We start from the raw sequence: 57,671 nt of genomic DNA, 5'->3' as shown, positions 1-57,671 counted from the left end.
GCCTTGAAGATCGCCGCTGATGCACTCTGGGGCCTGATGGCCATGGTGATCATTCTCGGCGGCATCTTGTCGGGCATCTTCACCGCCACCGAGTCGGCGGCCATCGCGGTGCTGTGGGCGTTTTTCGTGACCATGTTCATCTACCGCGACTACAAATGGCGCGAGCTGCCCAAGCTGATGCATCGCACGGTACGCACCATTTCCATCGTGATGATCCTCATCGCCTTCGCCGCCAGCTTCGGCTACATCATGACCCTGATGCAGATCCCGGCGAAGATCACTACGCTGTTCCTGACCCTGTCGGACAACCGCTACGTGATCCTGATGTGCATCAACGTCATGCTGCTGTTGCTCGGCACGGTGATGGACATGGCACCGCTGATCCTGATCCTTACGCCGATCCTGTTGCCGGTGATCCTTGGTATCGGCGTCGACCCGGTGCACTTTGGCATGATCATGCTGGTCAACCTCGGCATCGGCTTGATCACGCCTCCGGTGGGCGCGGTGTTGTTCGTCGGCGCGGCGGTGGGCAAGGTAAGCATCGAGAAAACCGTGAAGGCGCTGCTGCCGTTTTATGCGGTGCTGTTTCTGGTGCTGATGGCCGTGACCTACATTCCGGCACTGTCGTTGTGGTTGCCGAGCGTGGTGCTGTAAACCCAATCGTCAGAATACAGGTGAGCAAATGTGAGAGGGGGGTTGCTCAACTGACGGCCTCACAATCGACAGGCGCCTACGTGACACACCTTGGTCAAATGTGGGAGGGGGCTTGCTCCCGATGGCGGCCTCCGGGCCGACCAGGGTGGTGGGTCAGACCGAGTACATATCCGGTGTTTGGGTAACGGCCGCTATTGGTTCCGCTTTTACAGCGGGTCACTTTTGGAAAAGAGCCCCAAAAGTAACCAAAAGGGCTCTTGCCCCACCACTCGGCACCTCGCCTAGGCTCGGTGTGCCCGTAATCCGCCAGGGATTTGGGGGGTCGCCGCCACGCGCCATCCATGGCGCGGGGCGGCTAAACCGGCATCCCTGCCGGTTTACCCCCCAAATCCCTGTCGAATTCCGGCCAGCGTGGTTTAACGGGGCGCCTGAGATCAAAAGCAGATCAAGATCAAGATCAAGAGCGGCTCGCTGCGCATCGTGGTTACTGTTGGCGAATGCAAAGTTGTGTAGATACCTGTGCTAATCGGGAGCAAGCCCCCTCCCACATTTTGCTCTGCACTGTGTCAGGGTCAGGGTGGGCTGTTTTTCAGGCGCCCTGCCGTATCGATACTCACCACCACCGACAACCCAGGTCGCAACCGCTCGCTCTCGGCCTGGTCCGGGTCCACGGTAATCCTCACTGGCACGCGCTGGGCGATCTTGACGAAGTTGCCGGTGGCGTTATCCGCCTGCAACAGGCTGAACTCCGAGCCGGTTGCCGGCGAGATATGCTGCACCGTGCCATGGAATTTGCGATGGTTCAGCGCGTCAACGGTGAAGGTTACCGGCTGGCCGACCTGCACATTGTCCATCTGGGTTTCCTTCATGTTGGCGATCACCCACAGCTGCTTGGGCACCAGGGCCATCAATTGCGCGCCGGAGTTAACGTAGGCACCCAGGCGCACGCCGATCTGCCCCAACTGACCATCGCGTGGCGCGGTGATGCGGGTGTTGGACAAATCGATCCGCGCCAGCTCCACCGCCGCCTCGGCACTGGCGACTGCCGCTTCCAGGGAGCCGCGATTGACGATCACTGTTTGCAGGTCTTGCCGGGCAATTTCCAGGCTGGCCTGGGCCTGGGCTACGGCGGCAATGGTCTGGGCATTGGCGGCGCGGGTCACGTCCAGCTCGCGCTTGGACACCGAGCCATCGCTGATCAATTCTTCGTTGCGACGCAAGTCAGCGGTACTCTTGCGCGCCTGGGCCTGGCTGTCGACCAGCGCGGCCTGACGCAGCTTGATGGTCGCTTCGGCGCTGTTGCGTTGCTGCACCACATTGGCCAGCGACGCTTTCTGCACGGCCAGCTGCGCCAGGGCCTGGTCCAGGCGCTGTTTGTAGATGCGGTCATCCAGGCGTACCAGCAGGTCCCCCGCTTTTACATACTGGAAATCCTGCACCGGTACTTCGAACACATAGCCGCCAAGTTGCGGGCCGATAATCGTCACCTGCCCGCGCACCAGAGCGTTTTCGGTGGTTTCCACCGCACTGCTGAACGGCGGCAACTGCCAGGCGTACAGCACGATCAGCACACCGATGATGGCGATGGCGGCAAAACCCAGGGACGAGATGATGCGCACGCGCAAAGGCCGCAATTGGGTGGGCACGGCGCCCGGTGGCGTGCTGCCTTCCGGTGTGGCAGCGATGGCGGTTGTGGTGGTGGTTGAAGGTTCGGTCATGAAGTCGCGCCGCTGGGTTGAACAGGAGGGATTGCCTTGGTGGTGCTCATCAACCATAGGCTGCGGGTGAAGATCCACAGCATGGTCAGGATCGCAATAATCGCGATCAGCATGAACACATCGTTGTAAGCCATTACATTCGCTTCACGGGTGGCCGCCGTGGCCAGGCTGCGGATGCCCATCAGGTTGCGCAGTTCCGGGTCGGCGACGATGCCACCGTAGGCCGACCCGCCGCTCTGCACTCGCGCCGCCACACGGGGGTCGATCAAGGTCAGGTGCTCGACGATCATGCTTGAGTGATACTTCTCGCGCACGGTCTGGAAGGTGCCCAGCAACGCCGCGCCGATCAGGCCGCCGAGGTTCTGGCAAATCCCGAACATCACCGAGAAGCTCACCAGGTTGCGCGGGTTGGTCAGCACGTTTTTCGTGCCCAGCACCATGGTCGGCCCGAGGAAGAACGTGCCGCCAAAGCCTAGCAGGAACTGGCTGATGTAGAGGTTTTGCGGGCGCGTCAGGTTGCTGGAAAAACTGTCCATCACCGAACCTGTCGCCATCAGTGCCAGGGAAATCACCAATGGCATCAACAGGTGCGCCGGGTTGATCGTCAACGCGCTGACCACCAGCCCGGCAATCGCCCCGGCCAGCATCACCACATATAAGGTATGCATTTGCTGGTAGCTCATGTTCAGCATTTGCATGAACCCCACCGCACCGGTGGATTGCTCGGACAGCACCATGCGAATCAGCACTACCGCCAAGGCCAGGCGAATCATCACGCCGCTGCCCAGCCAGCGCGTCATCAGCATCGGGTTGCTGCGGTTATGCTCGATGGCCAGCCCCGCCATGATCAGTACCAGCGAGCAGGCCGAGGCCACACCGATCCACGGCGCTTCCAGCCACCAGTCGATACGCCCCAGGGACAGCACCGCACACAGTAAAGCAACGCCAGTGGCAAGGATGGCGAAGGTGAGGAAGTCGAGTTTTTCAAAGGTCTTGAAGCGGTCACCGGGCGGCAGCTTGAGCAGGAACACGCAACCCAGGCAGATCAGCGCCAGGCCCAGTTCAAACAGGTACAACCCGCGCCATTCGGCGATCTGCAGCAAGTCTTCGGAAAACAGCCGCGCCAGGGGCAGCGCCAATTGCGCGGTGCCCAGCCCCAGCACCAGAGCTTTCAAGCGCCACTTGGCCGGGAACGCCTGGATCATGTAGTACAAACCCAACGAACTCAGCGCCGCGCCGACCATGCCGTGAGCCGCCCTCACCGCAATGGCCGAGTTGAGGTCGTTGACAAACAAGTGGCCGAAAGTCACCAGCGCATACAACACCAGGAACACTTCGGTAAACGCACGCAGGCCGAACTGCTGACGAAACTTCACCAGCAGCAGGTTCATGCACACGTTGGTCATGACATACGCGGCGGGCAGCCAGGCCATTTCCGCGGTGGTCGCGCCCAGTGCGCCTTGCAGGTATTGCAGGTTGGCGATAACCAGGGCATTGCCCAGGCCACCGGTGATTGCTACCAGCACGCCCACCAGCGCAAACAGCCAGCGCCTGTGGGTGGGGTGCAGCGGCGTCGACGGCGAGCCGGGCAGGCTCGGCCGCTCGTGGGGCTGCCAGGTGTGGGGAGTGTATTTATCCATTCGGTGACCTTGGTGAGCCGACGTGCAAGGTCGGTGAAGCGCTTACTCAGGTAGTAGTAAACCTGAGCAGCGCGCATCTTTCCATGGCGAACGCACAATTGATCTTCAAACGGCCTAAAGGCGGCATCGGCTGGCCCACTGCCTGCGCCGAGCGGCTCACCTCAACGATCGGGGTCCGGCTTGATCGCTATCTCAGGCACAGGGTTATAGAACGGCCCATAGTCGAGCAGCAATTCATCACCTTTCTTGATGTCTTTGAGCGCCACATAGAACGTCAGGTTTTTCCCGACCGCCACGGAAACGACATTGTTCGACTTCCACGCTGGCCCATTGCGCAGTTGCGAGGTATTGATCAGGCTCAGAGTGTTACCCGTGTGCAGCCCACTCACCGTACGCACACCCGAACGTGTACCGAACAGGTAAGTCAGTACAGCCCGGGAGCCTTGCTTACGTTGCTCCTTGAACAACGACGCCTCGTCTGCATGGTACTTGCCGGCATACGGGCCAAGCACTTCAAATTGGGGGATATCGCGCCGCGCCCACACCGATGCGCCGCGCGCCGGCCCACCATCATCCAGCGGCGTGACCACTTCCAGGACTTCATCAAACCGGGACTGGTGCTGGCATTCGGTCCGCAGCCAGTCTTTGATCGACGCCTTGATCCGGGCTGATACGCGTGCCTTGGTTGCGCTATCCAGACCGTCAAGCACACCATTCCAGTGGGCGATACGGATGTCCTCGATAGGGCCTTCAAGTGATTGGGTCAAGCTGAGCCTGGGGTTCGTCGGGTCCTGCAGAATCGGCAGAGTATTGTCGATCTGATGACGAGGTAGTACAGGGGAAACGTCGGGTTCAACCTTGATAACGACGATGTCCGAAGACGAACCTGGGATCTGTTCGCTGTATGGCGTGTCGGTGGAAGTGTTCAGATCCGAAGATTTCGACGGCGGCGGATCCAGAGGCTCTTGCGCAGGCCGTTTTCGTGTTGCACTCGCAGCCGGTTGCTCGGGCACGGGGAGCTGCGGGATATCTTGCTCTGCCCGATTGAGGCGTTGCACGGTCGCCGCTTTTAAAGAGCCATCGGCGTTAACGTACTGATGCCAAGTGTTTGGGTTGAGCCCATGTTGGCTCAAAAACTGCGACTGCGTGACTGACCTGTTCGATTGAGCGAAGAGCGCCCGCCACTGGCGTAGATGGTCATCAGTAAGCGCGGTATAGGTGAGACCGGCCGCCCTGTTCAACAACGCTTCACCGGCCGGCCCAAGGCCACCATCTTGCCGCACACCATTTTTGAACGTACTCGGATTAAGGTGATGATGGCCGGCAAATCCGTTCATGGTCATTGCGTCACGCGCCTGCTGCGTCTTGCTTTGCCAATCACGTATATGCGTTTCGGTCAGTGTATTGAAGGGTGTATTGGCCGCGCGGTCGCGCACAATCTTGCCGGTATCACTCAACTGGCCGTCAGGCTGCACATAGTAGGCAAAGGTTTTCGGCGAGAGGTTCCTCTGTTGGGCAAAGTCTTCACGGGTAATGCTTCGCGGTTGCGCGGACGACAACGCCTCCCACTCCTGTAGATGTTCACCCGTAATGATCTGTTTGCGTGCCGAAGTCTGGAAGGTGGGGGCGAGCGCGGTGTTTTGCTCGGCCTGATTGAGACGTCGCACGGCCGCCTCTTTCAAGGAACCATCCTTTTTAACGAAGCGACTCCAACTGCCTGGGCTGAGCCTGTGTTGGCTCATGAACTGCGCTGACGTCACTACGTTGTTCGGTTGTGCCAAGAGCGTGCGCCACTGGTGTAGATGCTCATCGGTAATTACCTCATAGGCAGTACCGGCAGCCCTGCCCAATAGCTCTTCACCCTCTGGCCCCAGGCTGCCATCGACCCGCACATAATTTTTGAGCGTATGCGAATTCAGGTGATGATGAACGGCAAACCCGTCTAAGGTCATGGCGCCACGCTCATGCCGAGTCAAGCTTCGCCAACTCTGGATATGCGCTTCGGTCACCTTGTTGAACGGCGTGTTGGCGGGGCGGTTGCGCACGATCAAGCCAGTCTCGCTCAGTCGACCGTCAGCTTTCACACAGTACTCAAACGTTTTCCAGGGCAGTTGGTGCTGGCGGGCAAAACCCTTGGGGGTAAGCCTTATTTGCTCCTGGCGCGGCAATGCTTCCCACGCCTGCAAATGTTCAGCGGTGATTTGCTTTGCACCACCGGTTGCCCCCAGGCGGTGCCATTGGTCACCCTGTATATGCTGGACCAACAACTCGGTCTGCCGGTTGTTGTGATAAACCCGGGCCTGCACAACGCCGTCCTCCGTGCGCGACACCTGGCGGACTTCGTACACCGCCGCCTTACCGTGGCTGTCGATATGACGTATATGAGACAGGTGCCCATCGGCGGCCACATACACGCCCTGGCCATTACGTGAAAGGCCAGCAATACGCGACTCAGGCACGTTGAACTGACCAAACCATTCATGGCTCAGTTCGCTCACTTCTTCGAGGTGCGGAGCGCCCACCTTACCGGCGACAGCCTGGGTTGCGACCACGAACTCTTCGAGCGGGCTGCCATAGGGTCGCATCGCGTCGGCATCAAAAGCATACCAATGGCCGTTCTTGAGCACGGCGGCTCCCTCCACCGTCTGTTCGGCCACCTTCACCACGCCTGTCGCCGCTGCGTCATACTGCTTGCTGATCGCCTTCAATACGTCGTAACTGCCGGTGGCACCTCTGAGTTTATTGACGGTTTTGGACAGTACATACAAGCCGCCGCTGCCCACTAGCCTTGCCAAATCCCCCAAACCACCCACCGGATTGAGCAAGTCAATCGTGGCGACGCCAATGACTTTGGCAGCCTTTAGCACCTTTGCACCGCTGGAGAGAACAGCGCTGCCGATCTTGAGCAGTTTTCCAGCCGTGGCGGCCCCCGCAGTAACAAAGCCGAAGATGTCCAGCATGAGATCAAATGCTGCCTCACCATATTTACCATTCTGAATATTGACGATGGCCGATCTGAAGGGGATCAGGTTCAACAAAAAATCGTTCAACGGCTTGGGGCTGTAATACTCGTCGAGGGGTGTCTGCCCGCGCGCCTGTTCTTTTATAGCGGGATCATCGAGATCAAGGTGTTGGACAAAGGCGTCGGCAATCGAACGGGATCGAGCGCTGGTGAAACTATTCACAAGTGCGTCACTCAACGGGCGTTCACGACCCAGCTCATCTGCGTTATGACGGGGCGTGAACGCTTTGGTCGTAGAAACATTTTTGCCTGCCCTGGACTCCTGAACCTGCGCTGCGTACACGCTCGCCCTTTCAATCGAGCCTTTACTGAAGTCGATGACGTAGGCTTTTGTTGTGCCATGCCATTCAGTTTTGACCAACAGTCCAGGTTTATTTTGAGCCTGCGTATTATTGAAATGACCATCCATGACGTATGAGCCTTCTTGGAAAAAGCTGATTTTTCCAAACTCCAAGTTCCTCCTATCCGCAGATGGTAGCTGCGAGATCAGGTGCCTGACGGTTGTATTGATCGCAGCCTTTTTTGCTTGGATGGCGCTGGTGAACTGCTGTTCGAAAGCCTCCCGAACGCCGAACGTAGGATTATTGTTCAGCGCCTCTACGGGGATGCGGGAGTCGCTCGACTTCAGCGGCCTCGGATTCGGCAAGTCCATCTTGGCGTAGTCCAAGAGTGAGTGAGTGCCGCTTATCCCGTTTTGCCCGTGCTCCACGCGAGACGCATCTGTGCTGAGTGCTTTGACTTCAAACAGCGCGCCCAAGTCTCCAAACCGCTCCTGCAACTTGATCTGTGCGATTTCTGTTCGCGTCGGTATTGCCTTGTCCAGTATTTTTGAAGCAGACATCCGCTCATCAAGCTGTTGGTTGAACTCGGTTCTGACGGTTTCAAGTTGTGCAGCGGTGTAGGTGTCAGCGTTTCTTTTGGGGATGATTTCATTCGCAACGCCCCAATCGAGTAACGCGGCAGCCTGAGCATGCTGAGTGGCCACAGGGTCAACCCGTCGGGCGTTTTCAGCCTCGCTCATGACCTGCGCAAACGTCATGCCGGGAACTTTGCCCGGTGCCTGCGCTTCGCTCGTCATGGCGGCAATCGTCAGGTTGGCCCAGGCCTGGCTGCCGACTTTCACCGCCGGGGGAATGTCTTTGATCAGAAACTGCGGAGCCGACTTGGCCAGCAACAGGTACGCACCGACTTTTGCCAGCGCAACGCTGGTTTTGCCGGTGCGACTTAAGTGTTCGGCCAAGCCTTCCACGACTGCCGATGGGGGGTGGCCCCAATAATGGTCACTGGCGAGGTCGAACCCAGCTATTTTGTTGCGCGCCGGGGCGCTGATCGACTCATGATCCATCTGCAACGCGATGCCTGCCAGCAGGTAATCCGTCACGCTGCTCGCGCTGTCAATGCCCTGCATTCTTTGTTGCAGCGCTTTGCCCATCCGTTGTCCCTGGGGGGAACGGATCAGTGCTTCGAGCATCTTGGCAGGGTCGTCCTGCACAGACGCCGGGAGAGGCTGGCGATACCGCAAGAACTCCAGCACGCCGCCTTTGGTTTGCATCACCAGCGGCTGATCGCCCAGATGGTGTGCGTGATTCATCGTGATAAGACGCAAGCGTCGTTGTTCGTCTGCGCTCAAGGGAACCGGCCAGGACAATGCCCCGCCCAGATGCCCCAGCGAGGGGGCGGGGTTGCCGGGCAACGGCACATCCTGGTTGGGAGGCTGGGGAGTCAACGAGGTGTCGGTCACGGGCGCCGACTGATTTTCAGCAGCAGGCGGTGAAAGCGAAAAATGCGTGTGTGCCGCGCTAATGCTTGTCATAAAAAACGACCTGTCCATTGTCGAGGAAGCGTCCTGACGAAAGCGCCAGCAGGCGCTTTCGCTCATTCATGGGGTGCTAGGGGGCGGAGGCTGACGCGCCGAGCACTGAACTCAGCGATCAGGATCCGGTTTGATCGCAATATCAGGTACCGGTTTATAGAACGGTCCATAGTCCAGCAATAACTCTTCCCCTTTCTTGATGTCCTTCAGCGCCACGTAGAACGTCAGGTTTTTCCCGACCGAGATGGACACGACATTGTTGGACCTCCACGCTGGCCCATCGCCCAGTTGCGAGGTGTTGATCAGGCTCAGGGTGTTGCCCGTGTGCAGCCCACTCACCGTCCGCGTACCCGAACGGGTACCAAACAGGTAGGTCATTACAGCCCGCGAGCCTTGCTTGCGTTGCTCCTCGAACAACGACGCCTCGTCTGGGTGATATTTGCCTGCATACGGACCAAGCACTTCATATTGAGGAATATCGCGCCGCGCCCACACCGAAGCTCCGCGAGCCGGCCCACCATCGTCCAGCGGCGTGACCACTTCCATAGCCTCCTCAAACCGAGACTGGTGTTGACCTTCGGTTCGCAGCCAGTCTTTGATCGATTCCTTGATTTGGGCTGAAACGCGCGCCTTTGTTGCGCTATCCAGCCCGTCAAGCACACCATTCCAGTAGGCGATACGGATGTCATCGATAGGACCTTCAAGTGCTTGAGTCAAGCTGAGCCTGGGGTTCGCCGGGTCCTGCAGGATCGGCAGTGTGTTGTCGATCTGATGGCGGGGCAGTGTCTGGAAATCACTGGGCTCAACCTTGATAACGACAGGCGGGACTGCCAACGTTGGCCCCGGGGCCTCTACGCCCTGAGGCGTATCGGCGTGCAAGGTCAGATCCGCAACCTTCGCTTGCGGCGGGTCCAGAGGGTCTGATGCCGGTCGTTTTCGTGCAGTATCCACAGCAGGTTGCTGGGGCGTGAGACGCGGTCCAGTGTTTTGCTGTAACCGTTCGAGACGTTGGACAGCAATCGCTGTAAAGGAGCCGTCACTTTTAACGTACTTCGTCCAGACGCTTGGATTAAGCCTGTGCTGGTGCAAGAACTGCGCTTGCGTCATTGAGTTGTCCGCATTGGTGGCACGCACTTGCCACTGGCGTAAAAGGTCACTGGTGATCCGCCTATAGGTGCCATCGGTTGCGCTGCTCACCAGTGCTTCGCCGGTGGCCGACAGGCTACCGTCTGCCCGTACATGTGATCTGAATGAGTGTGCACTGAGGTTATGGTGACCGGCAAAACCTTCCCTGGTCATGGCGTCCCGCGCCTGCTGTGTCATGTTTTGCCACGCCTGGATGTGCGTTTCGGTCACCTTGTCAACCGGTGTGTTGGCCGCGCGGTCGCGCACAAGCTCGCCGGCAGGGCTCAGTTTGCCGTCAGGCTGCACGTAGTGATCAAAGGTTCTATGGGAGATGTGTCTATGTCGGACAAAGTTCTTACGGGCAGAGCCTTGCTGTTGCGCAAGCGGCAGCGCCTCCCAGTCGCGCAGATGCTCGGCGGTGATCAATAGCATCGGCGCCCTCGGAGCATGGGCCGCGGGCCCCAGTGCAGCGCGCTCAAGACGTTCCCTGGCGGTGTTTTTCAAGGAGCCGTCAGGGTTGACCCAGTCCCTCCACGTAGCAGGATGGAGCCCGTTCTCGCGGGTGAACTGCGCTTGCGTGACCGCGTTATCCGGGCTCTCGAAGTGCGCTTTCCATTGGCGAAGATGGTCATCGGTAATTCTGTTAGGGACGACCCCGGCTACCCTGTCCATCAACTCCCTGCCGACTGGCCCCAAGGTCCCATCTCGCCGCACATGCGTTTTGAACGAGCCCGGATTGACGTGATAAAGCTCGGCAAACCCTTCGAGGGTCATTACGTCACGCTGCGCCTGTGTCATGTCTTGCCAGTCACGGATATGGGTTTCAGTCACCGTATAGAAGGGCGTGCCGGGCAGGCGGTCGCGCACTGCCACACCGGTAGCGGTCAGTTGACCATTGGGTTGCACGTAGCGCTCAAAAACTCTCGGGTGGAGGTGTTTTTGCCGGGCGAACCCCTCACGGGTAAGGCTTTGTTGTTGCTCCAAAGACAGCGCCTGCCAAGCGCGCAAATGATCAGCCATGGAGGGCGGGGCCTGGCCTGCGGACGCCAGTGCGGCATTTTGCCGTGCCTGTTCCAGGCGCTGCGCGCCCATTTCCTTTAAAGAACCATCCGCCTTGACGTACATCTCCCAGCTACGTTGGCTGAGCCCGTGTTGGCTAACAAACTGCGCAGACGTCAATGTGTTGTCCGGGCTCCTGAAAAGCTCATCCCACTGGCGTAAATGATCATCGGTAATTTGGTTGCTTCTGGGGGCGACGGACGACTTGAGCAGCGCTTCGCCCCTGATCATGGGGGTGCCATCCCGGCGCACATAACTTTTGAATGTTCCCGGTCGAAGGTTATGAAGGCCGATAAACCCGTCCAAGGTCATTTCGTCACGCGCCGCTTGTGTCATGTTTTGCCAATCACGCACATGCGTTTCGGTCACCTTATCGGTGAATGCGTTGGCGGGGCGGTCACGCACGATCACACCGGTATCGCTCAACTGGCCGTCAGGTTTCACGTAGTACTCAAAGGTTTTCTGGGGGAGGTGATTCTTTTTGGCAAAGCCCTTTCGGGTAAGACTGGCCTGTTCATCCGGCGACAACGCCTCCCAGGCCCGCAAATGTTCAGCGGTGATCTGCCCGCCACCAGGCGCCCCCAGGCGCTGCCATTCGTCACCTTGTACATGCTGGACCAGCAACTCGGTTTGCCGGTTGTTGTGATAAACCCGCGCCTGCACAACACCGTCGTCCGTGCGCGAAACCTGGCGCACCTCATATACCGCTGTATCACCGTTGCTGTCGGTATGGCGTATATGCGACATGTGCCCATCGGCCGCCACATACACCCCCTGACTATTGCGTGACAGCCCCACGATTTTGCGGTCTGGCACTTTGAAGTGCCCGAACAGCTCATGGCTCAACTCACTCAGCCCATCGATGTGCGCCGTGTCCACCTCACCGTCGACAGCCTGGGTCGATACTTTGAACTGCTCAAGCGGGCTGCCATAAGGTCGCATAGTGTCAGCGTCAAATGAATACCACTTGCCGCCTTTGAGCACAGCAGCCCCTTCCACTGTCTGGCCTCCCACCTTCAAGGTGCCTGTTGCCGCGACGTCGTACTGTTTGCTGATAGTTTTCAACACTTCGTAGCTGCCAGTGGCGCCTCTGAGTTTGTTGACGGCCTTGATGCCTTTGGACAGTACATAGAGGCCAGCGGTACCCACCAACCTGGGCAAATCGCCCATCCCTCCCACAGGGTTGAGCACGTCAATGGCCGCCACACCGATGACCTTGGCCGCCCGCAATGCCTTGGCGCCGGTGGAAAGCGCCGAGCGGCCGACCTTGAGCAATTTTCCGGCGGTGGCGGTGCCGGCGGTAAGAAAGCCGAAAACATCCAGCAAGAGATCGAAAGCCCCGTCCCCGTACTTGCCGTTTTGAAAATTGACAATGGCGGACCTGAAGGGGATCAAGTTCAACAAAAACTCGCTCAACTGCGCGTTCGCCGTGTCCAAGGCCGTCTGCCCACGGGCTTGCAACTTGATAGCCGGATCGTCGAGATCCAAGTGCTCGACAAAGGCCGTGGCAATCCCATGGGATCGAGCACTGGTAAAGCTCTCCCATGGCCCGTTATCCAACGGGCGCTCACGCCCAAGATCATCTGCTTTGTGGCTGGGCGTGAACGTTTTGGTCGTCGTTACCTTGTTGCCAACCCTGTCCGCCCTGATCTTCGTATCGTAAAGGCTCGCTGTTTCAATCGTGCCTTTATTGAAGTCGATGACGTAGGCGTGCGACACGCCCTGCAGTTCAGTTTTAACCAGCAGCCCCGGTTTATTTTGACCATACGTATTATTGAAATGACCATCCATGACGTATGAGCCTTCCTGGAAAAAGCTGATTTTCCCAAACTCCAGGCGCTGGCGATCTTCCAACGGCAGTTGCGAAATCATGTGCCTGACCACTGTATTGACGGCGGCTTTTTTTTCCTCGATCGCACGGCTGAACTGCCGTTCGAATTCAGCCGGCACGCCAAACTGCCGGTTGGCGTTCAAACGCGTCAGCACCCTTCGCAGGTCATTGCCCTTGAGTGAACTGCTCGGTTCATACGCCCTGAAGAGCCGGGGTTCCAGCCAGTCGATCATGGCGATATCCAATAGCGAAATCCCTCCCCCTTCAATCGCCACATAGTGCTGATCAATCGCGAATGCTTTCTCTTCGAAAAATGCGCCAAGGTCGCCGAAACGCTCCTTGAGCTTGGCCAGTGCGACCTCTTTTCGAGTGGGCAGTGCTGTGTCCAGTGCCTGGGAAGCAACGAGCCGGGCGTCCTGTTGCGCGTTGAATGCGACCCTTGCCGATTCAAGTTGCACGGGGAGATAGTCGCCATCCTGTCTTTTTTTGAGCACGCCGCTCGCCACGGCCCAGTCCAGCAATGCCAGGGTTTGTGCCGCTTGGGTAACTGCAGGGTCGACCCGCTGCGCTTCTTGCGCCTCACTCATGACTTGGGCAAACGTCATACCAGGGACTTTGCCGGGTGTGTGCGCCTCAATCGTCATCGCAGCCATCGTCAGGCTGGCCCACGCCTGACTGCCAACCTTTACGGTCGGGGGAATGTCTTTGATCAGAAACTGCGGTGCCGCCTTGGCCAGCAACAGGTACGCACCGACACTCGCCAGTGCAGCGCTGGTTTTGCCAGTACTGCTCAAATGTTCGGCCAAGCCGGCCACAACCTTGGAGGCGTGGTGCCCCCCACGTGTGTCACTGCCCAGGTCGAAACCGGCAACGCTGTTGCGACCGGGCGCAGTGATCGACTCAGGGTCCATCTGCAGGGCGATAGCGGCCAGCAGGTAATCGCTTGCGCTGCTTTCGCTGTCAACGCCTTGCATGGTTTGCTGTAGCGCTTTGCCCATCCGCTGCCCTTGCGGGGAGTTGACCAGTGCCTGGAGTATTTTAGCCGGGTCGTCGCCCGCCTCTGCCGGCAGCGGCTGCCGATACCGCAGAAACTCCAGCACCCCGCCCTGGGTTTGCATCACCAACGGCTGATCGCCAAGGGCGTGTTGGTGATTCATCGTGACAAGACGCAAGCGCCGCTGTTCGTCTGCGCTCAAGGGAACCGACCAGGATAATGCGCCTCCCAGATTACCCAGCGAGGGCGCCGGGCTGCTGGGTATCGGTCTATCCTGGCTGAGACGAGGGGACGTCATTGAGGTGTCGACGCCATCGGTCACAGGTGATGACGGATGTTCATCTGTCGGCAGGGGAAGCGAAAAATGCGTACTTGCAGCGGTAATGCTTGTCATAAAACGCCTATGCGTAGTCGAGGAGTCCGGCGCTTGCGGCCGTTCACTGAGTGTCAGCACCCAATGAGGAGGTTCCCGACCAACTGCAAGACTTCGTGACCGTGCACCGGTACCGCGTCAGAGCAACGCGCTGACAAACATGCCAATCGCCACCACCCCACACAGGCTGGCGAACCCCACTTGCAACACCCGCGCGGGGATGACCGAACACAACCGCCTTCCCGCCAACATGCCGACGACACTCGCGCCGATAAACACCCAGCCCACCGGCTCGATGCTCACGCCCGCATGAAACGCACCGGCCACGCCGATCAGCGATAGCAGGCTGACCACCATCAACGACGTGGCGACGATCCCACGCATCTGCACGTCGGTCAGTTGTTTGAACGCCGGCACGATCAGGAAGCCGCCGCCCACGCCCAGCAAGCCCGATACAGCACCCGTCACAGCTCCCAGCGCAGCCAGGGTGGCGCTGCACTTGGCGGTCCAGGAGAAGCGCCCGGTTTGTTGATCCAGCATGCAATTCTTCTGGCCCCATGAAGCGGCGCCATGGTCACTCGGCCCCGCCTCGCGCTTTTCCCGTTGCAGCATGCGCCAGGCCACCAGCACCATCAGCGCGCTGAACAACCCCATCAGCACCGGCTCCGACAGTTGGTGGGCGACGAACACGCCCAACGGCGAAAACAGCGCGCCGAGCAAGGCGATCAACAACGCCGCACGGTAACGCACCAGGCCATGGCGCAAGCCATCGATGGCCCCCACCGCCGCTGCCGCACCCACTGCGAGCAACGACACCGGCGCGGCCTGGGTCATCGTCAACCCCAGCCCCAGCACCAACGCCGGCACCCCAAGGATGCCGCCGCCCGCGCCGGTCAGGCCCATGACCAGGCCCATCAATACACCCAACAGACTGGCCAGCAGCATTCAGTCCACCTTGCTCAGACGGGTCAGCCACTCGCGGCCCTTGAGCATGCCGTTCCAGTAGAACCACGGCAGCAACGTGGCCTTGAGGAACCACATCGAACGGCGCGCCCGAGTCGGGTCCAGGGGAAAGGTCGGCAGCAGCTTGCCGCCGTAGCCGAACTCGGCCAGTACCACCTTGCCCTTCTCCACCGTCAGCGGGCAGGAGCCGTAGCCGTCGTATTTGAGCGGCAATGGCGCCTGTTTGCGCAGGGCCAGCAGGTTCTCGGCCACCACCACGATTTGCTTGCGCACCGCGGCCGCCGTCTTGGCGTTGGTGGTACCGCACACATCGCCCAGGCCGAAGATATGCGGGTAGCGCAGGTGTTGCAGGCTGTGGGGGTTTACTTCGCACCAGCCGGCGGCGTCGGCAAGCTCGCTTTCGCGGATAAAGTCCGGGGCCAACTGCGGCGGCACGACGTGCAACATATCGAAGGTTTTCTCTTCGACGCTCACGTTGCCTTCGGCGTCCTTGACTTCGAACCAGGCTTTGCGCGCCGGGCCGTCGACTTTTACCAGGTTGGAGTTGAACGCCAGGCGCGCGTTGTATTTTTCGACGTATTTCATCAACGGCGGCACAAAGGTCGCCACGCCGAACAACGCAGCGCCGGCCAGGTTGAACTCCACCTCGATGTTTTTCAGTGCACCCTGCTTGAGCCAGTGATCACAGGACAGGTACATGGCTTTTTGCGGCGCTCCGGCGCATTTGATCGGCATGGCGGGCTGGGTGAACAGCGCCTTGCCGCCCTTGAGTTGCTGCACCAGTTGCCAGGTGTAGGCGGCGTGCTCATAGCTGTAGTTGGAGGTGACGCCGTGCTGGCCGAGGGTGTCTGGCAGGCCCTCGATCTTCTCCCAGGCCAGGCGCAGACCGGGGCAGACGATGAGGTTTTGCCAGGTGACGCGCTGACCGCTGTCGAGCACCAGGGTTTGCTCGTCGGGCAGCACTTCGCTGACGGCGGCCTGTACCCAACTGACGCCGTTGGGCAGCACATCGGCCAGGGGGCGGCGGGTCTTTTGCAGGTCGTAGGCGCCGCCGCCGACCAGGGTCCAGGCCGGTTGGTAGCAGTGGTAATCGTTGGGCTCGATCAGGATGATGTTCAACTGCGGATCGCGCTTGAGCAGGCTGGCCAGCAGGCCGATGCCTGCCGAGCCGCCGCCGATGACTACGATATCGCCACTGATGGTGGGTCCCCAGTGTTGTTCGGTCATTGTCTACTGCCTTTTTGAGTCAATGCACACAAGGGTCGCTGCCGGATGGCGTCACGCCCAGCTTTTTATGACCGCGCCGCAATACAGCCCGGACAGGGTCTTCATCACTTGAATCACTTCATGGCTGGCCAGCCCGTAGAAAATGTATTTGCCTTCTCGGCGGGTGGCGACCAGCCCTTCATCGCGCAGGATGCCCAACTGTTGTGACAGCGTGGGCTGGCGCACGCCAGTCAGGGCTTCCAGCTCGCCGACGTTGCGCTCGCCTTGGGTCAACTGGCACAGGATCAACAGTCGGTCTTCATTGGCCAGGGCCTTGAGCAAGGAACAAGCCTTGGACGCCGACGCACGCAACTGGGCGACTTCGCCCTCACTCAAGGTAGATTCCATTTGCTTCGGGTCCTTTATGTCACTTAAGCTCAAAACATTATGTGTAAACGTAAACTGATTGTAACCACTTTTTTCTTCATTGGGGACAGCCGCCATGCCAGCGTTGATTCAAGCCTTTCTGGATGACGCATCGTCGACCTATACCTACATCGTCTATGAAGCGGATGGCGGCCCCTGTGCCATTGTCGACTCGGTACTCAACTACGACCCGGCGTCGGGGCGTACCGATACCGCCCAGGCTGACAAGGTGATCGCGTTCGTGCGCGAGCATGGCTTGCAGGTGCAGTGGTTGCTGGAAACCCACGCTCATGCCGATCATCTTTCCGCCGCGCCCTACCTGCGTCGCACCTTGGGCGGCAAGATCGCGATAGGCGAATCGATCAGCAAGGTGCAGGGTGTGTTCAAAAACCTGTTCAACCTGGAGCCGGAATTTCGCGTCGACGGATCGCAGTTCGATCACCTGTTTGCGCCGGATGAGGTCTTTCATATCGGCGGTTTGAAAGCCCAAGCCCTGCATGTGCCGGGACACACCCCTGCCGACATGGCCTACTTGATCGACGGCCGCTTGATCCTGGTGGGCGACACGCTGTTCATGCCCGACGTCGGCACCGCCCGCTGCGATTTCCCCGGCGGCGATGCGCGGCAGTTGTACGCATCGATGCGCAAGCTGTTGGCGTTCCCCTCGGATACCAAGCTGTATGTGTGCCATGACTATCCGCCTGAGGGGCGTGAGGCCAAGTGCCAAACCACTGTGGCGGAACAAAGGGCGGGGAATATTCATGTGCACGATGGCGTGGATGAAGCGGCGTTTGTAGAGATGCGTACCCAGCGTGATGCCGGGCTGGGAATGCCGACCTTGTTGCTGCCGGCGATCCAGGTGAATGTGCGGGCGGGGCATATGCCGCCGGCGGAAGAAAACGGCGTGACCTACCTGAAGATCCCCCTCAACCAACTTTGAAATACAGTAAAAAATGTGGGAGGGGGCTTGCTCCCGATAGCAGTGGATCAGCTACACATAAGTTGACTGTCACACCGCCATCGGGGCAAGCCCCCTCCCACATTTTTACCGCGTTGAGTCAGTTGCCCAGGCTGATGCCGTTGGCTGGCAGCGGCAGCGCCGTCTTGTAGCGCACCTGCTTCAAGGCAAAGCTGGAGCGAATGTTTGCCACCCCCGGCACCTTGGTCAAAAAGTCCATCATGAAACGCTCCAGCGACTGGATCGTCGGCACCAGCACGCGGATCAAATAATCCGGATCACCCGCCATCAGGTAGCACTCCATCACCTCGGGACGGTCCGAGATCGCCCCTTCGAACTGCTGCAACGCCAACTCATTCTGCTTTTCCAGGCTTACATGGATGAACACATTGACGTGCAGCCCCAGCAGGTCAGCATCCAGCAACGTGACCTGCTCACGAATCAGGCCCAGTTCTTCCATCGCCTTGACCCGGTTGAAACACGGCGTGGGCGACAGGTTGACCGAGCGGGCCAGGTCGGCGTTGGTGATGCGGGCATTCTCCTGCAGGGCGTTGAGAATGCCGATATCGGTACGGTCCAGTTTGCGCATGAGACAAAATCACCTGTTTATTATGTTTATGCAGTTTTTTTATCCGCAAATGACGGTGAGCGCAATGAAACACAGATAAATATTCTTCTACGCCACGCCTATGATTGTTGTAGGACAAGATTTCTTCTACCCGAAGACTGACTGTCAGCTAGCGCGCCCACTACAAGAAATTCACAAGATAGAGCGTAGAAAGCCATGACCCAGCCGTATGCACCGCTGCGCCTGCACGTTCCCGAACCTTCGGGCCGTCCAGGCTGCAAGACCGATTTCACCTACCTGCGTCTGACCGACGCCGGCCTGGTACGCAAACCCGCCATCGACGTAGAACCCGCCGACACCGCCGACCTGGCCAAGGGCCTGATCCGCGTGCTCGACGACCAGGGCCAGGCGCTCGGGCCGTGGGCCGAGGGTGTTTCGACCGAGATCATGCGCAAAGGCATGCGCGCCATGCTCAAGACGCGCATCTTCGACAACCGCATGGTGGTCGCCCAGCGCCAGAAAAAAATGTCGTTCTACATGCAAAGCCTTGGCGAAGAAGCCATCGGCAGCGCCCAGGCCCTGGCCTTGAACATCGACGACATGTGCTTCCCCACCTATCGCCAGCAAAGCATTCTGATGGCCCGCGACGTGCCGCTGGTAGACCTGATCTGCCAACTGCTGTCCAACGAGCGCGACCCGCTCAAGGGTCGCCAGTTGCCGATCATGTACTCGGTCAAAGAGGCGGGCTTCTTCACCATTTCCGGCAACCTCGCCACCCAATTCGTGCAGGGCGTGGGTTGGGGCATGGCTTCGGCGATCAAGGGCGATACCAAGATCGCCTCGGCCTGGATCGGCGACGGCGCCACCGCTGAATCGGACTTCCACACCGCCCTCACCTTCGCCCACGTCTACCGCGCGCCGGTGATACTCAACGTGGTCAATAACCAATGGGCCATCTCCACCTTCCAGGCCATCGCCGGCGGTGAAGCCACCACTTTCGCCGGACGCGGCGTGGGCTGCGGCATCGCCTCCCTGCGGGTAGACGGCAATGACTTTATCGCGGTGTATGCCGCCTCGGCCTGGGCTGCCGAACGCGCACGGCGCAACCTGGGGCCAACATTGATCGAGTGGGTCACCTATCGCGCCGGCCCGCACTCCACCTCCGATGATCCGTCCAAATACCGTCCAGCCGACGACTGGAGCCACTTCCCCCTGGGCGACCCGATTGCCCGTCTCAAGCAGCACCTGATCAAGATTGGCCAGTGGTCCGAAGAGGAACATGCGGCGGTCAGTGCCGAACTTGAAGCCGAAGTGGTCAAGGCGCAGAAGGAAGCCGAACAGTACGGCACCCTCGCCGGCGGCCAGATTCCAAGCGCCGCGACCATGTTCGAGGACGTCTATAAAGAGATGCCGGAGCACTTGAAGCGCCAGCGTCAAGAGTTGGGGGTGTGACATGAACGACCACAACAACAGCATCGAACTGGAAACCGCCATGACCACCACCACCATGACCATGATCCAGGCGCTGCGCTCGGCCATGGATGTGATGCTCGAACGTGACGACAACGTGGTGGTGTTCGGCCAGGACGTCGGCTACTTCGGCGGCGTATTCCGTTGCACCGAAGGTTTGCAGACCAAATACGGCAGCTCACGGGTGTTTGACGCACCGATCTCGGAAAGCGGCATCGTCGGCGTAGCCGTGGGCATGGGTGCGTATGGCCTGCGCCCGGTGGCGGAAATCCAGTTCGCCGACTACGTCTACCCCGCCACCGACCAGATCATTTCCGAAGCGGCGCGCCTGCGTTATCGCTCGGCCGGCCAGTTCACCGCGCCCTTGACCATGCGTATGCCCTGCGGCGGCGGCATCTACGGCGGCCAGACCCACAGCCAGAGTATCGAAGCGGTGTTCACCCAGGTCTGCGGCCTGCGCACGGTGATGCCATCCAACCCCTACGACGCCAAGGGCCTGCTGATTGCCTCCATCGAGAACGATGACCCGGTGATCTTCCTGGAACCCAAGCGCCTGTATAACGGCCCGTTCGACGGCCACCACGATCGCCCGGTAACGCCGTGGTCAAAACACCCGCAAGCGCAGGTTCCGGACGGTTACTACACCGTGCCCCTGGACGTGGCCGCCATCGTGCGCCCAGGTTCGGCTGTGACGGTGCTGACCTATGGCACCACCGTGTATGTGTCGCAAGTTGCCGCCGAAGAAACCGGCATCGACGCCGAAGTCATCGATCTGCGCAGCCTGTGGCCGCTGGATTTGGAAACCATCGTCAAGTCGGTGAAAAAGACCGGACGTTGCGTGGTGGTGCATGAAGCCACGCGCACCTGCGGCTTTGGCGCCGAACTGGTATCGCTGGTGCAAGAGCACTGCTTCCACCACCTGGAAGCGCCGATCGAGCGCGTCACCGGTTGGGACACGCCCTACCCGCACGCGCAGGAGTGGGCGTATTTCCCAGGGCCGTCCCGAGTGGGTGCGGCGTTGAAACGGGTCATGGAGGTCTGAATGGGCACGCACGTTATCAAGATGCCGGACATTGGCGAAGGCATCGCGGAAGTTGAATTGTCGGTGTGGCATGTGAAGGTCGGCGACCTGGTGGTTGAAGACCAGGTGCTGGCGGATGTGATGACCGACAAGGCGATGGTGGATATTCCCTCGCCCGTCCACGGCAAGGTGATTTCCCTGGGCGGCGAGCCGGGTGAAGTCATGGCGGTGGGCAGTATTTTGATCAGCATTGAAGTGGAAGGCGCAGGCAACACCAAGGATGTGCCGGTGGCTGCCGAACCGATGAAAACCGCGCCTGTCGTTGAAGCCAAACCGGTCACGGCACCCGTTCAAAGCAAACCGGCTCCAGCCGTGAACGCGCCACCAGCGCCCGTGGCCCGCGAAGCCAGCGAGCGCCCGTTGGCCTCCCCTGCCGTGCGCAAACATGCGCTGGATGCCGGGATTCAACTGCGTCTGGTCCATGGCACAGGGCCTGCGGGCCGGATTCTGCACGAAGACCTGGAGGCGTACCTGCACCAGGGGCCGGCCACCAGCGCCAGCGCCGCCAACCCTTACGCCGAGCGCAATGATGAACACCAGATCCCGGTGATCGGTATGCGCCGCAAGATCGCCCAGCGTATGCAGGACGCCACCCGGCGCGCCGCGCATTTCAGCTACGTGGAAGAAATCGACGTCACCGCCCTCGACGAGTTGCGCGTGCATCTCAACGAAAAGCACGGTGCGACACGCGGCAAGCTGACCCTGCTGCCGTTTATCGTACGGGCCATGGTGGTGGCGCTGCGCGACTTCCCGCAGATCAACGCTCGCTACGACGACGAAGCCCAGGTCATTACCCGCCTCGGCGCGGTACATGTGGGCGTCGCCACGCAAAGCGACGTGGGCCTGATGGTACCGGTGGTGCGTCACGCCGAGGCCCGCAGCCTGTGGGGCACTGCCGAAGAAATCGTGCGCCTGGCCAACGCCGCACGCACAGGCAAGGCCAGCCGTGAAGAGCTGTCCGGCTCGACCATCACCCTGACCAGCCTGGGCGCCCTGGGCGGCATCGTCAGCACGCCGGTGCTGAACCTGCCGGAAGTGGCCATCGTTGGCGTCAACCGCATCGTCGAACGGCCCATGGTGATCAAGGGCCAGATCGTGGTGCGCAAGATGATGAACCTCTCCAGCTCCTTCGATCACCGCGTGGTCGACGGCATGGACGCGGCGCAATTCATCCAGGCCATTCGCGGCCTGCTCGAACAACCCGCCAGCCTGTTCCTGGAGTAAGGGCATGACTCAGACATTGCACACCACGCTGCTGATTATCGGCGGCGGCCCCGGCGGCTATGTGGCGGCGATTCGCGCCGGCCAGCTGGGCATCCCCACCATACTGGTGGAAGGCCAGGCACTGGGCGGCACCTGCCTGAACATCGGCTGCATTCCGTCCAAGGCGCTGATCCATGTAGCCGAGCAGTTCCAGCAGACCGTGCATCACAGCCAGGGCTCACAACTGGGCATTGAAGTGGATGTGCCGACCCTGGACATCCGCAAAAGCGTGGAATGGAAAGACGGCATCGTCGATCGCCTGACCACGGGTGTCGCCGCGCTGCTGAAAAAACACAAGGTGCAGGTCGTTCACGGTTGGGCCAAGGTTATCGACGGCAAGACTGTCGAGGTGGGCGACCAGCGCATCCAGTGCGAACACCTGCTGCTGGCCACCGGTTCGAAAAGTGTCAACCTGCCGATGCTGCCGATTGGCGGGCCGATCATCTCGTCCACCGAAGCCTTGGCACCGACCCGCGTGCCCAAGCGCCTGATTGTGGTGGGCGGCGGTTATATCGGCCTGGAACTGGGTATCGCCTATCGCAAGCTCGGTGCCGAGGTCAGTGTGGTCGAGGCCCAGGAACATATCCTGCCCGCCTACGATGCCGAGCTGACCTTACCGGTGGCCGAGTCCCTGAAGAAACTCGGGGTGAAGCTGTACCTTGGGCACAGTGTCACCGGCTTTGCCGACAACAAGCTGCAAGTGCGTGCGCCCAATGGCGACACCTTGGCGCTGGACACCGACCAGGTGCTGGTAGCCGTTGGGCGCAAACCCAACACCCAAGGCTGGAACCTCGAAGCGCTGAACCTGGACATGAACGGCGCGGCGGTCAAGATCGACAGCCGCTGCCAGACGAGCATGCGCAATGTGTACGCCATCGGCGACCTCAGCGGCGAACCGATGCTGGCGCACCGGGCCATGGCCCAGGGCGAGATGGTGGCCGAACTGATCAGCGGCAAGACCCGCGAATTCAACCCGGCCGCGATTCCAGCGGTGTGCTTTACCGACCCGGAACTGGTGGTGGTCGGCAAGACCCCGGACGAGGCCAAGGCTGCCGGGCTGGACTGCATCGTGTCGAGCTTCCCGTTCGCCGCCAATGGTCGGGCCATGACGCTTGAGTCCAAAGCCGGTTTCGTGCGGGTGGTGGCGCGGCGTGACAATCATCTGATTGTCGGTTGGCAAGCCGTGGGGGCTGGGGTGTCCGAGCTGTCTACCGCGTTCGGCCTGAGCCTGGAAATGGGCTCGCGCCTTGAGGATGTGGCCGGCACCATTCACGCCCATCCGACCCTTGGCGAGGCGGTGCAGGAAGCGGCATTGCGGGCACTGGGGCACGCCTTGCATCTGTGAAACTGCGGTGACGCTATCGCAGGCAAGCCAGCTCCCGCATTTGGAATGCAGTCAAATGTGGGAGCCGGGCTTGCCCGCGATGACGGTGGACCAGCCAGTACAAAGGCTCAATGGTCCACCCACCCGCTCCCACACAAGCCAAGAATGCAGTATTGTTGCTCCCATCCAGAAAAAAATCCGACTTGACCAGAGATAGAGGGTGTCATGGGTAACGAAAGCATCAATTGGGACAAGCTGGGTTTTGACTACATCAAGACCGACAAGCGGTTTCTCCAGGTCTGGAAAAACGGCGAATGGCAGGAAGGCACCCTGACCGACGACAACGTGCTGCACATCAGCGAGGGCTCCACCGCCCTGCACTATGGCCAGCAATGCTTCGAGGGCCTGAAGGCCTATCGCTGCAAGGACGGTTCGATCAACCTGTTCCGCCCGGACCAGAACGCTGCACGTATGCAACGCAGCTGTGCCCGCCTGTTGATGCCGCATGTGTCGACCGAAGACTTCATCGACGCCTGCAAACAAGTGGTCAAGGCCAACGAGCGCTTCATCCCGCCGTATGGCAGTGGCGGCGCGCTGTACCTGCGCCCGTTCGTGATCGGCACCGGTGACAATATCGGCGTACGCTCTGCGCCGGAGTTCATCTTCTCGGTGTTCGCTATCCCGGTCGGGGCCTACTTCAAAGGCGGCCTGGTGCCACATAACTTCCAGATCTCCACCTTCGACCGCGCTGCGCCGCAAGGCACCGGTGCCGCCAAGGTCGGTGGCAACTACGCCGCCAGCCTGATGCCGGGCTCTGAAGCGAAGAAATCCGGCTTCGCCGACGCGATCTACCTGGACCCGATGACTCACTCGAAAATCGAAGAAGTCGGCTCGGCCAACTTCTTCGGGATCACCCACGACAACCAGTTCATCACGCCGAAGTCGCCTTCGGTGCTGCCAGGCATCACCCGCCTGTCGCTGATGGAACTGGCCCAGACCCGCCTGGGCCTGGACGTGGTCGAAGGCGAAGTGTTCATCGACAAACTGGACCAGTTCAAGGAAGCCGGCGCCTGCGGTACTGCTGCGGTGATTTCACCGATCGGCGGCATCCAGCACAACGGTAAGATGCACGTGTTCCACAGCGAAACCGAAGTCGGCCCGGTTACCCAGAAGCTCTACAAAGAACTGACCGGTGTGCAGACCGGTGACGTTGAAGCGCCCGCGGGTTGGATCGTCAAGGTTTGAAAATGATCTGAACCTGCCACTTCAGAAAAAGGCCCATTTACCGCTGTCGGTGAATGGGCCTTTTTTATGCGGTGGGTTACTGGATGTGCAATCACCTGTGAAGATTGACAGTAGACAGTAAAAATCGGCACACCTAAGTTAACTCTCCTTCTAAACCCAGCAGGAGCCCATCATGGCGATCTATGAATTACGTGTGTCCGCAGAAGATTTCGAGAATGACGGTAGTAAAGAAATCGTGATGGAAACTTACATTAACAACGACCTTGATTGGGCCGTTTACGCGTCATCCAGCAAGCACGACGGGATTTACGATACCGCCTCGGCACCCGATGACGTCGACGGCGATGGAGACTACGATAACGATGACAAGGCGCTTTACCTGAACGTAGCCAACGCTTTCGCCAAAATGACAGCCTATGCCATAAAAAAACGAAAAAAAGCGAAGAAATAAAGCTCACCAGCCATGACCAGGTTGCCGTCGGTCATGCGCGTCAACCGTTGATATTTTCTGCAATCCTCTTACCCATACTGATCCTCGGCTCCACCCCATACCCCAATGCCTCATAAAACCCCACCACGACGTCATTGCCGCCGGTGATCTGCAGGTTGATCTTCATGCAGCCCAAGGCCGTCAACGCCTGCTCGGCATGGCGCACCAGCGACGATCCCAAACCATGGCGACGATAGTCGGCATGCACCGCCACCGAGTACAACCAGCCACGATGGCCGTCATAGCCCGCGAGAATCGTACCAATCACGGTTTTCTTGTCGGTGGCCACGAAGAACAGCCCATCGTTGACCGCCAGCTTCTTGTCAATCGCCAGGCTCGGCAGGTTGTGCGCGGTGTCATAGCCAAACGCCTGCTGCCATAACTCAATCACTTGGGCGCGATGCTGCCGGTCGCGGTAGGGGCCGATGGGATGCCGTGACAGCAAGGTCTTTTCCATGACCAGCGTGCGCTCGTTGCCATAGTAGACATCGCGCACGGTGTGAAAACCCAGCTTGCTGTAGAACGGCTCGGCGGTCAGTGATGACGGCACACTCAACACCGTCACCCCGGCTTCGCGGGCACGCAGTTCGATCTCGATCATCAACAAACGGCCGATACCCTGCCCTTGCAGCTCGGGATTGACGAAGACCGAACGCACCACGTTGGCATCAAGGGCAGCGGTGGCGACGATTGAATGGTCCTGGGTAGCCACCAGCACAATACGGCGGTTGAGCAGTTCCAGAACCGCATCGGGCGTGAAGTGAGTGGCGACGCGAGCAATCACATCTGCTGGATAATCCCGTGCATTGCTGCTGTGCAAGGCCGCCAGAATGACCTGGCTGATGCCCTGGGCATCGGCTGCTTGGGCGAGACGAACAACGGTCGACATGACTCCTCCTGGCTGGCGCGACTGTAATGAACACCCCACTGTGCATGTGGAAGGGAGCTTGATCCCGATAGCGGTGGGTCAGCTAAAGATAAGCTATACGCCTCGTTGATGCCCTGCATATCGATCATTTCCACATCCCGGACAATCCTCTGTTCGGCGCAGAACCCAGCATCTCCCGGGCTTTCTGGATACGGCCGATCAGCGAACCGCAACAGGTGCGGGCAATGCCATTGACGCTGAACCGTTCAACCAAGCACGCCCATACAATCGGCGTCACCGCCCGCCCCCTAAGCTTTTGACTTTCTTAAAAGCGCTGGAGAGTAGGCATGTACAGAAAAGTGAGGGCGGTAACCCTGGCCGTGACATTGCTGGCCGGGGCCATGGCGGGCAGCGCATGGGCGGCCACGCCGGTAGTGGCTGTGGCGCCGCAATACGACACCAGCCATGTGTATGTAGCACCCGCTGATGTAGAGGGTTTTGCCCAGAGTTTCCTGGCCACGTTCGGGGGCAAGAGCACGCCCCAGGTGGTGGTCAATGTGCTGCCGGTGCCGAGCAGCACCACTTCGCAACTGTTGCAGACCCCGGCCGGCACGGTGTCACTGTTCGGCTTCACCACGCCCATCCCCCATCCTTTCGGCCAGGAGCGCAATGGTTATCTGGTCAAGGACATGGACGTAGCCCTGAAGGCAGCTCGGGACAACGGCGCTGCGGTCATCGTCAGCGATTTTCCCGATCCCATCGGCCGCGATGCGGTGGTGCAGTGGCCGGGCGGCGTGAACATGCAGCTGTATTGGCACACCAAGGCTCCCGACTACGCCGCCTTCCAGACGGTGCCGGAAAACCGCGTGTACCTCAGCGCCGATCGCGCCGACCGCTTTATCAAGGCGTTCCTTGGCTTCTCCCACGGCAAAGTGGTAGCCGATGACAAGCACGCACCTGCTGTGGAGGTGGGCCAGGCTGGCGGCACTTACCGACGCGTCGAAATCACGTCGCCCTTTGGGCGTATGGCGGTGCTGGTGACCAACGGCCAACTGCCCTACCCCTTTGGCCATGAAACCACCGGCTATGAGGTAGCCGACCTGACGGCCACCCTGGCCAAAGCCACGGGCTCGGGCGCTACCGTACTGGTGCCGAGCTTCGCCAGCAAAGGCCGTCGCAGCGCATTGGTGCAATTCCCGGGCGGTTACGTCGCGGAAATTCACCAACTCATCGCGGCGAAATGATCCGTCGTACAGGCTGGGGCCTGGCCGTGCTGTGGCCGCTGGTGGTGGGCAGCGTACATGCCGACAATCAACCGACCCGCCCGGCCATCAAGGCCAATCGCTGGCAGGAAGACTGGTCTGTGCTCAAGGATCCGGCATTGCGCACGCAACCGTTGGACAACCTCAAGTACATCCCGCTGTCCGCCGCCAACCCGTTCACCTACCTGTCCATGGGTGCGACGTTGCGCGAACGCTTCGAGATGAACGACGCCAGCGGCTTCGGCGTGCGCGATGTAGCGCGTGATCGCTACCTGATCCAGCGCTTTCAGGTGCACGCCGACTTGCACCTCAACGAACACTGGCGGCTGTTCACCCAGTTGGAAGATGTACGGGCCTATGACAAAACCACCATCGGCGGCGCCGACCAGAACCGCGTAGACCTGCGCCTGGCCTTTGCCGAATACGTGAAGACCTTCAGCGCCGGCACCTTTAAGGCTCGGGCGGGTCGCCAGGACTTTGCCTTCGATTTGCAGCGCTTTATTTCGTCGCGCGATGGCCCGAATGTGCGCCAGTCCTTCGACGCGCTGTGGGCCGATTGGGAAACGCCCCAGTGGCGTTTTATCGGGATCGCCAGCCAACCGGTGCAATACCAGGATGGCCGGCACTTTGACGACAAATCCAATCGTGACGCGCGCTTCCACATGCTGCGGGTCGAGCGGCTGGTGGGCGGCAGCAATGAGTTGTCGGCCTATTACGGCGTCTACGAGCGCCGTGCCGCCCACTACCTGGATGCCGACGGCAACGAGACCCGCCAGTTGCTCGACGTACGCCTGGGCGGCGCGGCCCGGGGCTTCGACTGGGATATCGAAGCCATGCTGCAAAAGGGGTCGGTGGGCAGCCAGGCGATCCGCGCCTGGGCCGGCGGCAGCCGTACCGGCTACACCTTCGACACGCTGGCCTGGACACCGCGCCTCGGCCTGCAAGTGGATGTCGCCTCCGGTGACCGCAAGCGCGGTGATGGCCGCGTCGGCACCTTCAACCCGCTGTTCCCCAACGGCTACTACTTTTCCCTGGCCGGTTATACGGGCTACAGCAACCTGATCCACGTCAAGCCATCAATCACCGTCAAACCCATCGCCAAGCTGAGCGTGCAAACCGCTGTCGGCCTGTTGTGGCGGCAGACCACCGCGGACGCGGTTTATACCCAACCCAACCTCGCCGTCGCCGGAACGGCTGGCCAGGGTCAACGCTGGACCGGCGCCTATGGCCAAGTGCGCACCGACTACGCGTTTACCTCCAACATCAGCGGTGCAATCGAGGCCGTGCACTACGCGGCTGGCCAGACCCTGCGTGATGCCGGTGGGCACGACAGCAACTACCTGGGCATGGAACTCAAGTTCAGTTGGTAACCTCAGGCGAGCACACCCATACAAGCCTGGGCTCAGGTTAACGGCAATAGTGATACGGTTTTTTCAGCGCTTTTTTAACTCAAGCAAGGAGATTCAGATGAGCACCTTCGTTGCCAAAGACGGTACCCAGATCTACTTCAAGGACTGGGGCAGCGGCAAGCCCGTGCTGTTCAGCCACGGCTGGCCGCTGGATGCCGACATGTGGGAATACCAGATGGAGTACCTGAGCAGCCGCGGCTTTCGCACTATCGCGTTCGACCGCCGTGGCTTTGGCCGCTCGGACCAACCCTGGACCGGTAACGACTACGACACCTTCGCTGACGATATCGCGCAGTTGATCGAACACCTGGACCTGAAGGACGTGACCCTGGTGGGCTTTTCCATGGGTGGCGGTGATGTGGCGCGCTACATCGCCCGCCATGGCAGCGCTCGTGTCGCCGGCCTGGTGTTGCTGGGTGCCGTGACGCCGATCTTCGGCCAGCAACCCGACTATCCCCAAGGCGTCCCCACCGAGGTGTTCGATGGCATCAAGGCCGGCCTGTTGAAGGATCGCGCCCAATTCATCAGCGATTTCAATACGCCGTTCTTCGGTATCAACAAGGGCCAGCAAGTCTCGGAGGGTGTGCTCAGCCAGACCCTGCAGATCGCGATGCTTGCCTCGCTCAAGTCGACCGTGGATTGCGTCAGCGCCTTCTCCGAAACCGACTTCCGCCCGGACATGGCCAAAATCGACGTGCCGACCCTGGTGATCCATGGCGACGGCGACCAGATCGTGCCGTTCGAAACCACCGGCAAGGTGGCTGCCGAAATGATCAACGGCGCGCAACTGAAGGTCTACAAGGATGCACCCCACGGGTTTGCCGCGACCCACACCCAGCAGCTCAATGAAGACCTGTTGGCGTTCCTCAGCCGCTGAACCGCTTGCAACCTCCTCTGCTTGTTTGGCCGGGTTCGCCCGGCCTTTTTTTGCTCAGGCAAAGCGCTGAACCACTACCAGCCGCCCCGGCCCGGCAATGAGGATGCTGGTAAAGATGATCAACAGCAGCCAGCCGAACTGCCCCTCCCACAGCGTCCACTCTGGATGCACCACCAGCAAAGCGATGACCAGCACCGCCAGGATCGGCACGCACGCCAGGCGCACCAGCACGCCCGCAATGATCAGCAATGGGCACAGCACCTCGGCAAAGATCGCCAGCAGCAAGGTGACCTGGCCCCCCAGGTGAAACGGGTCTTCGATCAGCTTCAACTGTTCGCCGTAGTTGAGCAGCTTGGGCAACCCATGCACACACAACAGGAACACCGCCCCGCTGACCCGCAGGAACAACAGTCCGGTATCCTGATTTCTCGCTTCGTTCATACGCCACCTGTGTCCGTCAATAATGATCGACGGCCAGTGTGTCCAAAGCCGCGCCGACGCACTTGCAGGCTTGTGCTGAAATCCTGCGGTTGCCCCAGGCCGTTGCATTGCCGAAAGAACCCGGCATGATCTTGCTGAACTGCCGACCCCGCGCTACGGTCCCAACCCATACGCTCATCGCTACAGGAACTTTTCCATGACGCTCCCCCAAGAAATGACCCTGATCGAAATCACCACGCCTGGCGGCCCCGACGTCTTGCAGCCACGGCGCGCCGACGTGCCAGTGGCCGGGCCAGGCGAGATTCTGATTCGCGTGCACGCCGCCGGGGTCAACCGCCCAGACGCGCTGCAACGCGCCGGCAAATACCCGATGAATCCCGGCATGAGCCCGATTCCCGGGCTGGAAGTGGCCGGTGAAGTGGTGGCGCTGGGCACTGGCGTGACTGAATACAGCCTGGGCGACAAGGTGTGTGCCCTGACCAATGGCGGTGGCTATGCGCAGTTTTGTGCGGTGCCGGCCAGCCAGGCGCTGCCGGTCCCGGCGGGCATGGACTGGATTCAGGCCGCCGCCGTGCCGGAAACCTTCTTCACGGTCTGGGCCAACCTGTTCGGCCTCGGCGGTGCCCATAAAGGCCAGCGCGCCTTGATCCACGGCGGCACCAGCGGCATCGGCACCACCGCATTGATGCTCTGCCAGGAGTTCGGTATCCAGGCATTCGCCACCGCCGGCAGCGCAGACAAATGTGCCGCGATTGCCAAGCTGGGCGCCGAACCGATCAACTACCGCGAACAGGAGTTTGCCGAGGTCATTGCCCAACAGACCGATGGCAAAGGCGTCGATGTGATTCTCGACATCATGGGTGCCTCGTACCTGAACAACAACCTCAAGGCCCTGGGCATGGACGGTCACCTGGTGATGCTCGGCTTCCTCGGTGGCGGCAAGGCTCATGACGTCGACCTGCTGACCATCCTCGCCAAACGCGCGGTGATCACCGGCTCCCTGCTGCGCGCCCGCACCCGCGAAGAAAAGGCCGCGATTGCCGAACAGCTACGCGACTACGTGTGGCCGGTGCTCAGCGCCGGGCGCTGCCTGCCGATCATCGACAAGGTCTATGCATACACCGACGCCGCCCAGGCCCATGCGCGCATGGAAGGTGGGGATCACATTGGCAAGATTGTGTTGCGGGTGGAGTGAGGCGCTTTCCTCAATCCTTGGCGACCGGCCAAGTTTGACGGTACTCGGCACAAATGTGGGAGGGGCGTGTGTCACTCCGGTTCGGCATACACCGGATAATCCACATACCCCGCCTGAGTCCCCCCATACAAGCCCTCTGCCTTCAACGCATTCAATGGCCAGCCATTGAAAATCCGCTGGGGCAGGTCTGGGTTGGCAATGAACGGCCGTCCGAAGGCGATCAGGTCCGCCAGCCCTGCCTCTACCAGCCGTGTACCGCGCTCGGCGGTGTAGCGGCCGGCGTAGATGATCCTGCCGCTGAAGGTGCGGCGCACGGCCTGGCGGAATGTTTCAGGCAGGTCCGGCGCGTTATCCCAGTCGGCTTCGGCGATGGAAACATAGGCGATGCCCGACGCTTCCAGCACTTTGATCGCTTCGATATAGGTACGGTGCGGGTCCTCTTCCACCAGGCCAATGTAGACCCGATCCTGATCGGTGCCGCTGAACAGCGGCGAAAAGCGCACGCCCAGGCGCTGCGGCCCCACCACCTTGCACACCGCCTCGACAATCTCGCGCAGCAAGCGCAGGCGATTGTCCAGCGAACCGCCGTACTCATCCTCACGGATGTTGGAGTGGGCCGAGATGAACTGGTTGACCAAATAGCCGTTGGCCGCATGGATTTCCACACCATCGAACCCGGCGTCCAGGGCATTGCGAGCAGCCTGGGCGTAGTGCCCGACCAACTCGTCGATTTCCAGCGTGCTCAACGCACGAGGCACAGGTGGCTGCACCAGCTCACCCACACCCGGACCGGTTTCAATAAAGGCTTTGGCTTGCAGCGCCGGCAGTGCAGACGGCCCCACCGGTGCAGCGCCGCCAGGTTGCAAGGCGTTATGGGACACCCGCCCCACGTGCCATAGCTGGGCAAAGATCACCCCACCCTCGGCATGTACCGCTGCGGTGACCTTGCGCCAACCCTCGATCTGCGCCGGTGTATGGATGCCCGGCGTCCATGCGTAGCCCTGACCGCGCGGCTCGATCTGCGTACCCTCGCTGACCATGAAGCCGGCACTGGCACGCTGGCGGTAATATTCGGCCATCAGGTCGGTGGCGATATTGCCCGGCTGGGCGCTGCGCTGGCGTGTCAGCGGCGGCAGCACAACGCGATTGTTCAAGCGATGATGCCCCAGCTTTATCGGGGTGTTCAAAATGCAGTCAGGCATGGGGATATTCCAAATTCAGAACGAACGAAAACCCTGGCGACTCCTGGGAGTCGCCAGCGCGTACCTCGGTTTATTAACTTAAGCGCTGAGTGTCAGCAGGGCCTTGGCCACTTCGCTGGAGCTGCCTGGGTTCTGCCCAGTGACCAGCAAGCCATCGACAATCACAAAGGATTGCCAGTCGGCGCCCTTCTCATACTTGCCGCCCAGTTTTTTGAATTCATCTTCAATCAGGAACGGCACAACATCGGTCAATTGCACCGCGGCTTCCTCAGAGTTGGAGAACCCGGTCACACGGCGGCCCTTGATCAACGGCTCACCGTTGACTGCCTTGACGTGGCGCAAGGCACCCGGTGCATGGCAGACAAATCCGATGGGTTTGCCGGCCCGTTCGAACGCCTCGATCAACGCGATGGACACCGGTGACTCCGCCAGGTCCCACAGCGGGCCGTGGCCGCCAGGGTAGAACACGGTGTCGAAGTCGGCGGTGTTGACCGTTTCCAGCTTCACCGTGGTAGCCAGGGCCTGCTGCGCAGCCGGGTCTGCGGCGAAGCGCGCTGTCTGCTCGGTTTGCGCATCCGGTTCATCGCTCTTCGGGTCCAACGGCGGCTGGCCGCCGGCCGGGGAAGCCAGCACCACATCGGCGCCAGCGTCCTTGAACGCGTAATAAGGGGCGGCAAACTCTTCGAGCCAGAAGCCGGTCTTGCGCCCGGTATCGCCAAGCTGGTCGTGAGAGGTCAGTACCATTAATACTTTCATTTTCCAGTGCCTCGATCGATGTGAGTAGCAGGGTTTTCAGGGCCGCCCAACAACTGTTGGGTCAGCAGCAGCGCCTCGCAGAACGGCGCAGTGGTACGGGTGATCTTGCCCATGACGCTGGTGCCCAACCATAGCGCATACAAGCGCTTGGCAAGGCTGTGCGGAGCGTGCTCGAACCTGAGCGAACCGTCTTCGACCCCGCGCTCCAGGGCCAGCGCGAGTAACTCGATGGTGCGCGAAGTACCGCGCTGCAACGCCAATCGCATGGGTTCTGACAGGTCGGAGACTTCAGCCCCCAACTTGACGGCCAGGCACTTGCCGGTATCGGTGCAGCCAGTGTGGTTGTCGATCCAGCCTTGCCAATAGCGCATCAACTTGGCGTGATGGGTTAAACCCGGCTGATCCAATAGCTGCTGCATGCCTTCGACGTACTGGTCGAAATAGGTATCGAGCAACACCACGCCAAACGCATCCTTGGAGTTGAAGTAGTGATAGAACGAGCCCTTGGGCACTTGTGCGGCGTGCAGGATTTCGTTCAAGCCCACCGCGGAAAATCCCTTGGCACCGACGATGGATTGCGCACGTTCAAGAATCGCTTGCCGTGCACTGCTGCTTGCGTTGCTCATGCTTGCCTCCGTGCGATTAGACCAGTCGTCTAGTTCGTTGGGGCCATGTTAGGCAGCGAGGCAACCACTCACAATGTCATATCCGCAAGGATTCCGGACATGCGCCAAAGTCGGTTGCCGTTTGCCCGGTACACGCCGACAATCCCCTCTCCCTGCCCCTTGGAGAGATGCAATGCACAGCGTTGCGCTGATGGTTTACCCGAACTTCCAGTCGCTGAGCCTTAGCCTGGGCTCGGTGTTCGAGTGCGCCAACCTGCTGCGCGGCGAGCCGGCCTATGAATTTCACCTGGTATCGGAAAGCGGCGGCGCGGTGATGACCTCCCAGGGCTTTTCAGTCAATACCAACGCCATCCGCCCAGAGGGTTATGACACTCTGATCGTCAGCGGCTATCTGGAGTTTCGCCTACCGGAGGCCAACCTGCTGGAACTGGTCAAGGCAGCATCGGCACAGTCGCGCCGGGTGGCCTCGTTATGCATGGGCATCTTTGTGCTGGCAGAAGCGGGCCTGCTTGCCGGCAAACGCACCACCACCCACTGGATCCACGCGCCGGCGTTTCGCAAGCGCTACCCGGATATTCGCCTGGAAGAAGACAAGTTGTTCGTGGTGGACGGCCAGGTGTGGACCGGTGCCGGCATGAGCGCCGGGGTCGACCTGGCACTGGCGATGGTGGAGAACGACCTGGGCAGCGACCTTGCGCGCCGCATCGCACGCAAGCTGGTGATAGCCCAGCGCCGCGGCAGCGAGCAATCGCAACTCTCAACCTTGCTGGAACTGGACCCCAAATCCGACCGCGTGCAACTGGCCCTGGCCTATGCGCGTGAAAACCTAACCCATGATTTATCGGTAGAAGCCTTGGCCGAAGTCGCCCGGCTCAGCCCGCGCCAGTTCAGCCGAGTGTTTCGCGAAGAAACCGGGCAAACCCCGGCCAAGGCCATCGAAGCCCTGCGGGTGGAAGCGGCGCGGGCGATGATGGAAACCAGCCGCCACCCGGTGGAAGTGGTGGCCCGCGAAACCGGGTTTGGTGATCGCGAACGCATGCGCCAGGCGTTCCTCCGTGCATTCGGGCAGCCGCCCCAGGCGATGCAGCAGGTGCTGTTCAATCCAGGCTAGGCCCGTGTGGGAGGGGCTTGCCCCCGATTACCATAGGTATCTACACAACTTTAGTAACCACGATGCGAAGCGAGCCGCTCTTGACCTTGATCTTGCTCTGCTTTTGATCTGAGGCGCCCCGTCAAACCACGCTGGCCGGAATTCGACAGGGATTTGGGGGGTAAACCGGCAGGGATGCCGGTTTAGCCGCCCCGCGCCATGGATGGCGCGTGGCGGCGGCCCCCCAAATCCATGGCGGATTACGGGCACACCGAGCCCAGGCGAGGTGCCGAGTGGTGGGGCAAGAGCCCTTTGGTTACTTTGGGGCTCTTTTCCAAAGTGACCCGCTGTAAAAGCGGAACCAACCGTGGCCGTGACCTAAATAACGGATATGTACTCGGTCTGATCCAGCATCCCGGTCGGCCCTGAAGCCGCCATCGGGAGCAAGCCCCCTCCCACATTTACCGCCCCCACATCCGAATCACGGGGCATCAGTGCAATGACGCCCGGGTAATCAGATAGCTCACCAACTGCGGCTCATCCTCCAGTTCAATCATCTGCACCGGACGCGGCAGGTTATCCAACACGGTGCGCCAGAATGCCTGGGATACCTCGTCCTGATCATAGAAACGCACCAGCCAATTGGCCGCGCCGCTGCACAGCACCTGGCTGGCGATGGCACGGCCGATGCCCTTGCGGCGATAGCGCTTGAGAATGAACAGGTCGGCCAGCTCCAACGCGTCGATGCCCGGCAGTTCGCTGCCTTCAATCAACAGGAAACCAGCGATATAGCCATCGACCAGCAACAGGTTGGCGCTCCACTGCGGGTCGTGCCAGTAGCGGGCCAGATGCTCGTCGTGGATGTAGAAACGGCCATCGGCCTCGACATCTTCCTGTTCCCAATCCGAAGACTCGTAGGCGTAGTACTGGTACAGATTGCGAATCAGCTCGGCGTCTTCAGGGCCGGTCTGGATCAATTCAACGGTGGTTTCAGGCATGGGGCTCTCGGTGGAAAAACGCAGGGCGCCATTGTTCACAAAAGTGCCTGCCACGCCAATGGCTTGTCGAATCCTTTCTATTGGCTGAACCGAATGCAAATAGCGGTTGCCCTGGCCAAATTCCTGAAACATTTAGAATAAACTTCGCCGGTTTCCACCTTTCGCTCAAGGACACGTATTGTGACCAACGTCTGTACCGCCGGCCTGGATGTGGGCTTTGCCTCCCTGGATTACCTGCAAATTTTCATCCTGGGGGTAATCCAGGGCATCACCGAATTGCTGCCGGTGTCGTCCACCGCCCATATGCGCGTGGTGCCCGCCCTGCTCGGCTGGCAAGACCCGGGCTCGGCGTTTTCGGCGGCCATGCAATTGGCCGCGCTGGCGGCAGTGGTCAGTTACTTCTGGCGGGATGTGCGCCAGGTCACCACCGGCAGTATCAGTGCGGTGCGCCGGGGCGACTATAACGATCGGTGGTTCAAACTGGCGGTGGCGATCGTGCTGGCGACTATCCCGATTGGCATTGCCGGGTTGGCGCTGTCTTCGACCCTGAATGCATGCAACTCGCCATTGCGCGGGCTGATGGTGATCGGCATTTCCTGCGTGGTGATGGCGGTGTTGCTGGCACTGGCCGAAGTGCGCGCCCGCCATACCCGCGACGTAAGCCAAATGCGCTTGCGCGATGCGCTGATCGTGGGGGTGGCGCAGATCGGCGCGTTGATTCCTGGGGTGTCGCGTTCGGGCTCCACGCTGACCGCAGCGCTGTTCCTGAATTTCAAACGTGAGGAAGCGGCGCGCTTTTCTTTCCTGCTGGGCCTGCCGGCCATTGCCCTGGCCGGTTTGAAAGAACTGTGGGTGCTGCTGCGCGCCGACCTCCCTGCCCACGCCTGGCCGCACTTGATCTTCGGCCTGGTGGTGGCGAGCATCTCGGCGTTCTTTGCGATCTGGGGCCTGATGAAGTTCCTGGAGCGCTTCTCCACCTGGCCGTTCGTGATCTACCGTGCGCTGCTGGGGATCTTCCTGATTGTGGCGGTCAGCAGCGGGTTGTTGAGTTAAGCCGCCGGTTCGCGGTCGGCCAGCGCTTCGAGCAGGTCGGCCGAGGGCACGAAAAACAGGCCGCCAGTCACGGCGGTACTGAAGTCGAGCAAGCGGTCATAGTTGCCGACCGGGCGGCCAACGAACATGTTTTCCAGCATCTGCTCCAGAGGCTGCGGCGAGCGTGCGTAGCCGATGAAATAGGTGCCGAACTCGCCGGCACCGGGGCGGCCGAAGGGCATGTTGTCGCGCAGGATCTTCACTTCCTCACCGTTCTCGTCAGTGATGACGGTCAAGGCGCTGTGGGAGTTGCTCGGCTTGGTTTCTTCGTCCAGTTCGATATCTGCCAGTTTGGTGCGCCCGATTACCTTCTCCTGGGCTTCTACCGTCAAGCCGTTCCAGGCGCTCATGTTGTGCAGGTATTTCTGCACCACTACGTAGCTGCCGCCCTCGAACTGAGGGTCTTCGTCACCGACCAGGGTGAATCTTTCGGCCTTGCGCCCTACCGGGTTTTCGGTGCCGTCGACAAAACCGATGATGCTGCGCATATCGAAATAGCGGAAACCCTGGACCTCATCCACCACCTTGACGCTATCGCCCAAGGCAGCCATCAATTGGGTCGCCAGCTCGAAACACAGGTCCATCTGCTCGGCGCGGATATGCAGGAGGATATCGCCCGGGGTCGACACCGCCTTGCGCCCTTCTACACCGAATTCGCGGAACGGATGCAGCGAGGCCGGGCGCGGCGCGCCGAACAGCCGGTCCCACGCATCCGAGCCAAACCCGCAGACGCAGGTCAGGTTGCCCGACGGCACGCGCTTGCCCACCGAGCGCACAAGGCCTGCGATGTCGGCGCACCAGGCACGCACGTTTTCAACTGCATCGGGGGCCAGGGTGGCGACCATGAAAATCGCGCTGCTGGTGATCGGGTGGCACACGGACTGCGGTTCGAGAGGTGGCTGGACAGGGCAGGTTTTCATCAGGCAGATCCATAGGCTAAGGTCGGTTTGAACCGACGCAGGTTAGCAGATCAGCCGTGACAACTGGCCCACACCTGGCGAATCAGCGCTTTCATCTTGAGCGCCTCGGCCCAGCGATCAGTGAGTTCTCGCCCCATTGCATCGGTGATCGCATAGGGTGGCGGGCCCAGTTCGCAGGTGAAGGGCAGGCTCTGGGGCGCGTCGGCACGGGTCAGCCAGTCGTCGATCCCATAGCGCCACCAGCCGGTAAAGCGCTCGACCCAAGGCTGGTGCTGAGGAAAATCCAGGCCAACCTGCACCTGCTCACTGCTGGCGATGCGGCCATGAAAGCCCCAGCTATGGCGCAGGATGGTGCGTATCTGTTCGTCGTCTTCCACACTGCCGGGCTCGGGCAACTCGCGGCCAACCGCGTAGTGGGACAGGTCCGCGAGCAGTTTCAGGTCGGGCATTTGCGCCAGCAGGTCGAGGGTGAACAACAGGTCGTTGGTCAGTCGATAACGGTGGGTTTCCAGCAGGATCGGGAAGTCCACCTGTTCGGCCAGGCGCTGCCAGCCTTCGATCAGCCTGACCGCCTCGGCCTGGGTACGCGGGCGCACATCGGCTTGCAGGGTGAGGTGGTGACAACCGTAGCGGCCGATCACTTCCAATGCCCTGGCCAGATCATCCACCGATTGCGGGAACAGTTGACCTTCGATCTGCAAGCCTCTGGCCGTGGCGGCAGCGTACAAGCGCGAGACTGCGGCCGGCGTCCAGTAATGGTCGGTGATGCCGTCAAAACCGGCGGCGACGATGCGGTCCAGTTGCGCTTCTTGGCTGCCGGGCTCGGTTTGCATGGCCCACAGTGATTGGAATACCAGGAGTTGGTGCATCTCAACCTCGCAGCAGGTGTTTGAGGGACGTATCGGCATCTGCCAGGCTCGCCACGTCAAGCGCAATGCTTGCAGTGATCAAGCGCTCGCACAGCTTGATGTCCCTGGCGGCGCGGTTGCCCAAAGCCCAGCCGAAAGCGCCTTGCAATCGGGCGTTGGTGTCTAGGCAAAACAGCAGCAGGCCACCGTCGGGCAACGCACGGCTGACCGACCGCGCAGTCATCGCCCCGACGGAATGCAAACCCCAGTCGAATTGGTCGGACCAGAAACCCGGGACCCTCTCGAACGGCAGTTCTTTGCCCAACAGATTCAACGCAGCGTGACGCCCCTGGGCCTCGGCGTTGCGCCAGGTTTCCTGACGCTGATAGACGCCGCCGAGACGAAACTCACAGACATCCCCCGCCGCGTAAATATCCGGTGCGCTGGTGCGCAGGCACGCGTCGACCCGAATGCCCTGCCCTACTTCCAACCCTCCCGCCGCTGCCAGCTCAATGTTGGGTTGCATACCAATACCGACCGCCACCAGGTCACAGGGCACCCGTTGCCCATCGACCAGTTGCACGGCGTCGGCGTGGACGCACTCCAGGGCAACGTTCAAGTGCACGTCCACACCCTGCTGACGATGCAGCGCCAACAGCGCTTCACTGATCATTGGCGGCAGCGCCCGGGCGGCCAGCCGCGGCCCCGCTTCCAGCACCGTGACCTCGCAGCCCAGGCCCCGCGCCGTAGCGGCCACCTCCAGGCCGATGAAGCCCCCGCCGACCACCACCAACCTGGCGCCTGGCTTTAATTCATTGCGCAAGGCCAACGCTTCATCATGGGTGCGCAGGTAGAACACGTTGGCCTGCTCCTGGGGCAAGCGTCGCGCCCGGCCTCCGGTGGCCAGCAGCAGGCCGGCATAGGTCAACCATTGGCCGTCAGCCAGTTGCAGCCGATGATGCTGCGGCTCCAAACGGCTGGCGGGGTTGCCGGCGATATGCTCAATGCCAAGCGCAGCCAACCGTGCACTGTCGCACAGGCTGCATTCCGCCAGGTCCGTCGAGCCTTGCAGCACGCCTTTGGACAACGGTGGGCGTTCGTAGGGCAAGTGCGCTTCATCGCCGATCAGGATCAGGCGCCCGCTGTAACCTTCTTCACGCAAGGTCAGTGCCGCACGTCCACCGGCATGACCAGCGCCGACGATGATCAGGGTCTGGTTCATCATCCGGCCGTGACAGCGAGCAGTACCCGCCCCGCTTCGACCCGCACCGGGTAGGTCTTGAGGTTGACGCACACCGGCGCGCCCAGGGCTTGGCCGGAACGGTAATCGAAGCGCCCGTTGTGCTTTGGGCACTCGATCACATGGTCCATCACCAGGCCGTCCGCCAGGTGGATTTTCTCGTGGGTGCACAGGCCGGCGGTGGCGAAGAATTCATCCTCGGCCGAGCGGTACACCGCGTAGGTGTGAATACCGTGGTCGAAGCGCAGCACGTCTTCTGCTTCTATTTCGCCCACGGCGCAGACGTCGATCCATTGATCGTTCATGCATTTATCTCCAATGACTGGCTTTTACTGTGGGGCGAGCAAGCTCCCTCGCCACGGGTCGGGCGTTGGACGAAATAGCTGGGGTCGCTGCGCTGGCGCCAAATAGTCGGAATGATTTCCTGGTAGGCCTCCCACAGGTTGGCATACGGCGGTGGGCAGTCGCTGCGGATCTCTTCGTGCAGTTGACTGAGCGCGTGGTAAGGCACCATCGGGTACATGTGGTGTTCGAGGTGGTAGTTCATGTTCATGTAGATAAAGCGCAGCACCCGGTTCATGTAGATGGTGCGGCAGTTGCTGCGGTGGTCGAGCACATCTTCGGCCAGGCCCACATGCTGGCTGAGGCCGAACAGGTAGCCGAGCCAGGCACCATAGAGACTGGGCAAGCCCACCAGCATCAGCGGTAGCCAGCTGTGCAGGTACAACGCGGCGCCGATGATCAGCGCATAAATCCCAATCCATATACGTGCGGCACGGAATACCTTGGGCCATTCGGATTCAGGGATGAAGTCTTGCTCCTGGGCACTCATGCGCCCGAGCGCATGGCGGGCTACGCCGCTGAAGGTCTTCCAGGCCAGGGGCAGGTTGAACAGGCTGAGGGCCATCATCCACAGGCTCGGCGGGCGCGGCTCGACGATCTCCGGGTCGCGGCCGACGACGATGGTGTCGGTGTGATGACGGGCATGGCTCCAGCGCCACACGTGAGGTTCGAACAGGCACATGAAGCTCGCCACCTGGTACAACGCATCGTTCATCCAGCGGGTCTTGAACGCAGTGCCGTGGCCGGTTTCGTGCCAGCGCGGGTTGGACGCCGTTCCGTAGAGCACACCATAGGCGAGAAAAAACGGTACGCAGGCCCAGGAGCCCCAGAACCAATAGCCGCCAAAGCCTGTGGCCAACAGCGTCGCAGCCCAGATGGCCGTGTCGAGCAAGGCCGGGCCATCGCGGCGTTGCATCAGTTCTTTCATGCGTTTGCGCGAGATGGGTGACTGGTACCAGTTGGCCGAGACCAGACCCTTTTCGGCGGCACGGGCCGCCTCGGGCCCGGTGAGGCTGTAGTCGCGTCGGGCGCGGTGAGCGGTGGGTTCAGGCATTGTTATTGTTCTCCGCAAGCGTGGGTTTCAGGTGCTTTTCGAAACCAACGATAGAGCGCAGCTAAATCCCCCTCAAGGCCTTGAATCCATTCCCTATCAAGCTATCATCCAGGCCCAGCGGGGCTTGATAGTTTTCTATCAAGACGCTCAAGGGGCCTGCCATGCACAACAATAAACGCCCAACCATCGCCACCGTTGCCGCCCATGCGGGGCTCAGCGTAGCCACCGTCGACCGCGTGTTGAACGCCCGCGCTCCGGTCAACCCCGGCACGGCCGAACAGGTGTTCCAGGCTGCCGAAGCGGTGGGCTATTTTGCTGCACGACTGATCGGCCAGCGCATCCGCGAACGGCGGCCCACCTACCGTTTCGGCGTGCTGTTGCTGGGCACCGCCCAGGCCTTCTATGCCAACCTCGCCCAGTCAATAAACGATGCAGCGCAGCATCACGCCACCGCCAACCTGAGCTGCCAGTTCGACTACATCAACGACCGTTCACCGAATGCCATCGTCGCGCAGATCGAGCAACTGGCGGTGCAGTGCGACGCCCTGGCGGTGGTCAGCTTCGCCCATCCGCTGATCAACGCCTGCCTGGCGCAGATTCGTGAAGCCGGCGTACCAGTGGTTGCGCTGCTGTCGGATATCCATGAGCAGGCCCTCGAACCCTATGTGGGCCAGGACAACCACGTGGTCGGGCGCACCATGGGCTGGCTGCTGGCACACACCTGCGGCGCACGCAAAGGCAGCGTGGGCATTTTGCTTGGCGGCCATCGTTTTCTCGGGCACCAGGCACGGGTCAAAGGCTTGTACAGCTACCTGGCCGAACACGCGCCAGGGCTCAAGCCGTTGGAGCCGCTGATCAACCTGGATAACTGCGACATCACCGAGGAAGCCACCCTCGACCTGCTTGCCCGCCACACCGACCTGCGCGGCCTGTGCGTGGTGGGCGGCGGCGGTGACGGCGTGATCAACGCCCTGGCGCAACTGCCCAAGCGCCCGGCGCTGTGTTGCATTCTGCAGGAGTCGACCGAACTGTCACGCCAGGCGTTGAGCCGCGGCTTGATCGATGTGGTAATGGACTCGCAGCCGCGGCAGACGGCGGCGGCGCTGGTGCAACTGCTGGTGCAGTTGCTGAATGACGAAGGCTTCGATCCTGTGCGGCATCGGGTGCATATACCACCGCAGATAGTGACCCCGGAAAACATGGGCACCTGATACACAAAGAACACAATGTGGGAGGGGCGGTGCGACGATTCGACCTCGATGGCAATGAACCCGTCAAAAATTCAGAGGCTGAAACACCGCTATCGCGGCATGGGTATCTACGCAACTTTGTAGCTGCCGACCGTAACCACGATGCGAAGCGAGCCGCTCTTGATCTTGATCTCAGGCGCCCCGTTAAACCACGCTGGCCGGAATTCGACAGGGATTTGGGGGGTAAACCGGCAGGGATGCCGGTTTAGCCGCCCCGCGCCATGGATGGCGCGTGGCGGCGGCCCCCCAAATCTCTGTCGGATTACGGGCACACCGAGCCTAAGCGAGGTGCCGAGTGGTGGGGCGAGGACCTTTTGCTTACTTTTGGCTGGGCCGGCATTCCGGTCCTTCCAAAAGTGAGCCGCTGTAAGAGCGGAACCCTAAGTAGCCGTTACCGCAGGAATGGATATGTACTCGGTCTGATCCAACATCCTGGTCGGCTGTCAGGTCGCCATCGGGAGCAAGCCCCCTCCCACATTTAATCTGCACACGGGCAATCATTCACCGCCCGCGAAAATCCCCTGCACTCAAACCAAACCGCCCCATCTTGTTGTACAGCCCACCCCGCGACACGTTGAGTTGCCGGGCCGCCAGGCGAATGTTGCCACCCGTGTTTTTCAGCGCAGCGACGATGGCGTGCAGTTCATGGCTGCTCAGATCCTGCGCGGGCTGGGGCTGGTAAAGGCGCAGCGTCGCCCGTTGCTGGGTTTCCAGCGGCAAGTCAGCCGGTTGGATCAACTCCCCCATCGCCAAGTTGGTCGCCCGCTCGATGGCGTTTTCCAATTCACGCACATTGCCCGGCCAGCCATGGGCTGACAGCAGCGCCAGCGCCTCCGGCGAGAAACCCTGCACTGGCTTACGCAACGAACGCGCACAGCGCTGCAGGAAATGCCGTGCCAACAGCGGGATATCCTCGCGGCGCATACGCAACGGCGGCACGGTGAGGTTCAACACATTGAGGCGGTAGTAAAGATCCTCACGAAACGCACCTTCGGCCACTGCCTGGCTCAAGTTGCGATGGGTGGCGGCGATGATGCGCACGTTCACTGGCCGCGAACTTTTCGCACCCACGCGGGTCACTTCCCCCTCCTGCAACACCCGCAACAGGCTGACCTGGGCATCGAAGGACATGTCGCCAATTTCATCCAGGAAGATGGTGCCGCCATCGGCTAATTCAAACTTGCCCGCCGACCCACCTCGCGCCGAGCCGGTGAACGCGCCTTCGACATGCCCAAACAGTTCGCTCTGCACCAGGTCCCGGGGGATGGCGCCGCAGTTGACCGCCACGAACGGGCCGTTGCAACGCTCGCTGGCGTTATGAATGGCCTGGGCAAACAGCTCCTTGCCGGTGCCGCTTTCGCCGAGGACCAAGGTGGTGGCGTCGCCGCGACTGGCGATGCGCCCCAGGTGCAGCGCGTCCTGGATCGCCCGTGAGGTGCCCTGGATGGTGTCGAAGGTATAGCGCGCCTGAGTACCGATAAGGCGCCGGGTGATTTCGCGGATGCGGCGGTTTTCGCGCACCGACACGATCACCCCGCCCTGCTCCAGCGGGCATACCGAGACCAGGCAGGAGAGTTGACTGCGGTCGTGCAACTCGAAGGTGCAGTCGAGGTCGCGCACCGGCTCACCCAGCACGTCGCTCAACTCACTGCGCCCCAGGCGCTGGAACGAACTGCCGATCAGCTCCAGCCCCACCCCGAACAACTGCCGCGCATAACGGTTGAGTGCCTTGATGCAGCCGCGCTCATCCAGTACCACCAAGCCTTCGTTCAGCACTTCGAGCACCGCTTGTTGTTCTTCCAGCAACACCTGCAGCGCCATCTGCCGCGACACCGCTTCGGCTGCCGCCTGGACGGTGCCCAGGGTATGGAAATGAAACCAGCCGGGCTCGGCGGTCAGCGTGAGCATGGCCAATGTCAGGCCCTGGGCATCCTTGATCGGCGCAGCGGCGCAGTGCATGCGGCGCTGGCGCAGGGCGCCGGCGAAGTTCTCCTCGGCCAACACGTACATCAGGCGATCTTCGGCCAGCGCCAGCCCGGTGCAGTTGGTGCCCTGTACCGATTCCAACAGGCGACTGCCCACCGGGGTGATATCCAGCCCACAGAAATACAGGGTGGTGCCCTCGGCATCGGTAAGGTTGATATGGCCGCGAGGGTTATATGCCAGCAAGCCGTGCATGACTTGCGCGGCGGCGGCGATCAGTACGCGGTGATTGGCCAGGGTTGCCGCCAGCGTTTGGGCGGCAACGAAACGGTAGTGGCTGTGACCGGGATCGATCCTTGCCTCGAGACTGCGCCGCCACGAATCCCAGATGACCTGGCGCACCTCGGCCGGGCGTTCGACCTGGCCGGACAGACACGCTCGCCAGCCCTGCTCCAACGCAGCGACGGGTTCGTCATTCAGCGCATCAGGTCCAAGGGCCGTGAGGTATTCGAGGTCTTGCACGCTGAATGTGAGGCTCATCAAGGCATCCATGTTCATATTTTTGACATGTCAGTATAGACATGTCATCTGAATGAACACATTTTGTTTACTGATTTTAATAACCTATTAAAAATCAGTTAGTTATGAGTTGGCACACCCCTTGCTCTTACCTCTATGCCAGCCAGGACTGTCCTGCGGGCCAACAATAAAAAGGGGTCACTTCATGAGTACACAGAATATCCGCATGGGCTTGATCGGTGCCGGTCGCATGGGCAGCTTCCACGGCCTTACGGCGGCCCGCCACATCCCCGGCGCCTGCCTTGCCGCCATCGCCGACCCCACTCCAGGCCAGGCCGCACGCCTGGCAGCAGAGCTGGGGGTGGACAAGGTCTACACCGACCCACAACAGCTGTTGAACGACCCCGATATCGACGCAGTGCTTATCGCTTCCCCCGCCCGTAGCCACGCCGACCTGGTGATCAGCGCCGCCCGTGCCGGCAAGGGCATCTTCTGCGAAAAACCCATGGCCATCACCCTGGACGAAGCCGATCGCGCCATCGCCGCTGCCGCCGACGCCCGCGTGCCGTTGCAGGTCGGTTTCAATCGGCGTTTCGCCAAGAGCTTCCGTACCGCGCACCTCGATGTCGCCGCCGGCCGCATCGGTACGCCGCAGTTGCTGCGCTCGCTGACCCGCGACCCGGCGCTGAACAACCCTGGCGCTTCACCACAATGGGTGATCTTCCTGGAGACCCTGATCCACGACTTCGACACCTTGCGCTATCTCAACCCCGGGGCCGAAGTGGTACAGGTGCAGGTGATGGCCGACGCACTGATTGCCCCGCAATTCAAAAGCCAAGGCTTGCTCGACACCGCCGTGGTCACCCTGCGCTTCGACAACGGCGCCATCGCCACCGCCGAGGCCAACTTCCAGGCGGTGTATGGCTACGATGTGCGCGGTGAGGTGTTCGGCAGCCAAGGCATGCTGAGCATGGGCAGCCTCAATGACTGCGACCTAGTGCGCTACCTGGCCGAAGGCATCCAGGCCGACACTCAGCGGATGGACACCGACCTGCTGCGCGACGCCTACATTGCCGAGCTCAACCACTTTGTCGACTGCCTGCGCAGCGGCGCCAAGCCCTTGGCCAGCGGTGAGGATGCGCGCGCAGCCCTGGCAATTGCCCGCGCTTGCATCGAGTCGTACGAAACCGGCAAGTCTGTGGCCGTGCAAGGGGCGCGCCCATGATGCCGTTCAAATTAGCCGTCAGCGCCGAGATGGTGTTTCTCGACCTGCCCTTCATCGAACGGGTCAAACGTATCCACGCCCTTGGGTTCAGCGCCGAAATCTGGAGCTGGACCGACAAGGACATCGACGCCCTGGCCGCGACCGGCGCGGACTTCACCTCGATGACCGGCTACATCAGCGGCACCCTCACCGACCCCGAAGGCAGCCGCCAACTGCTCGACAGCGCCCGCGAATCCCTGGGCATCGCCGAGCGCCTCAATTGCCCCAGCCTCAACCTGCACGGCACCGGCCTGGGCGACGGCGGCTTGCCGGTGCAGCCGGTCAGCCAGACCACCGGACGCATGTGGCTGAGCGCCTGCAAGACCCTGGAAAAAATCGCGCGCCTGGGGGAAGACGCCAGCCGTGTGTTCCTGCTGGAAAACCTCAACACCGCCGTCGATCACCCCGGCACGCCGTTCGCCCGCGCCGACGAGACCCTGGCCCTGATCGAAGCCGTGGGCAGCCCGCATCTGAAGATGAACCTGGACCTGTACCACGCGCAGATCGGCGAAGGAAACCTGATCGAATTGATCCAGCGCGCCGGCGGCGCCATCGGTGAAATCCAGGTGGCCGACGTGCCCGGGCGCAAGGAGCCCGGCACTGGCGAAATCCACTACCCGGCGATTGCCCGCGCGTTGCACGCCATGGGCTACACCGGCGTGGTAGGCCTGGAGGGCTGGGCCAGCGGCACCAGCGAATTGGCCCTGGAGCGCTTCCGCCAGGCATTCACCCTATAACAATAAAAGGAACACACTTATGCATCGTTATTCATTGCTAGTGGCCGCGCTGCTGTTGCTGTTCAGCCAATGGACCTTCGCCGCCTATCGCATCGGCGTGAGCATTGCCCGGGTTGACGATAACTTCATGACCTATGTGCGTAGCGGCCTGGAGACTGCGGCGAAACAGCAGGACGTGCAGATCCAGTTCGAAGACGCCCAGGGCGATGTGGTGCGCCAGCTCAATCAAGTCGAGGGGTTTCTCAACCAGAAAGTTGACGCGGTGATCGTGCTGCCGGTCGACACCGCCGCCACTGCCAATATCACCCGAGCCGCCGTGGCGGCCAAGACGCCACTGGTGTACGTCAACCGTCATCCGGATGAACGCACACTGCCCAAGGGCGTAGTCACGGTGGCCTCCAACGACATCGAGGCCGGACAACTGCAGATGCGCTACCTTGCACAAAAACTCGGCGGCCAGGGCAACGTGGCGATCATCATGGGCGACCTTGCGCAGAACGCCACCCACGACCGCACCGAGGGCGCCAGGCAGGTGCTCAAGGACTTTCCCGGTATCAAGATCGTCGAGCAGCAAAGCGCCGAGTGGCAACGCAACAAAGGCATGGACCTGACCAGCAACTGGCTGCTGGCAGGCACGCAGTTTGATGCGATCGTGGCCAACAACGATGAAATGGCAATCGGTGCGGCCATGGCATTGCAGCAAGCGGGCAAGGCCAAGGGCCAGATTGCGATCGTCGGCATCGACGGTTTGCCCGATGGTTTGGCGGCCATCAAGCGTGGGCTGCTTGCTGCGTCAGTGTTCCAGGACCCCAAGGCCCAGGCGACCCAGGCGGTTCGAGCGGCGATCAAGATGATCAAGGGCGAACCGATTGAAGCCGAAGTGTGGGTGCCGTTTGAACTGATCAAACCTGAGCAGGTGGCGGTATTCGAACAGCGCTACAAGTAAACCGAAGCTAAGGAGATCCAAATGTGGGAGGGCAAGCCCCCTCCCACACTGGATCTGAATCAGTCCAGGTCACTCGCGTCATGCCGTTCGGGCAACTGCTCCTCACCCGACACTCTGTTCACCCGCCGGCCGCGCTGCACCGCCGGCCGGGCGTCAATTGCGTCGGCCCAGCGCAGCACGTGTTTGTATTCATGCACCGAGAGAAACTCCGCCGAGTCGCCGTACAAGCGGCCTTTGACCAGCCCGCCGTACCAGGGCCAGATGGCGATATCGGCAATGGTGTACTCATCGCCGGCGATGTACTCGCTCACCGCCAGGCGCTTGTCCAGCACGTCCAGTTGGCGCTTGGCTTCCATGGCAAAGCGGTTGATCGGGTACTCCATCTTGCTCGGCGCATAGGCATAGAAATGTCCGAAACCTCCGCCCAGGTAAGGCGCGCTGCCCATCTGCCAGAACAACCACGACAGGCATTCAGCTCGGGCCGCTGGCTCGCTGGGCAAGAACGCGCCGAATTTCTCGGCCAGGTATTGCAGGATCGCGCCGGACTCGAACACCCGAATCGGCGTGGCGCCACTGTGGTCCATCAGCGCCGGAATCTTCGAGTTCGGGTTTACCCCCACAAAGCCACTGCCGAACTGGTCGCCGTCACCGATCTTGATCAGCCAGGCGTCGTATTCGGCACCGGTGTGCCCCAGCGCCAGCAACTCCTCAAGCAGAATCGTGACCTTTTGGCCATTGGGCGTAGCCAGGGAGTACAGCTGCAATGGGTGCTTGCCTACTGGCAGCGCCTTTTCGTGGGTAGCACCGGCGATGGGCCGGTTGATACTGGCAAAGGTGCCGCCGCTTTCGGTGTCCCAGGTCCAGACCTTTGGGGGTACATAATCAGCCATGCCACTGCTCCTCAGGGATTGCGATAAACGAAGCGTTCCAGACTAAACCAAAGACGGGTGGTGCGTCACACCGGCATCCCGGTCTTGTCGAGGCACCTGTACGCGCAGGGCGATAAGCAAGGCCGCGAGCAACATCAATACACCCGCACCCACAAATACCCCACCAATGCCGCTGACGCTGAACATCAACCCGCCACCGGCAGCCCCTGCGGCAATCGCCGACTGCACCGAAGCGACCACCATGCCGCCGGCACTTTCGGCCTGGTCCGGCACGGCACGGGCGACCCAATTGGACCATGCCACCGGTACGCCGCCGAACGCCATGCCCCACAGCGCCAGGAGCAACGCCTGGCCCGGCAATGACACCGGCAGCCAGACCAGGGCCAGCGCCGCAATGCCTACCAGCACCGGCATCAACACCAACGTCCCACGCGGGTGGCGCACCAGCAGCCAACCGGCGAGCAAGGTGCCGACGAAATTCGCCACGCCGAAGCCCAGCAGCATCAGGGCCAGCCCTTGGGTATCGACGCCAGTGGTGCTTTCCAGGAACGGGCGAATATAGGTGAACAATGCGAAATGCGCGGTATGTACCAGCACACAACCGAACATGCCCATGGCGATACCCGGGCGCAGCAGCACTTCCAGCACGGTACGCAGGCGCGCGGTACCATTGGGCACCAGGCGCGGCAGGGTGAACGCCTGGAACGCCAGGGTCACCGCACCCACGGCAGCCGCCGCGATAAACGCACTGCGCCAGCCGTACAGGCCACCCAAGTAGCTGCCCAGCGGCACGGCGACCACCGTGCCCGCCGCAATCCCGCTGAAGATGATCGACAGCGCCCGTGGCAGGGAAGCCGCCGGCACCAGACGCATGGCCACCGCCGCCGCCATGCTCCAGAAACCGCCCAGGGCGATGCCCAGCAGGATGCGCATCAACAACAGCACGGCCAGGCTGGAAGACAACGCCACCAGCAGGTTGGAGGCGATCATCAGCGTGGAGAACCCCAGCAGCACCACGCGCCGGTCGATGCTTCGGGTCAGGCCGGGCACCAGCAAACCGGCAAACAACGCCACCACTGCCGTCACCGTCACGGCCTGGCCGGCCAGCGCCTCCGAGACACCCAGGTCCAAGGCCATGGGGGTCAACAAACTGGCCGGCAGGTACTCCGCCGTCAGCAAGCCGAACACCCCCATCGCCAAAGAAAACACCGCCAGCCAGGCCGGCTCCGTCACAATCCCGGCAGGGGCTTGGGCTGCATTGTCATTCATCACAGGTCATCCTCGGATCATTGGCAAGGCGGCCAGTCTAGGTTTGCCCGCCAGGATGATCTATGATGCAAACCCTTGAGTTTTTGACCGAAACCCCGAACATGACTGCCGCGCATGCTTTTACCCTGTCTTCCGACCTGATCAATGAGCTGCTGCGCGGCATGCGCCTGCGGGGCGTGCAGTACCGCCGCATCCAGGCCGGGCCGAGCTTCGGCATGGGCTTTGACGCCAAGCCCGGCCACGCCTATTTCCACTTTCTCGCGGCCGGCCATGCGACCTTGCGCGGCGAGGACGGCAACCTTTTCGAGCTGTCGGCGGGCAATGCGGTATTCATTGCCCATGGTGGCGCGCATGCACTGTTATCCGATGCGAGCGCCGGTGTGCACGATATCGGCGATTTCGACAGTGCCCCGTTGGGGGACGCGGTCTGCGCCGTGGATGCTTCCCCTAATGCGACGCCCAGCACCTTGCTGTTCAGTGCCTGCATGGAGTTTGAACTTGGCAGTATCCAGGGGCTCGGCAACCTGATGCCGGCGCTGATGCTGATCGATGCCGCAGGCCAGCGTTATCCCGGGCTGGTGCCGATCCTGGCGGTGATGGAACGGGAAGTCTCCACGGCCCGGATCGGGTTTGCCGGCATCCTGGCGCGCCTGGCCGATGTGGTGGCAGCGATGATCGTACGCGGCTGGGTCGAATGCGCCTGTGGCAACGCCTCGGGCCTGGTGGCGGCGCTGCGCGACCCACGCCTGGCCCGCGCCCTCCTCGCCCTACACCAGCAACCGGGCCGCGACTGGAGCGTGGCGGAACTGGCCGCGCAGTGCCATACCTCGCGCTCGGTATTTGCCGATCGCTTCCAGGCCATCCTCGGCATACCGCCGTTGCGCTACGCTACGGAACTGCGCATGCGCCTGGCCACGCAGTGGCTGAGCCTGGAGCGCATGCCCATCGAAACCGTCGCGCAACGCCTTGGCTACACCTCCCAGGCAGCGTTCAGCCGCGCCTTCAAGCGCATCACCGGGCAACCCCCCGGCGCGGCCCGCAGTTCAATGTAGCGACCGCCCCTTCAAGCATTGCGCACCCTGATCATGAAGCCTTAATCTCGTCAGCCAATCACACCGCGAAAGCAATGGAGGCTGCATGAAACTGGTCGGAATGCTGGACTCGCCTTACGTACGCCGCGTGGCGATTTCCCTGGACTTGTATGGGGTGGAGTTTGTGCATGAACCGCTGTCGGTGTTCAGCACCTACGCGCAATTTGCCCAGATCAACCCCGTGGTCAAAGCCCCCTCCCTGGTGTTGGACGACGGGACGGTGCTGATGGATTCGAGCCTGATCCTCGATTACCTGGAAGCACTGGCGCCGGCTGACAAGAAGCTGCTGCCCCAACAACCGGCAGCACGCGCCCACGACCTGCAACTGCTCGGACTGGCCCTTGCCGCCTGTGAAAAGAGTGTGCAGATCGTCTATGAACACAACCTGCGCCCAGCCGAAAAGTTACATGCACCATGGATCGAACGCGTCAGTGGGCAATTGCTGGCGGCCTATGCCCTGCTGGACAAGCAACTGGCAGACAGTGAAGCGCTGACCCAGGCATCCATTACAGCAGCGGTCGCCTGGTCGTTCAGCCAGTTCACCGTGGCGTCGGTGGTGAAGGCGGATGCGTTCCCCAACCTGAAGCGCCATGCTGAACGCCTGGAACAGCATCCGGCGTTCAAACGCTACCCAATCGCCTAAGCATCGCAGTTCATATGTGGGAGGGGGCTTGCCCCCTTGACGGCCTGACAGCCGGCGCATCTCTACCTGACACCCCAGGATCTAAATGTGGGAGCTGGTTTGCCTGCGATGACGTCGGCCCAGCGAACATTGATGTGGGTTGACCCACCGCTATCGGGGGCAAGCCCCCTCCCACTCGCGATCTTCACAATTTTTTGGAACCGTGTTTCTACACCCAGCCGCCGTCAACGATAAAGTTTTGCGCCGAACACATCGCCGAGGCATCCGAGGCCAGAAACAGGGCCATATTGGCGATGTGTTCCGGCATCACACTGCCAGGCAGGCACTGGCTACGGGCGATCAACTCCCGAGCCGCATCATCCACCCACATGGCCAATTGTTTTTCCGTCATCACCCAGCCCGGCACCAGTGTGTTGACGCGGATATGGCTCGGCCCCAGCTCCCGCGCCAGGCCTCGAGTCATGCCGTGGGCGGCAGCCTTGCTGGCGGCGTACACCGGGTAGCCGGCAGAAGCCATCATCCAGCCGACCGAACCCAGGTTGATGATCGAGCCGCCACCCGCCTCTTTCATCATTGGCACCACCGCCTTTGCGGCAAAGAAGGCGTGCTTGAGGTTGACAGCGATCAACCGGTCAAACATTTGCGAGTCGATTTCTTCCAGACTGTGGCGCACGTCATTTGCCGCGTTGTTGACCAGCACCGTGATCGGCCCGAGGGAATGCTCGAAGCGCCGGATTGCCGCACCGTAGCCAATCTCATCGGTGATATCGCAGCACTCGAACTCGACGGTGTGGCCCTTAGAGTTCAGCAGCGCCGCCAAGCGTTCACCCTGGCTTTGCGCGCGATCCACAAACGCCACTTTGGCACCCTGGGCGGCAAAGGCCCGCACCATGAATTCGCCAATCCCTGACGCCCCGCCGGAGATCAATACGCTCTTGCCCTTGAGGTCGGGATAAATGGCGTGTTCAGTACTCATAACGTAGTGCCTCGATCAATTAGTCTTATTTTATTTTACGAAATCGGCGTTAAAGGCTATAAATCTGCTGGATAACCGGTGAAATATCTCACATTAGTAGAACTATTCAACCCAAAAACAACAAAAGGAAGTTCGACATGAAGCACCCTCGATACCTGTTGTCCGGTCTGGCGCTGTCCATGCTGATCGCCAGCGGCGGCGCTCACGCCGCCGGCCTTACCAGCGAGCACAAGCCTTTCGGTAAAACCAATGACGGCATCGCCGTCGAACAGTACGTGTTGCGCAACAGCCATGGCATGCAAGCCACGGTAATTACCTACGGCGGTGTATTGCAGTCGCTGAAGGTGCCTGACAAAAACGGCAAGCTCGACGACGTAGTGCTGGGTTTCGATGACGTGCAAGGCTATCAAGGCGGTACTGCATTTTTCGGCGCAACCATCGGCCGCTTCGGCAACCGCCTGGCCGGCGGTGCCTTTGAACTCGACGGAAAACGCTACCAGGTGCCGCTCAACGACGGCCCCAACTCGCTGCATGGCGGCGCCCAGGGCTTCGACAAACAGGTGTGGCACGCCGAGCCCGTCAAGGACAAGGATTCGGTGGGCGTCACCCTCACCTACCTGTCCAAGGACGGTGAAATGGGTTTCCCCGGCAACCTGAAGACTGAAGTCACTTACCGCCTCAACGACAAGAACGAACTGCACATCGACTACAAGGCCACCACCGACAAACCGACGGTACTCAACCTCACCAATCACAGCTACTTCAACCTCGCCGGCGCGGGTAACGGCGACATTCTCAAGCAGGTCGCCACCTTGCACGCCAGCCACTACACGCCGGTGAATGCCACCTTGATCCCCACCGGTGAGCTGGCTCCGGTCAAGGGCACACCGATGGACTTCCTCAAGCCCACGCCTATTGGCCAGCACATCAAGGCGGACCATCCGCAGCTCAAATTTGCCGAGCCGAAACAAGGCGGGTTCGACTTTAACTGGGCCTTGGATACCAAAGGTGATGTGAAGCAGCTTGCTGCCCAGGTGCATGACCCTGAGTCGGGGCGGCGCTTGCAGCTTTACACCAGTGAGCCTGGGGTGCAGTTCTACACCAGCAACTTCCTGGATGGTTCGGTGAAGGGCAAAGGTGGCAAGACGTACCAGCACTGGAGCGGGTTTACCCTGGAGACCCAGCATTTTCCGGATGCGCCTAACCAACCCGGCTTTGCCTCAACTCGCTTGAATCCAGGGCAAACCTATATCCAGAACACCATTTTCAAGTTCACCGCCGATTAAAACTGTGGGAGGGCTACACCCCGATGAGCATAGGTATCTGCACAACTTGATAGCAACCGACGGTAACCACGATGCGAAGCGAGCCGCTCTTGATCTTGATCTGCTTTTGATCTCAGGCGCCCCGTTAAACCACGCTGGCCGGAATTCGACAGGGATTTGGGGGGTAAACCGGCAGGGATGCCGGTTTAGCCGCCCCGCGCCATGGATGGCGCGTGGCGGCGGCCCCCCAAATCCATGTCGGATTACGGGCACACCGAGCCTGGGCGAGGTGCCGAGTGGTGGGGCAAGAGCGCTTTGGTTACTTTGGGGCTCTTTTTTCCAAAGTGACCCGCTGTAAAAGCGGAACCAATATCAGCCGTTACCCAAATAACGGATATGTACTCGGTCTGATCCAGCATCCTGGTCGGCCCCGAGGCCGCCATCGGGAGCAAGCCCCCTCCCACAGGTCCGGCGTAACGCCAAAGTTGTGTAAATACCCATGCCCCCAGTAAAAGCTCGCACATTCCTCCCCACCCACTAAGCTCAATCTCGAACAAAAACAGCGAGCAGCCCGCCATGCCCCATCTCACCGAAACGTTCCGCAGCCGCTACCGCGCCAACGTGAGTCGCCATTACAACCCCTGGCTACACGCCGCGTTCGTCCTCGGCTACGGCATCACCTGTATCACCCTGGCCTGGTCCTCCACCGCACAGATCACCGCCCTGCAGTGGCTGACGGTGCCCTTGACGCTGGTGTTCTTCAACCTGTGCATCTACCTCGTGCACCGTCATCTCGGCCATCACAAACACTCATTCGCCCGGCTGTTCTACGCGCGCCACACCGGCGATCACCACAGTTTCTTCACGCCCGGCCACATGACCTACGACAGCCCGCGTGACTGGCGCGTCATCCTGTTCCCCGCCTGGCTGATCGTACTGCACAGCCTGGCCATCACCCTTCCCGGCTGGTGGCTGCTCAAGCAACTGAACCCCAACGTGGCGGGGTTGTTTGCCGGGTGCATGATCCTCGGCTACCTGCTCTACGAGGTGTTCCACGCCTGCGAACACTTACCCGCTGAACACCCGGTGGCGCGCCTGCCGTGGATTCGCCAAATGCATCGCCTGCACGCCCTGCATCACCGTCGCGAGCTGATGCAGGGGCGCAATTTCAATATCGTGCTGCCGTTGATGGATTACCTGTTTGGCACGCTGCATTGGGAGCCGGCCACAAAAAAAGGGAGCAGCCCAGATGGACTGCCCCCTGCTTCACATTCCTAGATCAATCAGCGCACGATGGTCTGGCTGCAAATGTGGCCCAGGCTGACGTATTGGGTGATATTGCCGCCTACGCCCACGCCCGGAAACTCCTTGAGCTCGATGCGCCAGCCACCTTCGTTGAACCAGGTTTCCCAGTTGTAGGTCTGGCCCGACGCGCTGTCCGGGTACCGCACTTTATAGTCGCCGGAGCAAGTGCCCAAGGCGACATTGCCCGAAGCTGCACCCGTGATGCCGGTCTTGGCCTCATAGTTGACCCAGTTGTAAGTTGCACCAAAGTGCTTGTCGACCCGCAGCACTGGGGTGACCCCGCGCAATGGCTCACCGGTGCTGTCCGACCATTGGGTGCTCCAGCTCAGATTGCGGGCTGCCTGGGTGGCCAGCTGGAAGATCGAGCTGGGAATGCGCACTACGTTATCGCCGTTCACGTTGTGCTGGTTCAAGCGAGGCGCCGAACCCAGGGTCAACTTGTACTGCGCCTGAGGGTTCAACGCCACCGCCGGGTTCGCCCGCACACGTACCTTGACCGTGTAGCCCGGCGTCAGGTTCGGATAGGTGGAGGTGGAATCCGGCTGAATCACTACCCAGTTATTACCGTCGAAACGCTCGAAGATCCACTGGTTGCGCGTACCCGCACCATCATCACCCAGGAACATGCCGACACCCTGGCCACGCAGCGACGTGAAGGAGAAGTAATCCACATCATTGACGCTGTCGAGGTTACCGGTCACCTGATTCAGCGCATCCGGCAGGGCAAATGCGGTTTGCTCGGTATCGTTGGGCTCGTAGGCATCAATGTTACTGTCTACCGCCACGCCGAAGCTGAACTGCGAGTTGCTTGCGGCATTGGCCACCATGAACCAGTAGTAGTCACCGGCCGGCAATACACCGTTGAGGTACTCATCGGCATTGCCGGCGTTATCAGACGTGCCCAACGGGGTCAGATTACCCTGCCCGTCATCGTGGAACAGGGTCAGCGACATGTCGGTGCCGACACTCTGGTTCAACAACTGCACCTGAATTCGCGCATTCTTCGGCAGGTTGAAGTGGTAGGCGATCTGCGCGCCGGTCTCCACCCCGGTCAGCGTGTAAAGGGTGTTGATATCCAGAGTTGGAAACAGCGGAGTGAAGGCAGCAACCGCCGCTTCCTTGAGTTTCGCCTGATCGGGCTTTACCAACTCACCTACCTTGGCATCAACCACCGCATTACTGGCAATTGCCTTGCCGGCTGACACCTTGGGCTTGCCGGCCTTGGCTGCATCGAGCTTTTGCTTGAGTGCGTCCGAGACAATGGCCTTCTCCACTGTGCCACCTTGTTTCAACGCTTTGTCCACGGCCTGCTTGACCGTCTGCGCACTGAGCTTGGGAGGGGTTTGCTCGGCCAGGGCAAAGGCCGAAACAAAGCAGGAGGCCATCATGGCCGCGCCTAGCATAAGGGCTTTTTTCGATTTCATTTTTTATCCATCCATAGTTAAAAAATTGAAGCTCAGGTGACCGGTGACATCCGGTCACCTAGGATGGACTGTAGGACAATACTGTACGCATGAACAGTATTTTTTAAAAAATGTGAACTATGGTATTCAGGTCGTGGAAGCGAGCACCTCTAAAGCCAGGTGCACCAATAGCCCCAACTGATAGCCCAAATCATCGCAAGGCGATAAGGCCATACAGCCCAACGCCTGAGCGCTGACGGAATGGCGGCTGACTCTGCCTCAGTCATAAAGCCTTCTTTCACGGAGCTTTCTGGCGCGCGAAGGATATCAATCATCAGACACATACGATGAAACCTGATAAACCGCTGGTTTCGTCCCCAGCGTTGCCGATGTTTACGGACCTGCGGGTTTTCACTGAAGTAACCTTCCAACTCATCGAGTTTTGTTCGTTCGAAAAAAAGTATCAGTCCCAAAACCACAAACGTCCCGATAATCATCACAGCGGTATAGGCGAGAAAAAAATCCATGCTCAAGCCCCCCTGGCTGGAATATCAAATCACCGTTGTCCTCTATAATTTTTCCACCCAGGAACGCCCCACCATCCCCGCCCTTCTTACCTCCTAGATACCCTGCCATCGCCCCCCCAATTATTGCGCAGGTCAGAGCACCGGTTCCTCTCGTCGCGACACCTAGAAAAATGTTGCATGCACGGCGTGTTAACTCAGCACCAAGCCCCCCTGCGCCAGC

The 57,671-nt window shown here is 60.8% G+C and carries 47 protein-coding genes (1 of these 47 running past the window's edge); 22 read left to right on the top strand and 25 right to left on the bottom strand.

The window, feature by feature from the left end:
• Positions 1–654: the 3' portion of a TRAP transporter large permease gene (locus J1G33_RS17390; protein WP_104503510.1), read on the top strand. It extends 627 nt beyond the left edge of the window; only the last 654 of its 1,281 coding nucleotides appear in the window; the start codon falls outside the window, past its left edge; the stop codon is at positions 652–654.
• Between the two features lie 572 nt (positions 655–1,226).
• Here J1G33_RS17390 and J1G33_RS17385 read toward each other — a convergent pair.
• The 7 genes from J1G33_RS17385 to J1G33_RS17355 form a co-directional block, all read right to left on the bottom strand.
• Complete coding sequence (locus tag J1G33_RS17385; RefSeq protein ID WP_005789334.1) at positions 1,227–2,372, bottom strand: HlyD family secretion protein; 1,146 nt, start codon at positions 2,370–2,372, stop codon at positions 1,227–1,229.
• Positions 2,369–4,012 (bottom strand): MFS transporter, encoded by a 1,644-nt coding sequence (locus J1G33_RS17380; protein WP_032880488.1) that lies wholly within the window; start codon positions 4,010–4,012, stop codon positions 2,369–2,371. The genes J1G33_RS17385 and J1G33_RS17380 overlap by 4 nt, the downstream gene beginning before the upstream one ends.
• A 161-nt stretch (positions 4,013–4,173) precedes the next feature.
• Positions 4,174–8,913 (bottom strand): SET domain-containing protein-lysine N-methyltransferase, encoded by a 4,740-nt coding sequence (locus J1G33_RS17375; protein WP_262416857.1) that lies wholly within the window; start codon positions 8,911–8,913, stop codon positions 4,174–4,176.
• Positions 8,914–8,958: 45 nt separating this feature from the next.
• Positions 8,959–14,058 (bottom strand): SET domain-containing protein-lysine N-methyltransferase, encoded by a 5,100-nt coding sequence (locus J1G33_RS17370; RefSeq protein WP_262416856.1) that lies wholly within the window; start codon positions 14,056–14,058, stop codon positions 8,959–8,961.
• A gap of 309 nt (positions 14,059–14,367) precedes the next feature.
• Positions 14,368–15,174, bottom strand: coding sequence for a sulfite exporter TauE/SafE family protein (locus J1G33_RS17365; RefSeq protein WP_005789338.1), 807 nt, complete (start codon positions 15,172–15,174; stop codon positions 14,368–14,370).
• The gene (locus J1G33_RS17360) at positions 15,175–16,419 is read right to left on the bottom strand and encodes an FAD/NAD(P)-binding oxidoreductase (protein WP_032880481.1); all 1,245 of its coding nucleotides are present in this window, start codon (positions 16,417–16,419) and stop codon (positions 15,175–15,177) included.
• Between the two features lie 51 nt (positions 16,420–16,470).
• Positions 16,471–16,806, bottom strand: a complete 336-nt coding sequence (locus J1G33_RS17355; RefSeq protein WP_005789341.1) for a metalloregulator ArsR/SmtB family transcription factor — start codon at positions 16,804–16,806, stop codon at positions 16,471–16,473.
• Positions 16,807–16,900: 94 nt separating this feature from the next.
• On the opposite strand from J1G33_RS17355, the gene J1G33_RS17350 reads away from it, so the two are divergent.
• Positions 16,901–17,764 carry an MBL fold metallo-hydrolase gene (locus J1G33_RS17350; protein ID WP_032880479.1) on the top strand — a complete coding sequence of 288 codons (864 nt, stop codon included), beginning with the start codon at positions 16,901–16,903 and terminating at the stop codon, positions 17,762–17,764.
• 118 nt (positions 17,765–17,882) lie between these two features.
• Here J1G33_RS17350 and bkdR read toward each other — a convergent pair whose 3' ends face one another.
• Entirely contained in the window at positions 17,883–18,371 is a 489-nt protein-coding gene (bkdR, locus tag J1G33_RS17345; RefSeq protein ID WP_005789440.1) for a Bkd operon transcriptional regulator BkdR, read from the bottom strand.
• Between the two features lie 195 nt (positions 18,372–18,566).
• On the opposite strand from bkdR, the gene J1G33_RS17340 reads away from it, so the two are divergent.
• The 6 genes from J1G33_RS17340 to J1G33_RS17315 all read left to right on the top strand — a co-directional run bounded on the left by J1G33_RS17340 (position 18,567) and on the right by J1G33_RS17315 (position 25,184).
• The gene (locus tag J1G33_RS17340; protein WP_005789442.1) at positions 18,567–19,802 is read left to right on the top strand and encodes a 3-methyl-2-oxobutanoate dehydrogenase (2-methylpropanoyl-transferring) subunit alpha; all 1,236 of its coding nucleotides are present in this window, start codon (positions 18,567–18,569) and stop codon (positions 19,800–19,802) included.
• 1 nt (position 19,803) lies between these two features.
• Positions 19,804–20,862, top strand: coding sequence for an alpha-ketoacid dehydrogenase subunit beta (locus J1G33_RS17335; protein ID WP_005789444.1), 1,059 nt, complete (start codon positions 19,804–19,806; stop codon positions 20,860–20,862).
• On the top strand, positions 20,863–22,125 hold the full coding sequence (locus tag J1G33_RS17330; protein WP_057700569.1) for a dihydrolipoamide acetyltransferase family protein: 1,263 nt from the start codon (positions 20,863–20,865) through the stop codon (positions 22,123–22,125).
• Positions 22,126–22,129: 4 nt separating this feature from the next.
• Positions 22,130–23,509 carry a dihydrolipoyl dehydrogenase gene (gene lpdA / locus J1G33_RS17325; protein ID WP_032880474.1) on the top strand — a complete coding sequence of 460 codons (1,380 nt, stop codon included), beginning with the start codon at positions 22,130–22,132 and terminating at the stop codon, positions 23,507–23,509.
• 204 nt (positions 23,510–23,713) lie between these two features.
• On the top strand, positions 23,714–24,733 hold the full coding sequence (locus J1G33_RS17320; RefSeq protein ID WP_005789450.1) for a branched-chain amino acid aminotransferase: 1,020 nt from the start codon (positions 23,714–23,716) through the stop codon (positions 24,731–24,733).
• Between the two features lie 172 nt (positions 24,734–24,905).
• Positions 24,906–25,184: a hypothetical protein gene (locus tag J1G33_RS17315; RefSeq protein ID WP_050549410.1), complete on the top strand. Its 279-nt coding sequence runs from the start codon at positions 24,906–24,908 to the stop codon at positions 25,182–25,184.
• Between the two features lie 40 nt (positions 25,185–25,224).
• On the opposite strand, the gene J1G33_RS17310 is transcribed toward J1G33_RS17315, so the two are convergent.
• Positions 25,225–26,112, bottom strand: coding sequence for a GNAT family acetyltransferase (locus tag J1G33_RS17310; RefSeq protein ID WP_223018459.1), 888 nt, complete (start codon positions 26,110–26,112; stop codon positions 25,225–25,227).
• Between the two features lie 326 nt (positions 26,113–26,438).
• Between J1G33_RS17310 and J1G33_RS17305 the strand changes: the two genes are divergently transcribed.
• The 3 genes from J1G33_RS17305 (at position 26,439) to J1G33_RS17295 (ending at position 29,639) form a co-directional block, all read left to right on the top strand.
• Positions 26,439–27,335, top strand: a complete 897-nt coding sequence (locus tag J1G33_RS17305) for a hypothetical protein (protein ID WP_032880472.1) — start codon at positions 26,439–26,441, stop codon at positions 27,333–27,335.
• Positions 27,332–28,723, top strand: a complete 1,392-nt coding sequence (locus J1G33_RS17300; RefSeq protein WP_103735482.1) for an alginate export family protein — start codon at positions 27,332–27,334, stop codon at positions 28,721–28,723. The genes J1G33_RS17305 and J1G33_RS17300 overlap by 4 nt, the downstream gene beginning before the upstream one ends.
• 97 nt (positions 28,724–28,820) lie before the next feature.
• Positions 28,821–29,639 (top strand): alpha/beta hydrolase, encoded by an 819-nt coding sequence (locus tag J1G33_RS17295; protein WP_005789458.1) that lies wholly within the window; start codon positions 28,821–28,823, stop codon positions 29,637–29,639.
• 54 nt (positions 29,640–29,693) lie between these two features.
• Here the strand turns inward: J1G33_RS17295 and J1G33_RS17290 are convergent, their stop codons facing one another.
• The gene (locus J1G33_RS17290) at positions 29,694–30,080 is read right to left on the bottom strand and encodes a DoxX family protein (RefSeq protein WP_032880465.1); all 387 of its coding nucleotides are present in this window, start codon (positions 30,078–30,080) and stop codon (positions 29,694–29,696) included.
• A 196-nt stretch (positions 30,081–30,276) separates the two neighbouring features.
• Here J1G33_RS17290 and J1G33_RS17285 point away from each other — a divergent pair, with 196 nt between their 5' ends.
• Positions 30,277–31,275 carry an NAD(P)H-quinone oxidoreductase gene (locus J1G33_RS17285; RefSeq protein ID WP_223018458.1) on the top strand — a complete coding sequence of 333 codons (999 nt, stop codon included), beginning with the start codon at positions 30,277–30,279 and terminating at the stop codon, positions 31,273–31,275.
• Positions 31,276–31,346: 71 nt separating this feature from the next.
• On the opposite strand, the gene J1G33_RS17280 is transcribed toward J1G33_RS17285, so the two are convergent.
• The 3 genes from J1G33_RS17280 to J1G33_RS17270 all read right to left on the bottom strand — a co-directional run bounded on the left by J1G33_RS17280 (position 31,347) and on the right by J1G33_RS17270 (position 33,859).
• Positions 31,347–32,477, bottom strand: coding sequence for an alkene reductase (locus J1G33_RS17280; protein ID WP_032880461.1), 1,131 nt, complete (start codon positions 32,475–32,477; stop codon positions 31,347–31,349).
• Between the two features lie 78 nt (positions 32,478–32,555).
• The gene (locus tag J1G33_RS17275; protein ID WP_032880459.1) at positions 32,556–33,233 is read right to left on the bottom strand and encodes a type 1 glutamine amidotransferase domain-containing protein; all 678 of its coding nucleotides are present in this window, start codon (positions 33,231–33,233) and stop codon (positions 32,556–32,558) included.
• Positions 33,230–33,859 (bottom strand): TetR/AcrR family transcriptional regulator, encoded by a 630-nt coding sequence (locus J1G33_RS17270; protein WP_032880456.1) that lies wholly within the window; start codon positions 33,857–33,859, stop codon positions 33,230–33,232. Before J1G33_RS17270 ends, J1G33_RS17275 begins: the two co-directional genes overlap by 4 nt.
• A 172-nt stretch (positions 33,860–34,031) precedes the next feature.
• Here J1G33_RS17270 and J1G33_RS17265 point away from each other — a divergent pair, with 172 nt between their 5' ends.
• Complete coding sequence (locus J1G33_RS17265) at positions 34,032–34,970, top strand: GlxA family transcriptional regulator (RefSeq protein WP_032880454.1); 939 nt, start codon at positions 34,032–34,034, stop codon at positions 34,968–34,970.
• A gap of 470 nt (positions 34,971–35,440) precedes the next feature.
• Here J1G33_RS17265 and J1G33_RS17260 read toward each other — a convergent pair whose 3' ends face one another.
• A complete protein-coding gene (locus J1G33_RS17260) occupies positions 35,441–36,079 on the bottom strand; it encodes a GNAT family N-acetyltransferase (RefSeq protein WP_223018457.1) in 639 nt (212 codons plus the stop codon).
• A gap of 48 nt (positions 36,080–36,127) precedes the next feature.
• On the opposite strand from J1G33_RS17260, the gene J1G33_RS17255 reads away from it, so the two are divergent.
• Positions 36,128–37,000 (top strand): undecaprenyl-diphosphate phosphatase, encoded by an 873-nt coding sequence (locus J1G33_RS17255; RefSeq protein ID WP_078821756.1) that lies wholly within the window; start codon positions 36,128–36,130, stop codon positions 36,998–37,000.
• Here the strand turns inward: J1G33_RS17255 and J1G33_RS17250 are convergent.
• From J1G33_RS17250 to J1G33_RS17230, 5 genes are read right to left on the bottom strand one after another with little or no spacing between them, the layout of a single operon-like run.
• Entirely contained in the window at positions 36,997–37,959 is a 963-nt protein-coding gene (locus J1G33_RS17250; protein ID WP_032880448.1) for a Dyp-type peroxidase, read from the bottom strand. The genes J1G33_RS17255 and J1G33_RS17250 overlap by 4 nt on opposite strands.
• Positions 37,960–38,009: 50 nt before the next feature.
• Positions 38,010–38,828 (bottom strand): sugar phosphate isomerase/epimerase, encoded by an 819-nt coding sequence (locus J1G33_RS17245; protein WP_223018456.1) that lies wholly within the window; start codon positions 38,826–38,828, stop codon positions 38,010–38,012.
• 1 nt (position 38,829) lies between these two features.
• Positions 38,830–40,029 carry an FAD-dependent oxidoreductase gene (locus tag J1G33_RS17240; RefSeq protein WP_223018455.1) on the bottom strand — a complete coding sequence of 400 codons (1,200 nt, stop codon included), beginning with the start codon at positions 40,027–40,029 and terminating at the stop codon, positions 38,830–38,832.
• Positions 40,029–40,352, bottom strand: a complete 324-nt coding sequence (locus J1G33_RS17235) for a MocE family 2Fe-2S type ferredoxin (protein ID WP_032880442.1) — start codon at positions 40,350–40,352, stop codon at positions 40,029–40,031. The genes J1G33_RS17240 and J1G33_RS17235 overlap by 1 nt, the downstream gene beginning before the upstream one ends.
• Positions 40,349–41,443 (bottom strand): fatty acid desaturase family protein, encoded by a 1,095-nt coding sequence (locus tag J1G33_RS17230; RefSeq protein WP_148853567.1) that lies wholly within the window; start codon positions 41,441–41,443, stop codon positions 40,349–40,351. The genes J1G33_RS17235 and J1G33_RS17230 overlap by 4 nt, the downstream gene beginning before the upstream one ends.
• Positions 41,444–41,604: 161 nt before the next feature.
• Between J1G33_RS17230 and J1G33_RS17225 the strand changes: the two genes are divergently transcribed.
• On the top strand, positions 41,605–42,654 hold the full coding sequence (locus J1G33_RS17225; protein ID WP_223018454.1) for a LacI family DNA-binding transcriptional regulator: 1,050 nt from the start codon (positions 41,605–41,607) through the stop codon (positions 42,652–42,654).
• A gap of 540 nt (positions 42,655–43,194) precedes the next feature.
• Here J1G33_RS17225 and J1G33_RS17220 read toward each other — a convergent pair.
• Positions 43,195–45,156 carry a sigma 54-interacting transcriptional regulator gene (locus tag J1G33_RS17220; protein ID WP_223018453.1) on the bottom strand — a complete coding sequence of 654 codons (1,962 nt, stop codon included), beginning with the start codon at positions 45,154–45,156 and terminating at the stop codon, positions 43,195–43,197.
• 184 nt (positions 45,157–45,340) lie between these two features.
• Between J1G33_RS17220 and J1G33_RS17215 the strand changes: the two genes are divergently transcribed.
• Genes J1G33_RS17215 through J1G33_RS17205 form a run of 3 tightly spaced genes read left to right on the top strand, consistent with a single transcriptional unit; the run spans position 45,341 to position 48,082 of the window.
• Complete coding sequence (locus tag J1G33_RS17215; RefSeq protein ID WP_223018452.1) at positions 45,341–46,360, top strand: Gfo/Idh/MocA family oxidoreductase; 1,020 nt, start codon at positions 45,341–45,343, stop codon at positions 46,358–46,360.
• On the top strand, positions 46,357–47,136 hold the full coding sequence (locus J1G33_RS17210; RefSeq protein ID WP_223018451.1) for a TIM barrel protein: 780 nt from the start codon (positions 46,357–46,359) through the stop codon (positions 47,134–47,136). Before J1G33_RS17215 ends, J1G33_RS17210 begins: the two co-directional genes overlap by 4 nt.
• A 19-nt stretch (positions 47,137–47,155) precedes the next feature.
• Complete coding sequence (locus tag J1G33_RS17205) at positions 47,156–48,082, top strand: sugar ABC transporter substrate-binding protein (RefSeq protein ID WP_223018450.1); 927 nt, start codon at positions 47,156–47,158, stop codon at positions 48,080–48,082.
• A 59-nt stretch (positions 48,083–48,141) separates the two neighbouring features.
• On the opposite strand, the gene yghU is transcribed toward J1G33_RS17205, so the two are convergent.
• Both yghU and J1G33_RS17195 read right to left on the bottom strand, forming a co-directional pair.
• Positions 48,142–48,972 carry a glutathione-dependent disulfide-bond oxidoreductase gene (yghU, locus tag J1G33_RS17200; protein WP_194438670.1) on the bottom strand — a complete coding sequence of 277 codons (831 nt, stop codon included), beginning with the start codon at positions 48,970–48,972 and terminating at the stop codon, positions 48,142–48,144.
• A gap of 42 nt (positions 48,973–49,014) precedes the next feature.
• Entirely contained in the window at positions 49,015–50,241 is a 1,227-nt protein-coding gene (locus J1G33_RS17195) for an MFS transporter (protein ID WP_078821767.1), read from the bottom strand.
• A gap of 65 nt (positions 50,242–50,306) precedes the next feature.
• Between J1G33_RS17195 and J1G33_RS17190 the strand changes: the two genes are divergently transcribed.
• Positions 50,307–51,293, top strand: coding sequence for an AraC family transcriptional regulator (locus J1G33_RS17190; RefSeq protein WP_148853655.1), 987 nt, complete (start codon positions 50,307–50,309; stop codon positions 51,291–51,293).
• A gap of 85 nt (positions 51,294–51,378) precedes the next feature.
• Positions 51,379–51,975 carry a glutathione S-transferase family protein gene (locus J1G33_RS17185; protein WP_032880423.1) on the top strand — a complete coding sequence of 199 codons (597 nt, stop codon included), beginning with the start codon at positions 51,379–51,381 and terminating at the stop codon, positions 51,973–51,975.
• Positions 51,976–52,183: 208 nt separating this feature from the next.
• On the opposite strand, the gene J1G33_RS17180 is transcribed toward J1G33_RS17185, so the two are convergent.
• Positions 52,184–52,951, bottom strand: coding sequence for an SDR family oxidoreductase (locus J1G33_RS17180; protein WP_032880421.1), 768 nt, complete (start codon positions 52,949–52,951; stop codon positions 52,184–52,186).
• A 137-nt stretch (positions 52,952–53,088) separates the two neighbouring features.
• Between J1G33_RS17180 and J1G33_RS17175 the strand changes: the two genes are divergently transcribed.
• Together J1G33_RS17175 and J1G33_RS17170 are read left to right on the top strand one after the other, a co-directional pair.
• Positions 53,089–54,237, top strand: coding sequence for an aldose epimerase family protein (locus tag J1G33_RS17175; protein ID WP_223018449.1), 1,149 nt, complete (start codon positions 53,089–53,091; stop codon positions 54,235–54,237).
• A gap of 555 nt (positions 54,238–54,792) precedes the next feature.
• Positions 54,793–55,494 (top strand): sterol desaturase family protein, encoded by a 702-nt coding sequence (locus tag J1G33_RS17170; protein ID WP_223018448.1) that lies wholly within the window; start codon positions 54,793–54,795, stop codon positions 55,492–55,494.
• Positions 55,495–55,499: 5 nt separating this feature from the next.
• Here J1G33_RS17170 and J1G33_RS17165 read toward each other — a convergent pair whose 3' ends face one another.
• Positions 55,500–56,945, bottom strand: coding sequence for a hypothetical protein (locus tag J1G33_RS17165; RefSeq protein WP_032880416.1), 1,446 nt, complete (start codon positions 56,943–56,945; stop codon positions 55,500–55,502).
• A gap of 149 nt (positions 56,946–57,094) precedes the next feature.
• Positions 57,095–57,451: a hypothetical protein gene (locus tag J1G33_RS17160; RefSeq protein WP_078821772.1), complete on the bottom strand. Its 357-nt coding sequence runs from the start codon at positions 57,449–57,451 to the stop codon at positions 57,095–57,097.
• Positions 57,452–57,671: the final 220 nt, after the last annotated feature.

It is taken from the genome of Pseudomonas sp. P867 (assembly GCF_019891455.1).
Taxonomy (GTDB): Bacteria; Pseudomonadota; Gammaproteobacteria; order Pseudomonadales; family Pseudomonadaceae; genus Aquipseudomonas; species Aquipseudomonas synxantha_A.
This window is presented reverse-complemented; position numbering and strand designations above follow the sequence as displayed.

Excerpts from the sequence above, each read along its gene's own strand:
- J1G33_RS17230 (WP_148853567.1), bottom strand. The coding sequence starts at position 41,443 with ATGCCTGAACCCACCGCTCACCGCGCCCGACGCGACTACAGCCTCACC.
- J1G33_RS17265 (WP_032880454.1), top strand. The coding sequence starts at position 34,032 with ATGCACAGCGTTGCGCTGATGGTTTACCCGAACTTCCAGTCGCTGAGC.
- J1G33_RS17175 (WP_223018449.1), top strand. The coding sequence starts at position 53,089 with ATGAAGCACCCTCGATACCTGTTGTCCGGTCTGGCGCTGTCCATGCTG.
- J1G33_RS17300 (WP_103735482.1), top strand. The coding sequence starts at position 27,332 with ATGATCCGTCGTACAGGCTGGGGCCTGGCCGTGCTGTGGCCGCTGGTG.
- J1G33_RS17365 (WP_005789338.1), bottom strand. The coding sequence starts at position 15,174 with ATGCTGCTGGCCAGTCTGTTGGGTGTATTGATGGGCCTGGTCATGGGC.
- J1G33_RS17260 (WP_223018457.1), bottom strand. The coding sequence starts at position 36,079 with ATGTTTCAGGAATTTGGCCAGGGCAACCGCTATTTGCATTCGGTTCAG.
- J1G33_RS17225 (WP_223018454.1), top strand. The coding sequence starts at position 41,605 with ATGCACAACAATAAACGCCCAACCATCGCCACCGTTGCCGCCCATGCG.
- J1G33_RS17355 (WP_005789341.1), bottom strand. The coding sequence starts at position 16,806 with ATGGAATCTACCTTGAGTGAGGGCGAAGTCGCCCAGTTGCGTGCGTCG.
- J1G33_RS17340 (WP_005789442.1), top strand. The coding sequence starts at position 18,567 with ATGACCCAGCCGTATGCACCGCTGCGCCTGCACGTTCCCGAACCTTCG.
- J1G33_RS17245 (WP_223018456.1), bottom strand. The coding sequence starts at position 38,828 with ATGCACCAACTCCTGGTATTCCAATCACTGTGGGCCATGCAAACCGAG.
- J1G33_RS17330 (WP_057700569.1), top strand. The coding sequence starts at position 20,863 with ATGGGCACGCACGTTATCAAGATGCCGGACATTGGCGAAGGCATCGCG.
- J1G33_RS17240 (WP_223018455.1), bottom strand. The coding sequence starts at position 40,029 with ATGAACCAGACCCTGATCATCGTCGGCGCTGGTCATGCCGGTGGACGT.
- lpdA (WP_032880474.1), top strand. The coding sequence starts at position 22,130 with ATGACTCAGACATTGCACACCACGCTGCTGATTATCGGCGGCGGCCCC.
- J1G33_RS17165 (WP_032880416.1), bottom strand. The coding sequence starts at position 56,945 with ATGAAATCGAAAAAAGCCCTTATGCTAGGCGCGGCCATGATGGCCTCC.
- J1G33_RS17185 (WP_032880423.1), top strand. The coding sequence starts at position 51,379 with ATGAAACTGGTCGGAATGCTGGACTCGCCTTACGTACGCCGCGTGGCG.
- bkdR (WP_005789440.1), bottom strand. The coding sequence starts at position 18,371 with ATGCGCAAACTGGACCGTACCGATATCGGCATTCTCAACGCCCTGCAG.
- J1G33_RS17195 (WP_078821767.1), bottom strand. The coding sequence starts at position 50,241 with ATGAATGACAATGCAGCCCAAGCCCCTGCCGGGATTGTGACGGAGCCG.
- J1G33_RS17360 (WP_032880481.1), bottom strand. The coding sequence starts at position 16,419 with ATGACCGAACAACACTGGGGACCCACCATCAGTGGCGATATCGTAGTC.
- J1G33_RS17180 (WP_032880421.1), bottom strand. The coding sequence starts at position 52,951 with ATGAGTACTGAACACGCCATTTATCCCGACCTCAAGGGCAAGAGCGTA.
- yghU (WP_194438670.1), bottom strand. The coding sequence starts at position 48,972 with ATGGCTGATTATGTACCCCCAAAGGTCTGGACCTGGGACACCGAAAGC.
- J1G33_RS17220 (WP_223018453.1), bottom strand. The coding sequence starts at position 45,156 with ATGAGCCTCACATTCAGCGTGCAAGACCTCGAATACCTCACGGCCCTT.
- J1G33_RS17160 (WP_078821772.1), bottom strand. The coding sequence starts at position 57,451 with ATGGATTTTTTTCTCGCCTATACCGCTGTGATGATTATCGGGACGTTT.
- J1G33_RS17335 (WP_005789444.1), top strand. The coding sequence starts at position 19,804 with ATGAACGACCACAACAACAGCATCGAACTGGAAACCGCCATGACCACC.
- J1G33_RS17210 (WP_223018451.1), top strand. The coding sequence starts at position 46,357 with ATGATGCCGTTCAAATTAGCCGTCAGCGCCGAGATGGTGTTTCTCGAC.
- J1G33_RS17275 (WP_032880459.1), bottom strand. The coding sequence starts at position 33,233 with ATGAAAGTATTAATGGTACTGACCTCTCACGACCAGCTTGGCGATACC.
- J1G33_RS17290 (WP_032880465.1), bottom strand. The coding sequence starts at position 30,080 with ATGAACGAAGCGAGAAATCAGGATACCGGACTGTTGTTCCTGCGGGTC.
- J1G33_RS17280 (WP_032880461.1), bottom strand. The coding sequence starts at position 32,477 with ATGCCTGACTGCATTTTGAACACCCCGATAAAGCTGGGGCATCATCGC.
- J1G33_RS17375 (WP_262416857.1), bottom strand. The coding sequence starts at position 8,913 with ATGAGCGAAAGCGCCTGCTGGCGCTTTCGTCAGGACGCTTCCTCGACA.
- J1G33_RS17315 (WP_050549410.1), top strand. The coding sequence starts at position 24,906 with ATGGCGATCTATGAATTACGTGTGTCCGCAGAAGATTTCGAGAATGAC.
- J1G33_RS17305 (WP_032880472.1), top strand. The coding sequence starts at position 26,439 with ATGTACAGAAAAGTGAGGGCGGTAACCCTGGCCGTGACATTGCTGGCC.
- J1G33_RS17270 (WP_032880456.1), bottom strand. The coding sequence starts at position 33,859 with ATGAGCAACGCAAGCAGCAGTGCACGGCAAGCGATTCTTGAACGTGCG.
- J1G33_RS17190 (WP_148853655.1), top strand. The coding sequence starts at position 50,307 with ATGCAAACCCTTGAGTTTTTGACCGAAACCCCGAACATGACTGCCGCG.
- J1G33_RS17250 (WP_032880448.1), bottom strand. The coding sequence starts at position 37,959 with ATGAAAACCTGCCCTGTCCAGCCACCTCTCGAACCGCAGTCCGTGTGC.
- J1G33_RS17170 (WP_223018448.1), top strand. The coding sequence starts at position 54,793 with ATGCCCCATCTCACCGAAACGTTCCGCAGCCGCTACCGCGCCAACGTG.
- J1G33_RS17385 (WP_005789334.1), bottom strand. The coding sequence starts at position 2,372 with ATGACCGAACCTTCAACCACCACCACAACCGCCATCGCTGCCACACCG.
- J1G33_RS17235 (WP_032880442.1), bottom strand. The coding sequence starts at position 40,352 with ATGAACGATCAATGGATCGACGTCTGCGCCGTGGGCGAAATAGAAGCA.
- J1G33_RS17285 (WP_223018458.1), top strand. The coding sequence starts at position 30,277 with ATGACGCTCCCCCAAGAAATGACCCTGATCGAAATCACCACGCCTGGC.
- J1G33_RS17350 (WP_032880479.1), top strand. The coding sequence starts at position 16,901 with ATGCCAGCGTTGATTCAAGCCTTTCTGGATGACGCATCGTCGACCTAT.
- J1G33_RS17320 (WP_005789450.1), top strand. The coding sequence starts at position 23,714 with ATGGGTAACGAAAGCATCAATTGGGACAAGCTGGGTTTTGACTACATC.
- J1G33_RS17205 (WP_223018450.1), top strand. The coding sequence starts at position 47,156 with ATGCATCGTTATTCATTGCTAGTGGCCGCGCTGCTGTTGCTGTTCAGC.
- J1G33_RS17310 (WP_223018459.1), bottom strand. The coding sequence starts at position 26,112 with ATGTCGACCGTTGTTCGTCTCGCCCAAGCAGCCGATGCCCAGGGCATC.
- J1G33_RS17215 (WP_223018452.1), top strand. The coding sequence starts at position 45,341 with ATGAGTACACAGAATATCCGCATGGGCTTGATCGGTGCCGGTCGCATG.
- J1G33_RS17380 (WP_032880488.1), bottom strand. The coding sequence starts at position 4,012 with ATGGATAAATACACTCCCCACACCTGGCAGCCCCACGAGCGGCCGAGC.
- J1G33_RS17295 (WP_005789458.1), top strand. The coding sequence starts at position 28,821 with ATGAGCACCTTCGTTGCCAAAGACGGTACCCAGATCTACTTCAAGGAC.